Annotated in this window: 48 protein-coding genes and 6 pseudogenes (1 of these 54 cut by a window edge); 25 read left to right on the plus strand and 29 right to left on the minus strand. The window is 63.3% G+C overall.

The annotated features are described in order from the left end of the window. The 6 genes from ACSKB8_RS38490 to ACSKB8_RS38515 form a co-directional block, all read right to left on the minus strand. A protein-coding gene (locus tag ACSKB8_RS38490) for a hypothetical protein (RefSeq protein WP_091892324.1) crosses the window boundary here: on the minus strand, positions 1–138 show its 5' portion. The gene continues 81 nt to the left of window position 1, outside the view; the window shows 138 of its 219 coding nt (coding positions 1–138); its start codon is at positions 136–138; the stop codon falls past the left edge of the window. A 166-nt stretch (positions 139–304) separates the two neighbouring features. After that, a complete protein-coding gene (locus tag ACSKB8_RS38495; RefSeq protein WP_438109650.1) occupies positions 305–1,018 on the minus strand; it encodes an ABC transporter ATP-binding protein in 714 nt (237 codons plus the stop codon). Then, positions 1,015–1,770, minus strand: a complete 756-nt coding sequence (locus ACSKB8_RS38500) for an ABC transporter ATP-binding protein (protein ID WP_438109652.1) — start codon at positions 1,768–1,770, stop codon at positions 1,015–1,017. Before ACSKB8_RS38500 ends, ACSKB8_RS38495 begins: the two co-directional genes overlap by 4 nt. 2 nt (positions 1,771–1,772) lie before the next feature. Continuing rightward, complete coding sequence (locus ACSKB8_RS38505; protein WP_370990742.1) at positions 1,773–2,792, minus strand: branched-chain amino acid ABC transporter permease; 1,020 nt, start codon at positions 2,790–2,792, stop codon at positions 1,773–1,775. After that, positions 2,789–3,691 carry a branched-chain amino acid ABC transporter permease gene (locus ACSKB8_RS38510; protein ID WP_438109654.1) on the minus strand — a complete coding sequence of 301 codons (903 nt, stop codon included), beginning with the start codon at positions 3,689–3,691 and terminating at the stop codon, positions 2,789–2,791. Before ACSKB8_RS38510 ends, ACSKB8_RS38505 begins: the two co-directional genes overlap by 4 nt. A 90-nt stretch (positions 3,692–3,781) precedes the next feature. Beyond that, positions 3,782–5,041 (minus strand): ABC transporter substrate-binding protein, encoded by a 1,260-nt coding sequence (locus ACSKB8_RS38515; RefSeq protein ID WP_438109656.1) that lies wholly within the window; start codon positions 5,039–5,041, stop codon positions 3,782–3,784. A 172-nt stretch (positions 5,042–5,213) separates the two neighbouring features. Between ACSKB8_RS38515 and ACSKB8_RS38520 the strand changes: the two genes are divergently transcribed. Genes ACSKB8_RS38520 through ACSKB8_RS38530 form a run of 3 tightly spaced genes read left to right on the plus strand, consistent with a single transcriptional unit; the run spans position 5,214 to position 9,252 of the window. Next, positions 5,214–6,707: an AMP-binding protein gene (locus ACSKB8_RS38520; RefSeq protein ID WP_438109658.1), complete on the plus strand. Its 1,494-nt coding sequence runs from the start codon at positions 5,214–5,216 to the stop codon at positions 6,705–6,707. Then, a complete protein-coding gene (locus ACSKB8_RS38525; protein WP_091892312.1) occupies positions 6,704–7,345 on the plus strand; it encodes a TetR/AcrR family transcriptional regulator in 642 nt (213 codons plus the stop codon). Before ACSKB8_RS38520 ends, ACSKB8_RS38525 begins: the two co-directional genes overlap by 4 nt. After that, entirely contained in the window at positions 7,342–9,252 is a 1,911-nt protein-coding gene (locus ACSKB8_RS38530; RefSeq protein ID WP_438109660.1) for a flavin-containing monooxygenase, read from the plus strand. The genes ACSKB8_RS38525 and ACSKB8_RS38530 overlap by 4 nt, the downstream gene beginning before the upstream one ends. A gap of 228 nt (positions 9,253–9,480) precedes the next feature. Here ACSKB8_RS38530 and ald read toward each other — a convergent pair whose 3' ends face one another. Beyond that, positions 9,481–10,596, minus strand: a complete 1,116-nt coding sequence (gene ald, locus ACSKB8_RS38535) for an alanine dehydrogenase (RefSeq protein ID WP_370990738.1) — start codon at positions 10,594–10,596, stop codon at positions 9,481–9,483. 144 nt (positions 10,597–10,740) lie between these two features. Here ald and ACSKB8_RS38540 point away from each other — a divergent pair, with 144 nt between their 5' ends. The 6 genes and pseudogenes from ACSKB8_RS38540 to ACSKB8_RS38565 all read left to right on the plus strand — a co-directional run bounded on the left by ACSKB8_RS38540 (position 10,741) and on the right by ACSKB8_RS38565 (position 18,122). Then, positions 10,741–11,220 (plus strand): Lrp/AsnC family transcriptional regulator, encoded by a 480-nt coding sequence (locus tag ACSKB8_RS38540; protein WP_164934551.1) that lies wholly within the window; start codon positions 10,741–10,743, stop codon positions 11,218–11,220. Positions 11,221–11,362: 142 nt separating this feature from the next. Beyond that, entirely contained in the window at positions 11,363–11,854 is a 492-nt protein-coding gene (locus tag ACSKB8_RS38545) for a (2Fe-2S)-binding protein (RefSeq protein WP_438109662.1), read from the plus strand. After that, entirely contained in the window at positions 11,851–12,867 is a 1,017-nt protein-coding gene (locus tag ACSKB8_RS38550; RefSeq protein WP_438109663.1) for an FAD binding domain-containing protein, read from the plus strand. Before ACSKB8_RS38545 ends, ACSKB8_RS38550 begins: the two co-directional genes overlap by 4 nt. 7 nt (positions 12,868–12,874) lie before the next feature. Beyond that, a pseudogene (locus tag ACSKB8_RS38555) lies at positions 12,875–15,078 on the plus strand (xanthine dehydrogenase family protein molybdopterin-binding subunit). 101 nt (positions 15,079–15,179) lie between these two features. After that, positions 15,180–17,537 (plus strand): annotated as a pseudogene (locus tag ACSKB8_RS38560) (Orn/Lys/Arg decarboxylase N-terminal domain-containing protein). A gap of 6 nt (positions 17,538–17,543) precedes the next feature. Further along, complete coding sequence (locus ACSKB8_RS38565) at positions 17,544–18,122, plus strand: N-acetyltransferase family protein (RefSeq protein WP_438109665.1); 579 nt, start codon at positions 17,544–17,546, stop codon at positions 18,120–18,122. A gap of 95 nt (positions 18,123–18,217) precedes the next feature. On the opposite strand, the gene ACSKB8_RS38570 is transcribed toward ACSKB8_RS38565, so the two are convergent. After that, positions 18,218–18,430 (minus strand): hypothetical protein, encoded by a 213-nt coding sequence (locus tag ACSKB8_RS38570; RefSeq protein WP_164934549.1) that lies wholly within the window; start codon positions 18,428–18,430, stop codon positions 18,218–18,220. A 174-nt stretch (positions 18,431–18,604) separates the two neighbouring features. After that, positions 18,605–19,654, minus strand: coding sequence for a hydroxyacid dehydrogenase (locus ACSKB8_RS38575; RefSeq protein ID WP_438109667.1), 1,050 nt, complete (start codon positions 19,652–19,654; stop codon positions 18,605–18,607). Positions 19,655–19,896: 242 nt separating this feature from the next. On the opposite strand from ACSKB8_RS38575, the gene ACSKB8_RS38580 reads away from it, so the two are divergent. The 3 genes from ACSKB8_RS38580 to ACSKB8_RS38590 all read left to right on the plus strand — a co-directional run bounded on the left by ACSKB8_RS38580 (position 19,897) and on the right by ACSKB8_RS38590 (position 21,536). Continuing rightward, on the plus strand, positions 19,897–20,463 hold the full coding sequence (locus ACSKB8_RS38580) for a thiamine pyrophosphate-binding protein (RefSeq protein WP_438109669.1): 567 nt from the start codon (positions 19,897–19,899) through the stop codon (positions 20,461–20,463). Positions 20,464–20,473: 10 nt separating this feature from the next. Next, a complete protein-coding gene (locus tag ACSKB8_RS38585; RefSeq protein ID WP_438109671.1) occupies positions 20,474–21,082 on the plus strand; it encodes a thiamine pyrophosphate-dependent enzyme in 609 nt (202 codons plus the stop codon). Between the two features lie 76 nt (positions 21,083–21,158). Beyond that, positions 21,159–21,536, plus strand: coding sequence for a VanZ family protein (locus ACSKB8_RS38590; protein WP_091892286.1), 378 nt, complete (start codon positions 21,159–21,161; stop codon positions 21,534–21,536). Between the two features lie 42 nt (positions 21,537–21,578). Here the strand turns inward: ACSKB8_RS38590 and ACSKB8_RS38595 are convergent, their stop codons facing one another. The 5 genes from ACSKB8_RS38595 to ACSKB8_RS38615 all read right to left on the minus strand — a co-directional run bounded on the left by ACSKB8_RS38595 (position 21,579) and on the right by ACSKB8_RS38615 (position 27,716). Further along, entirely contained in the window at positions 21,579–21,962 is a 384-nt protein-coding gene (locus ACSKB8_RS38595; RefSeq protein ID WP_130219524.1) for a DUF1236 domain-containing protein, read from the minus strand. A 114-nt stretch (positions 21,963–22,076) separates the two neighbouring features. Beyond that, positions 22,077–22,979 (minus strand): 2-hydroxy-3-oxopropionate reductase, encoded by a 903-nt coding sequence (locus tag ACSKB8_RS38600; protein ID WP_438110843.1) that lies wholly within the window; start codon positions 22,977–22,979, stop codon positions 22,077–22,079. Positions 22,980–23,173: 194 nt separating this feature from the next. Further along, entirely contained in the window at positions 23,174–23,959 is a 786-nt protein-coding gene (gene hyi, locus ACSKB8_RS38605) for a hydroxypyruvate isomerase (protein ID WP_438109673.1), read from the minus strand. 12 nt (positions 23,960–23,971) lie between these two features. After that, a complete protein-coding gene (gene gcl, locus ACSKB8_RS38610; protein WP_438109675.1) occupies positions 23,972–25,762 on the minus strand; it encodes a glyoxylate carboligase in 1,791 nt (596 codons plus the stop codon). A 151-nt stretch (positions 25,763–25,913) separates the two neighbouring features. Beyond that, entirely contained in the window at positions 25,914–27,716 is a 1,803-nt protein-coding gene (locus ACSKB8_RS38615) for an adenine deaminase C-terminal domain-containing protein (RefSeq protein ID WP_438109677.1), read from the minus strand. A 485-nt stretch (positions 27,717–28,201) separates the two neighbouring features. On the opposite strand from ACSKB8_RS38615, the gene ACSKB8_RS38620 reads away from it, so the two are divergent. Next, positions 28,202–28,609: a hypothetical protein gene (locus tag ACSKB8_RS38620; RefSeq protein WP_438109679.1), complete on the plus strand. Its 408-nt coding sequence runs from the start codon at positions 28,202–28,204 to the stop codon at positions 28,607–28,609. A gap of 59 nt (positions 28,610–28,668) precedes the next feature. Here the strand turns inward: ACSKB8_RS38620 and ACSKB8_RS38625 are convergent, their stop codons facing one another. Further along, a complete protein-coding gene (locus ACSKB8_RS38625) occupies positions 28,669–29,073 on the minus strand; it encodes an EF-hand domain-containing protein (RefSeq protein ID WP_091892272.1) in 405 nt (134 codons plus the stop codon). A gap of 485 nt (positions 29,074–29,558) precedes the next feature. Here ACSKB8_RS38625 and ACSKB8_RS38630 point away from each other — a divergent pair, with 485 nt between their 5' ends. Together ACSKB8_RS38630 and ACSKB8_RS38635 are read left to right on the plus strand one after the other, a co-directional pair. Continuing rightward, positions 29,559–30,299, plus strand: a complete 741-nt coding sequence (locus ACSKB8_RS38630) for a Crp/Fnr family transcriptional regulator (RefSeq protein WP_438109681.1) — start codon at positions 29,559–29,561, stop codon at positions 30,297–30,299. 685 nt (positions 30,300–30,984) lie between these two features. Beyond that, positions 30,985–32,493 carry an amidohydrolase family protein gene (locus ACSKB8_RS38635; protein ID WP_438109683.1) on the plus strand — a complete coding sequence of 503 codons (1,509 nt, stop codon included), beginning with the start codon at positions 30,985–30,987 and terminating at the stop codon, positions 32,491–32,493. A gap of 149 nt (positions 32,494–32,642) precedes the next feature. Here ACSKB8_RS38635 and ACSKB8_RS38640 read toward each other — a convergent pair. The 5 genes and pseudogenes from ACSKB8_RS38640 to ACSKB8_RS38660 form a co-directional block, all read right to left on the minus strand. Then, positions 32,643–34,141 (minus strand): annotated as a pseudogene (locus ACSKB8_RS38640) (tripartite tricarboxylate transporter permease). Beyond that, a complete protein-coding gene (locus tag ACSKB8_RS38645) occupies positions 34,141–34,626 on the minus strand; it encodes a tripartite tricarboxylate transporter TctB family protein (protein WP_438109684.1) in 486 nt (161 codons plus the stop codon). Before ACSKB8_RS38645 ends, ACSKB8_RS38640 begins: the two are co-directional and overlap by 1 nt. Further along, positions 34,623–35,591: a Bug family tripartite tricarboxylate transporter substrate binding protein gene (locus tag ACSKB8_RS38650; RefSeq protein ID WP_438109686.1), complete on the minus strand. Its 969-nt coding sequence runs from the start codon at positions 35,589–35,591 to the stop codon at positions 34,623–34,625. The genes ACSKB8_RS38645 and ACSKB8_RS38650 overlap by 4 nt, the downstream gene beginning before the upstream one ends. Positions 35,592–35,695: 104 nt before the next feature. Then, positions 35,696–36,529: an IclR family transcriptional regulator gene (locus ACSKB8_RS38655; RefSeq protein WP_438109688.1), complete on the minus strand. Its 834-nt coding sequence runs from the start codon at positions 36,527–36,529 to the stop codon at positions 35,696–35,698. A 221-nt stretch (positions 36,530–36,750) separates the two neighbouring features. Next, positions 36,751–38,880 (minus strand): acetate--CoA ligase family protein, encoded by a 2,130-nt coding sequence (locus ACSKB8_RS38660; protein WP_438109690.1) that lies wholly within the window; start codon positions 38,878–38,880, stop codon positions 36,751–36,753. A 351-nt stretch (positions 38,881–39,231) separates the two neighbouring features. On the opposite strand from ACSKB8_RS38660, the gene ACSKB8_RS38665 reads away from it, so the two are divergent. The 4 genes and pseudogenes from ACSKB8_RS38665 (at position 39,232) to ACSKB8_RS38680 (ending at position 43,936) form a co-directional block, all read left to right on the plus strand. Continuing rightward, positions 39,232–39,927 (plus strand): GntR family transcriptional regulator, encoded by a 696-nt coding sequence (locus tag ACSKB8_RS38665; protein ID WP_162250091.1) that lies wholly within the window; start codon positions 39,232–39,234, stop codon positions 39,925–39,927. 62 nt (positions 39,928–39,989) lie between these two features. Next, positions 39,990–41,722, plus strand: a pseudogene (gene oxc / locus ACSKB8_RS38670) (oxalyl-CoA decarboxylase). Positions 41,723–41,871: 149 nt separating this feature from the next. After that, the gene (frc, locus tag ACSKB8_RS38675) at positions 41,872–43,149 is read left to right on the plus strand and encodes a formyl-CoA transferase (protein ID WP_370990854.1); all 1,278 of its coding nucleotides are present in this window, start codon (positions 41,872–41,874) and stop codon (positions 43,147–43,149) included. Positions 43,150–43,753: 604 nt separating this feature from the next. Then, on the plus strand, positions 43,754–43,936 hold the full coding sequence (locus ACSKB8_RS38680) for a hypothetical protein (protein WP_370990853.1): 183 nt from the start codon (positions 43,754–43,756) through the stop codon (positions 43,934–43,936). A 92-nt stretch (positions 43,937–44,028) separates the two neighbouring features. Here ACSKB8_RS38680 and ACSKB8_RS38685 read toward each other — a convergent pair whose 3' ends face one another. The 7 genes from ACSKB8_RS38685 to ACSKB8_RS38715 form a co-directional block, all read right to left on the minus strand. Beyond that, positions 44,029–44,253, minus strand: coding sequence for a hypothetical protein (locus tag ACSKB8_RS38685; protein WP_370990861.1), 225 nt, complete (start codon positions 44,251–44,253; stop codon positions 44,029–44,031). A gap of 51 nt (positions 44,254–44,304) precedes the next feature. Then, positions 44,305–44,547, minus strand: a complete 243-nt coding sequence (locus ACSKB8_RS38690; RefSeq protein WP_370990852.1) for a transcriptional regulator — start codon at positions 44,545–44,547, stop codon at positions 44,305–44,307. A 97-nt stretch (positions 44,548–44,644) separates the two neighbouring features. Beyond that, positions 44,645–44,854: a cold-shock protein gene (locus tag ACSKB8_RS38695; protein ID WP_091892417.1), complete on the minus strand. Its 210-nt coding sequence runs from the start codon at positions 44,852–44,854 to the stop codon at positions 44,645–44,647. A gap of 391 nt (positions 44,855–45,245) precedes the next feature. After that, complete coding sequence (locus tag ACSKB8_RS38700) at positions 45,246–45,479, minus strand: hypothetical protein (protein ID WP_438109693.1); 234 nt, start codon at positions 45,477–45,479, stop codon at positions 45,246–45,248. Between the two features lie 17 nt (positions 45,480–45,496). Beyond that, positions 45,497–45,853, minus strand: a complete 357-nt coding sequence (locus tag ACSKB8_RS38705; RefSeq protein ID WP_438109694.1) for a hypothetical protein — start codon at positions 45,851–45,853, stop codon at positions 45,497–45,499. Positions 45,854–45,888: 35 nt separating this feature from the next. Beyond that, on the minus strand, positions 45,889–47,019 hold the full coding sequence (locus ACSKB8_RS38710) for an alpha/beta hydrolase family protein (protein ID WP_438109696.1): 1,131 nt from the start codon (positions 47,017–47,019) through the stop codon (positions 45,889–45,891). Between the two features lie 23 nt (positions 47,020–47,042). Further along, positions 47,043–48,017 carry an alpha/beta hydrolase family protein gene (locus tag ACSKB8_RS38715; protein WP_438109697.1) on the minus strand — a complete coding sequence of 325 codons (975 nt, stop codon included), beginning with the start codon at positions 48,015–48,017 and terminating at the stop codon, positions 47,043–47,045. 501 nt (positions 48,018–48,518) lie between these two features. Between ACSKB8_RS38715 and ACSKB8_RS38720 the strand changes: the two genes are divergently transcribed. Further along, positions 48,519–48,962, plus strand: a complete 444-nt coding sequence (locus tag ACSKB8_RS38720) for an SRPBCC family protein (RefSeq protein WP_091892246.1) — start codon at positions 48,519–48,521, stop codon at positions 48,960–48,962. On the opposite strand, the gene ACSKB8_RS38725 is transcribed toward ACSKB8_RS38720, so the two are convergent. Both ACSKB8_RS38725 and ACSKB8_RS38730 read right to left on the minus strand, forming a co-directional pair. After that, positions 48,952–50,130, minus strand: coding sequence for an IS110 family transposase (locus tag ACSKB8_RS38725; RefSeq protein WP_438109699.1), 1,179 nt, complete (start codon positions 50,128–50,130; stop codon positions 48,952–48,954). The genes ACSKB8_RS38720 and ACSKB8_RS38725 overlap by 11 nt on opposite strands. Before the next feature lie 520 nt (positions 50,131–50,650). Next, the gene (locus ACSKB8_RS38730) at positions 50,651–51,982 is read right to left on the minus strand and encodes an Hsp70 family protein (protein ID WP_438109700.1); all 1,332 of its coding nucleotides are present in this window, start codon (positions 51,980–51,982) and stop codon (positions 50,651–50,653) included. Between the two features lie 168 nt (positions 51,983–52,150). Here ACSKB8_RS38730 and ACSKB8_RS38735 point away from each other — a divergent pair, with 168 nt between their 5' ends. The 5 genes and pseudogenes from ACSKB8_RS38735 to ACSKB8_RS38755 all read left to right on the plus strand — a co-directional run bounded on the left by ACSKB8_RS38735 (position 52,151) and on the right by ACSKB8_RS38755 (position 56,860). After that, on the plus strand, positions 52,151–52,576 hold the full coding sequence (locus ACSKB8_RS38735; RefSeq protein ID WP_438109702.1) for an ATP-binding protein: 426 nt from the start codon (positions 52,151–52,153) through the stop codon (positions 52,574–52,576). 470 nt (positions 52,577–53,046) lie between these two features. Beyond that, a complete protein-coding gene (locus tag ACSKB8_RS38740; protein ID WP_438110925.1) occupies positions 53,047–53,211 on the plus strand; it encodes a hypothetical protein in 165 nt (54 codons plus the stop codon). A gap of 463 nt (positions 53,212–53,674) precedes the next feature. Then, positions 53,675–54,681 (plus strand): annotated as a pseudogene (locus tag ACSKB8_RS38745) (Bug family tripartite tricarboxylate transporter substrate binding protein). Positions 54,682–54,765: 84 nt separating this feature from the next. Continuing rightward, positions 54,766–55,262, plus strand: a pseudogene (locus ACSKB8_RS38750) (tripartite tricarboxylate transporter TctB family protein). Between the two features lie 41 nt (positions 55,263–55,303). Further along, a complete protein-coding gene (locus ACSKB8_RS38755) occupies positions 55,304–56,860 on the plus strand; it encodes a tripartite tricarboxylate transporter permease (protein ID WP_438109704.1) in 1,557 nt (518 codons plus the stop codon). The last annotated feature ends 261 nt before the right edge of the window (positions 56,861–57,121 follow it).

Here is a 57,121-nt window from a genome sequence, read left to right on the forward strand (position 1 = left end):
AAGCACGATACCCGCAACCAGCGACCAGAACAGGCCGGTGCCGGCCCGCAGCAGGAGCTTTGACGTACGCGAGCGCGGCTGGGTGTCCGTCGCGGACACCAATTGCTCGCCGAAGGGTTCAAATCCGGTACGTTCCATGGCTCTGGCCAACCCATCAAATTCTGATGGGAATGTCGTCTTTTCGGCCTTAAACGGCAATGGAAGCGATTGGCGTTTTTGCCCTCCGGAGAGAAAACTCCTTCCGTCTGGCAACCTCAGGACAATAGTTTTCTTCTTCGGCCTATTTGGACACCAGCGGCCCGGCTTACAGGGCCAGATACCTGCGCCGGATCGCCTCATTGGCCTTCAGCTCGTCGATTCCGGCGGCATAGACGATCTGGCCCTTGTCGATGACGGTGGCGTGGCTCGCCAGCCCCAGGCAGAAATGCATGTTCTGCTCAGCGATCAGCACCGTCGATCCGAGCTGGCGGAGTTGCCGCAATAGCTCCCCGATCCGCTGCACGATGATCGGCGCGAGGCCCTCGCTCGGCTCGTCGAGCAGCAGGAGCGCCGGATTGCCCATCAGCGTGCGCGCGATCGCGAGCATCTGCTGCTCACCGCCCGAGAGGCGCCCGGCGATACGATGGCGCAGCGGCTCCAGAAGCGGGAAGACCTCGTAGATGCGCTTGATCGGCCACTCGTCCTGGCCGTCCGGTCCCTTCTTCTTCCCGATGACGAGATTGTCCTCGACCGTGTGCTCCGGAAAAATCTGACGATCCTCCGGCACGAAGCCGAGGCCGGCGCGCGCGATGGTGTGCGGCTTCAGGCCCGAGATCACCGCGCCGCGCAGGCTGACCCTGCCCCGCCGCGGCGGCGCCAGCCCCATGATCGCCTTCATGGTCGTCGACTTGCCGGCGCCATTGCGGCCCAAGAGCGCCATGGTCTCGCCCTGCCGCACCGACAGGCCGACGCCGAACAGGATCTGGCTGGTGCCATAGTAGACATCGAGATCGGCGACTTCGATGACGGCTGCGCTCATGCGACAGCTCCCGCATGTTCAGTGCCGAGATAGGCGTCAATCACGGCGCTGTTGTTGCGGATCTCGTCGGGCGTGCCAATTGCCAGGATGCGGCCGTAGCAAAGCACCACGATTTTTGGCGCGATCTTGAACACGATGTCCATGTCGTGCTCGATGAAGACAACCGTGATCTTCTGCGTCTCCCAGAGCTCGCGCACCTTGTCGATCATGCGCCAGCGTTCTTCCGGGCCCATGCCGGCGGTGGGTTCGTCCAGCAGCAGCACCTTGGGTTCGAGCACCAGCGCGAGCGCGATATCGAGCAGCTTCTGGTCGCCATGGGACAGGGTCGCGGCGGTTCGATGGCGTTTGCCGGCGAGCCCCAGCAGCTCCATCACGTGCTCGGCGCGGTCGCGCGTCTCGGGCAAAGGAAAGCGCTTGTGCAGCACCGCCGAGGTGCGCTGATCGGCGCTGACGGCGGCGAGCATGGTCTCCTGCACCGTGAGCGAGCGAAAGATGCTTGCGACCTGGAAGGCGCGGCCGATGCCGTGACGGACGATCTCCGGCGGCGAGCGTCCGGCAAGATCCACGCCGTCGAGCAGCACCTGCCCCGCGTCCGGCTTCAGTGCGCCGGTGATCAGATTGAAGAAAGTGCTCTTGCCGGCGCCGTTCGGGCCGATGACCGCGGTGAGCGAGCCATCGGGGAAGTCGAGCGAGACATCGTTGGTCGCCTTCACGCCGCCAAATGATTTTGCGAGGTTGCGGATCTCAAGCATCGCTAGCGCCCCTCGCCTGCATCGCGCCGCTGCGCAAACCATTCGGCGACGAAATCCAAGAGGCCCTTGCGCAGGCCCAGCGCGAAGAACAGGATGACCACACCGAGCACGATGCCGTGATACTCGGTGAAGCGCGTGACGGTGTCGTTGAGCAAGAGCAGCAGCACGGTACCGACCATCGGCCCCAGGAAGGTCGAGACGCCGCCGAGCATGTTGATAAAAATGCCCTCGCCCGAGATGGTCCAATAGGCGAATTCCGGATAGGCGCCGGAGACAAACAGTGCCATCACCATGCCTCCCATTGACGCGAACAGAGCCGCCAGCACGAAGACGGTCAGTTTGGCACGCCAGACGTCGATGCCGAGGAAGCTGGCACGCGCGGCGTTGTCGCGGATCATACGCAGCGTATAGCCGAACGGCGATTGTGCGATCTGGCGCATCGCGAGCAGACCAAGGATCAGCAGCGCGCAGCTCGCGATATAGAGATGGACTTGGTTGGCAAGGTCGATCCCGAGAAACACGGGGCGCGGAATGCCGCCGCGCAGACCCTGGTCGCCGCCGGTGAAGGAGGCCCAGGACAAAATGGTCGAGTGGATCAGCATCTGGAAGGCGAGCGTCACGAAGGCGAAGTAAATCTCCTTCAGTCGCACGCAGATCGCGCCGATGATCGCGGCAACCATTGCGGTGATCGCCAGCGTCGCGACGAAGGCGACGGGAATCGGCACGCCGAGCTTCTGCATGATCAAGCCGAAGCTATACGCGCCAAGGCCGAAGAACATGCCATGACCGAACGATGTCAGGCCGGTGTAGCCGACCAGCAAATTCAGCGACGTCGCAAACAGGCCGTAGGCCGAGCAGCGGATGACGAAGTCGAGCAGCGCCTTGCTGCCGGTGAAGAGCGGCAGGCTCGCCAGCACGATGAAGGCGATCAGCGCGATCAGAACGTCACGATAGCGTTGGACCGCCGCGCCGCTGCGCACTGGCGCAAGCGTTTCGGCGCGTCCGGCCTCCAGCTCGGTCATGCCGCCTCCTTGCCGAACAGGCCGGTAGGCTTGGAGACCAGCACGATCACCATGAAGAGGTACATCAAGCCTTCCGTGAACAAGGGAAAGCCGAGCGAGCCGAACGAACGGATCAGCCCGAGCAGCAGCGCACCGATCAGCGCGCCCAGGATCGAGCCCATGCCGCCGATCACGGTGACGATGAAGGATTCGATCAGCACCGAAAATCCCATCCCCGGCGTCAGCGACCGCACCGGCGCGGCCAGCGCGCCGGCAAGGCCCGCCAGCATGCCGCCGAGCGCGAACACGCCGCCATAGATCAGGCCGGTGTTGATGCCGAGCGCGGACACCATGCCAGGGTTATGTGCGGCGGCGCGGATCACCTTGCCGATGCGGCTGCGCGACAATCCGATGCCGAGCAAGATGGCCGCGACCAGCGCGACGCCGATCAGCAACAAATAATAAGGCGGCACCACGCCACCGGCGAGGAACAGCGGCATCACCTGGAACGCCGACGGCATGCCCATCGACTTGAACTCCGGTCCCCAGATGATGCGCACGACATCGTCGAAGATCAGCACGAACGCATAGCAGACGAGCAGCTGCATCAGCACGTCCGCGCCATAGACGCGGCTCATGAAGACGCGCTCGAAAATCAGGCCGAGGATCGCGGTGCCGGCCGCGCCCGCCAGCATGGCGAGCGCAAAACTGCCGGTGAGCTGATAGGCCGTCATCGCAAAGTAGGCGCCGAACATGTAGAACGCGCCGTGGCTGAAATTGACCACCTTGAGCACGCCGAAGATCAGGGTCAGCCCGACCGCGACGAGAAACAGGAGCATGCCAATGATGAGGCCGCTGGTGGTTTGCGTCACCAGGCAGGCGGAGCTGGAGAGGCAGCCGGCGAGCGCGTCGAGATCCACGGAAGCACTTTCATTGCGGCGCGCCTGATACGGCGCGGAAAACGAAACGAACGTGGCGGAGGTGGTCGCCCATCTCCGCCGCGTGTCATATCAGGTGTAGCCCTTGCTCTTCTTCCACTCGGCCTCTAACTCGAAGATGGTCTTCCAGTCGCCGGCCTTGACCTCGGGAACATAAGGCTCCTGCGGGATGGTGGTGCCCCAGCCGATGGCGTAGCCGACGAGGGTGTGGTCGCCGCCGCGCATCGTCACCGTGCCGTCGGCGCCGAACGGGCACTTGATGGTGAGGCCCTTCAGCACCTCCGCGATCTTCTTGCCGTCGGCCGAGTTCGCCTTCTTGGCGGCTTCCGCCATCAGCATGATGGCGGTGGCGTTTTCCCACGACCAGTTGGTCGGATATTCATTGTACTTGGCTTTGTAGGCATCGCCCCAGGCGGCATTCTCCGGCGTCGCCGGGAATGTCTTGATGTAGCGGTTGCCGGAGTGAATGCCCTTGGGCAGGTTCTTCACCACGGTGAGCGCGGTGTAGTCGGCCATGTTGACCGCGAACACCTCCATCTGGCTGAACATCGCGTAGATATTGGCCTGGTCGATATAGGAGGTGAGATCGCCGCCCCACAGGCAGGAGTACAGCGCCTGCGGTTTGGCCTGCAGGATCTTGGTGACCACCTCGGTGTAGTCGGGCTGGAACAGCTTTGGCCAGGACTCGCTGATGATTTCGACCTCGGGCGCAAAGCGTTTCAGGTAGAGCGTGAATTCCGCCGTGGTGTCGCGGCCATAGGCATAGTCGGGCGAGCAGGTCGCCCACTTCTTCAGGCCTTTTGCCTTGGCGATCGCCGCGGCATAGCTGCCGCCGACGATGGAGTCGTGCACGCCCTGCCGCGCGGTGCGGAAGGCATTGGGAATGTGCTGCTTCGGATCCGCGGTCAATGCCGAGGTCTCGGAATTGGTGTGGATGCAGAACACGCCGAGATCGCGCGCGACCTCGTGCACCGCGAAGGCGCCGGAGGAGGCCTCGGCATCGATCATCAGCTCGCAGCCGTCGGTGTTGACGAGCTCGCGCGCGACGCGGGCGGCTTCCTGCGGCTGGCCCTTGGAGTCGCGGATCACCATCTCGATCTGCCGGCCGGCAAGGCCGCCGCCGGCGTTGACCTTCTCGACCTCGAGCATCACCGCATTGCGCGAAGACGTGCCGAGCTGCGCGACGCGCCCCGACAGAATCGTCGGCATGCCGATCTTGATGGTCTTGGCCTGCGCACGCGCCACCCAGGGCGCGGCAAACGTCATCGCACCGGCGCCCATCAGCGCCAGCGTGGAACGGCGGCTGATCCCCGGCGTGCGGGTTCTCGTCATTTTCCCCTCCCTCTTTCGGGTCGGCGTGTCCTGATCCCTGCCGGAGATCGTCTCGTCTCCGTGTCTCCAAGGATTTCAGAGGGTGGGGGGTGACGTCAAGCCAAAGATGAATTACGAGTCAGAATTCATCAAGAGAGGACATGAGGCCGGCAATCGGCCCAAAATCCGGCAAATGATCAACCTTTCGAGCTTCATCGCCTTTCATGCCCGGCGGACGCCGGACCGGCCCGCGCTGAAATACCGCGGCGAGGAGATCTCCTACGCGGCGTTCGGCGCGCGCATCGGGACGGTCGCCGGCTGGCTCGCCGCGCAGGGCATCGGTGCCGGCGATGTCGTCGCCGTGCTGATGAAGAACAGCGCGGCGTTCCTGGAGCTCGTCTTTGCGACCAGCCATCTCGGCGCGGTGTTCTTGCCGATCAATTTTCGCCTGTCCCGCGACGAGGTCGGCTACATCACCGGCAATGCCGGCGCGCGCCTTCTGGTCGCCGAAGAGGAATTGGCTGCGAATGCAGCGGGCGCGAACATCGTCGTGCTCGACGAGGCCGCACAGCAGAGCATCACCCATCTGGCAGGCGACACGATGGCAGCACCGATGCATGTGCGCCGCCCCTCCGACCTGATGCGGCTGATGTACACCTCGGGCACGACCGACCGCCCCAAGGGCGTGATGCTCACCTACGATAATTTCTACTGGAAGTCCGCCGACCAGACGATCGCGCTGGGCCTCGGCGCCGACACGCGTCTTCTCGTCGTTGGCCCGCTCTATCACGTCGGCGCGCTCGACCTGCCCGGCATCGCCGTGCTCTGGCATGGCGGCTTCATTCGCATCGAGCGCAATTTCGAGCCCGAGGCGGCGCTGGCGGCTATCGCAGAAGACAAGCTCAACGCGGCCTGGTTCGCGCCTGTCATGACCACCGCGATACTCACCTGCCCCACCCGCGACCGCTACGATGTCTCCAGCCTGCAATGGGCGATCGGCGGTGGCGAGAAGACGCCGGAGGCGCGCATCCGCGCCTTCTCCGAATATTTCCGCAATGCGCGCTACATCGACGCCTACGGCCTCACCGAAACCGTCGGCGGCGACACCTTCATGGAGAAAGGCCGCGAGATCGAGAAGATCGGCTCCACCGGTCGCGCCATCGCCCATGTCGAGATCGAGATCCGTGACGAGAACGGCAACGCGCTGCCGCCGAACGTCAATGGCGAGATCTGCCTGCGCGGCCCGAAGATCACCCGCGGCTATTGGAAGGATCCGGAGAAGACGGCGTCCGCCTTCTTCGGCGACTGGTTCCGCAGCGGCGACGTCGGCTATCTCGACGCCGAGGGCTTTCTCTACCTGACCGACCGCAAGAAGGACATGATCATCTCCGGTGGCGAGAACATCGCCTCCTCCGAGGTCGAGCGCGTCATCTACGATTTGCCCGAAGTGCGTGAGGTCGCCGTGATTGGCCTGCGCGATGCGCGCTGGGGCGAGCGGCCGGTCGCGATCGTCGTGCTGACTGAGGGCGCGAGCCTCGACCTCCCTGCCCTTACCGAGCATTGCCGCGCGCGGCTGGCGAGCTTCAAGGTGCCGAAACAGCTCGTCCTCCGTGACAGCCTGCCGCGCAACCCGTCAGGCAAGATCCTCAAGCGCGTGCTGCGCGCCGAGCTGGAGACCTCCGAATGACGCAAGCGACCGCAAAAATAACCAAGCTGAACCGGGTCGAGCGCAACGCCTGGACCAAGCAGAAGATTTTTGAGGCTGCCACTAAGGTGGTCGGCAAGCATGGCTATGCTGAAGCCTCGGTCGCCCGCATTACCGAGGAAGCCGGTGTCGCGCAGGGCACGTTCTACAATCATTTCGAGAACCGCCAGGAGCTGCTGAACCAGCTGCTGCCCAAGATCGGCCTCGACATGGTCGAGTTCATCCGCGCCCGCACCGGCACGGCGCATGCAGCACGGCAGGAGATCGAGCGCTTCGCCGCCTTCTTCGACTTCATCCGCGAGGTGCCTGAGTTCCTGCGTATTCTCAACGAGGCCGAATTCTTCGCACCGACCGGCTACCAGAAGCATCTCGACAACATCTCGACGGCCTATGTCCGCATTTTGCGTCGCGCGCGGCTTGCCGGCGCGATCGAAGATTACAGCGACGAGGAATTCGAAGCGATCGTCCATATGCTGATGGGCGCGCGCGGCTATCTCAGCCGGCGCTACTCCTATTCGGAAGCCGGCGTCACCGCCGTGCCCGACCACGTCATCTCCGCCTATCGCAAGCTGATGACGCGCGGCCTCTTCACTGCCTCCGGAGATCAGGACACGCCATGAACATCTCGTCTCCGCACAAGCCGCTCGACCTCGCCTCGGCCATCGCCGAGGGCGACATCCGCTGCCTTCTGATGGTGCTGGTGCACATGACCGGCGACGAGAAGTGGCTCGAACCGCCCTATTTGCCCAAGCGCGACATCCGCCTCATTCCCGATCCGGAGGCCGGCGTGCCCCGGGACATCCAGGACGAGATCCGCGCCGCCGTCGTCAGGCTCTTCGCCAATGGCACGCCGAAACCCGTGATCACCGATCCTGGCGAGGCGCTGCTGCTGAAGATGATGCGCGCCTGCCTCGGCGAGAATGTCGCGCCGGAATATGCGCCTTTGATGCGGGAGGAGATGGGCTTTGTGCCGCGCGAGGCGCGCTGGACGAAGCGCCCCTCCGACGAAAAGCTTGCCGACCAGCATGTGCTGATCGTCGGCGCCGGCGTCTGCGCCATCGCGCTCGGCGTGGCGCTCGGCCATCTCGGCATCCCCTACACCATCGTCGAGAAGAACGCCGAGCTCGGCGGCACCTGGTGGATCAACCGCTATCCCGGCTGCGGCGTCGACACGCCGAACCATTCCTATTCCTACTCTTTCGGCTCGCGCAACGCATGGACGCGTTATTTCTGCCCGCGTGAGGAGCTGCTCGGCTATCTGCAGAATGTCGCGGACGAATACGGCATCCGCAAGCATCTGCGCGTCAACACCGAGCTGACCTCATCACGCTGGGATGAAGGAAGGCAACACTGGGTTTCGACACTCAAGACCGAGAACGGCGAGGAGACTTTCGAATCCACCGCGCTGGTCTCCGCCATCGGCCAGCTCAACGACCCCTCCCGCGCCTGCTTCAAGGGCGAGGAGAACTTCAAGGGCACGATCCTGCACTCGGCACTATGGTCCGACGATATCGATTTCGAGGGCAAGCATGTCGCCGTGATCGGCACCGGCGCGACGTCGATGCAGCTGGTGCCGTCGATCGCCGGCTGTGTTGCCTCCGTCACCGTCTACCAGCGCAGCGCGCAATGGGCGCGGCCGGTGAAGGGCTATGCCGATCCGATCAGCGAGAGCGCACGCTGGCTGTTGGCGCACCTGCCGTTCTATGTGCAGTGGTACCGTTTCAACATGTTCTGGCGCTATGGCGACGGCCTCTTGCCCTTCTTGCGCAAGGATCCGGCCTGGCCGCATCCGGAGCGCGCCGTCAACAAGGGCAATGACCGGCACCGGCAGGAACTCACTGACTTCATCCTATCCGAGCTACAGAGCCGGCCCGACCTGATCGAAAAATGCGTGCCGACCTATCCGCCCTACGGCAAGCGCATCCTGCTCGACAACAACTGGTTCAAGACTTTGACGCGATCCAACGTGGAGCTCGTCACGGACACCATCGACCATTTCGACCAGAACGGCATCGTCACAGCCGAAGGCAAGCACCGTCCCACCGATATCATCGTGGTTGCCACCGGCTTCAAGGTCACGGAGATGGCCGCGCGCCTCAACATCAGCGGCCGCGCCGGCAAGGATTTGCGCGAGGCCTGGGCCAACGACAATCCGACCGCGTTCCTCGGCCTTACCGTGCCGGGCTTTCCAAACTTCTTCTGCATGCTCGGGCCGAACTCCGGCCCCGCCCACGGCGGCAGCGTCATCTTCCAGTCGGAATGCCAGAGCCGCTACATCTCGGCGTGCCTGGTCGACATGATCGAGCACGACGTTGCCGCCATCGATGTCCGCCAGGAGGTGCTCGACGACTACGTCCGCAAGGTCGACGTCGAGCACGAGGCCATGATTTGGACCCATCCGGGCATGAGCACTTATTACCGCAATGCAAGCGGCCGCGTGTTTTCGGCGATGCCGTGGCGGTTCGTGGACTACTGGCGCATGACCCACGATCCGGATCTGGGCCAGTACAAGCTGACGAAGGTATGACTGAATTGGAGCGGCAACACCGGTGCACCCTCTCCCCTTGCGGGAGAGGGTGGCTTCGCGAAAGCGAAGCCGGGTGAGGGGTTGTCTCCGCGAGACCAACTCTCAATGAATTCGCCGAGACAACCCCTCATCCCGGCGCCATAGCCGAAGCTTCGCTTCGGCGTTCTTGAGAACGACGGCGGAAGGCCGCCTATGCCACCTTCTCCCGCAAGGGGAGAAGGGAAGAAACTACGCCGCCAGCCCGCTCTCCACCGGAGCGAATTCCAAACCTAAGCTTTCCGCCACCGCCTTGTTGGTAATTCGGCCGCGATGCACGTTGAGCCCGTTGCGCAAGTGCGGATTTTCCAGCACCGCGGCAAAGCCCTTGTTCGCGAGCATCAACCCGAACGGCAGCGTCGCGTTGTTCAGCGCCTGGCTCGACGTCACCGGCACCGCGCCCGGCATGTTGGCGACGCAGTAATGCACGACGCCGTCGACCTCATAGGTCGGCTCGGTGTGGGTGGTGGGATGCGAGGTCTCGAAACAGCCACCCTGGTCGATCGCGACGTCGACCAGCACCGCGCCCGGCCGCATCGATGCCAGCATCGCGCGCGTGACGAGCTTCGGCGCGCTGGCGCCCGGCACCAGCACGGCGCCGATCACGACGTCTGCAGCGAACACCTCCTCCTCGACCGACTCGATCGTCGAGAAGCGGGTGCGCACGCGGCCGATAAAGAGATCGTCCAGCTGGCGCAACCGCGGAATTGAGCGATCGATCACCGTGACTTCGGCGCCGAGCCCTGCGGCCATCCGCGCCGCCTGCGTTCCCACCACGCCGCCGCCGAGCACGACCACCCGCGCCGGCTGCACGCCGGGCACGCCGCCGAGCAGCAGCCCGCGGCCGCCGGCCGTCCGCCTGAGCGCGGCGCCGGCGGCCTCGATGGCGAGGCGGCCGGCGACTTCGCTCATCGGCGCGAGCAGCGGGAGGTGACCGCTCGCGTCCGTGACGGTCTCATAGGCGATCGCAGTGCAGCCGGACGCAAGCAACCCCTTGGCCTGCTCCGGGTCCGGCGCAAGATGGAGATAAGTAAACAGGATCTGGCCTTCGCGGAGCTGGGCCCATTCACTTTTCTGCGGCTCCTTCACCTTCACGATCATGTCGGATTTGGCGAAGATTTCGCGGGCACTTTCGGCGATCGCAGCCCCTGCCCGCCGATACACGTCGTCGGGGGCGCCGATGCCGCTGCCTGCGCCAGTCTCGACCGTCACCTGGTGGCCGGCCGCGACATATTCACGGACCGCGCCCGGAGTGAGCCCGACGCGATATTCCTGCACCTTGATCTCCTTGGGAACACCGACGCGCATCTTTCAACCCCTCCTCCAAAGCATTGATTCCGTTCATCATCGTAGCGATGGCGGCAGTTTGGTTTCGTGCAAATATCCGCTAGGTTCGCGCCTGGCGCGCCGGTTTCGGGCGCGGAAATGTCCTTTCACGCTGGAAACAAAACCTTGGCCCTCGACCGGAAAGACCTCGCCATCCTCGCGGAACTCACGACCAATGCGCGGGCCAGCCACACCGAGCTTGCCAACAAGATCGGCTTGTCGAGCACGGCGATGGCGCGGCGGCAGAAGGCGCTGGAGGACGATGGCTACATCCAGGCCTATCAGGCCACGCTCGATCTGGCGCAGTTTGGCCTGACTACGACGGTGCTGGTCCGGATCGCGCTGGAGAGCCAGAGCGACGACGCGCTGAAGGCGTTCGAGGCGGAGGTGGTGAAGTGCCCCTCCGTCGTGCGCTGCTTCCTGATGTCGGGCACAGACGACTACATCCTGATCGTGCTCGCCCGCGACATCCAGGATTTCGAACGCATCCACCGTACCGAGCTGTCGCGCCTGCCGCGCGTCGCGCGGGTGCAATCGAGCTTCGCGCTGCGCGAGATCGTCAACCGCGCCGTGCCGACCGTGGTGTTCGGCGAGGCGAAGCGCTGACCGCTGCGCCGCGGGCGCGCCCAATTCCCGGCAAGGAACCAAGCGGCCGCTTGTCCGTTGCACGCCATTGGCCAGCGGAAGCGATGTGTCCCCGCGTCAGCACGGCTGACGTCTCGGCTCGATCGCCTGCAGGGAGCAGGACATGGGCGATGCCACGCATGAAATTCCAGAACGCACTCCGATTCATCTCATCGTCAATGGTGTCAGTCGCACCCTTGATCTTCTGCCCTGGACCACGCTGCTGGACGCATTGCGTGATCATCTTGCGCTGACGGGTACGAAGAAAGGCTGCGATCACGGCCAATGCGGCGCCTGCACCGTGCTCGTCGACGGTCGGCGCGTCAATTCATGCCTGACGCTCGCCATCATGAAGGATGGCGCCGAGATCACCACGATCGAAGGCCTCGCCAAGGACGGCGCGCTGCATCCCCTGCAACAGGCCTTCATCGATCACGACGCATTCCAATGCGGCTATTGCACGCCAGGACAGATTTGCTCGGCGGCCGGCCTCCTGGCCGAAGGCCACTCCAGGGACGCTGACGAGATCCGGGAATTGATGAGCGGGAATCTCTGCCGCTGCGGCGCCTATCCCAACATCGTGGCTGCGATCGAGCAGGCAATGGGCCGGTCATGAACAACTTCCAGTATTCCCGCGCAAGCGATGTTGCTGACGCCATTCGCCTGCTGGCCGCCGATCCGAGCGCGAAGCTGATTGCCGGCGGCACCAACCTGATCGACCTGATGAAGCAGAATGTCGAGCGGCCCTCCCGGCTGATCGACATTTCCCGCCTGCCGCTCCGCGACATCGAGGAAACGCCCGACGGTGGGCTGCGCATCGGCGCATTGGTGCCGAATTCGGATCTCGCCTACCACCCGGTGATCGAGCAGCGCTATCCCCTGCTCGCCAGCGCCATCCTGGCCGGCGCCTCCGCGCAACTGCGCAACATGGCCTCGGTCGGCGGCAATCTGATGCAGCGAACGCGCTGCGCCTACTTCTACGACACGGCGACGCCTTGCAACAAGCGAAGCCCCGGCTCCGGCTGCTCGGCACTCGATGGCCTCAACCGCAACCACGCAATCCTCGGCACCAGCACGTCCTGCATCGCGACCAATCCATCCGACATGAGCGTGGCGCTGGCCGCGCTCGGCGCGCTCGTGCACATCGCTGGCCCGACCGGTCAGCGCACCATCGCGCTGACCGATTTCCATCGGCTTCCGGACGACAAGCCTCACGTCGATACCAATCTCGGCAGCGGCGAGATCATCACCGCAATCGAGCTGCCGCCGCGCGGCTTTGCGCAGAACTACAGCTATCTGAAGATCCGCGATCGGCTGTCCTACGCCTTTGCCTTGGTCTCGGTTGCGGCCGCGCTCGAACTGGAAGGAAACGCAATCAGCGAAGCGCGCCTGGCGCTCGGCGGCGTGGCCCACAAGCCGTGGCGAAGCCTCGAGGCCGAAGCGGCTTTGCGCGGCCAGGCGGCAACGCCGGACCATTTTGGGCACGCCGCCGATCTGTTGCTGCAGGGAGCAACCGCTCGCTCGCACAACGGCTTCAAGATCGAGCTCGCGCGCCGAGCCGTCGTGCGTACGCTGATGCAGGCCGCAAACGCCACACCGCAATCACAAGCTCACAAGAAGATCGCGTGAGGGCCCGATGAACGCCTATGTCGGAACACCAACCTCCCGCGTCGATGGCCGGGCCAAGGTCACCGGCGCCGCCAAATATGCCGGCGAATTCGCAGCAGACCGCCTCCTCCATGGCTTCGTCGTCGAGGCCACCATTCCGCGCGGGCGCATCGCTCGGCTTGACCCCAGCGAGGCGCTGAAGGTGAAGGGCGTGGTCGACGTGCTCACCCATGCGCATCGCCCGGCGCTCGCCGACAAGGACGAAGCCTGGAAGGACGAGGTGGCACCGGAGAAGGGCTCGCCGTTCCGCCCGCTCTATGACGACAGGATCAAGTTCAACGGCCAGCCGATCGCGTTGGTCGTGGCGGAGGACTGGGAAACCGCCAAATTCGCCGCAAGCCGCGTTCGCATTGAGTACGAGCAGGAGGCGTTTGCGACCGATCTCGAATCCGAACGCGGCAAGGCTGCCAAAGTGGATCAGCCGCACAAGCGGCGCGGTGACGCGGCAGCAGCGCTGACGCGGGCGGCCGTCCATCATGAGGCGGACTATGTCATTCCGAGCGAGCATCACAACCCAATGGAGCTGTATGCGACAACTGCCGTCTGGGACGGCAACGGCAGGCTTACGGTCTATGACAAGACCCAAGGCGTCCAGAACATCCAGAAGTTTCTCTGCAGCGTTTTCGGAAAGAAGCCGGACGACATCCGCGTGCTCTCGCCCTATGTCGGCGGCGCCTTCGGCTCCGGTCTGCGGCCGCAATACCAGGTGGTCTTGGCAACGCTTGGCGCGCTCGCGCTCAAGCGGCCCGTCCGTGTCGTCCTGACACGGCAGCAGATGTACGGCCTGGGCTACCGTCCGATGACCATCGAGCACGTTGCGCTCGGCGCAAAGCCCGACGGCACGCTCGATGCCGTGACCCACGAAGCGATTGCCGTCACCTCGCGGTTTGAGGATTTCTCGCGCAACGATACCGGCTGGGGGAGCAGCTCTACAAGAGTCCCAACAGCCGCCTCTCCCACAAGCTCGTCCACCTCGACGTCGCCACCCCCTGCGACATGCGCGCGCCGGGCGCGGCATCGGGCGTCTGCGCGCTCGAATGCGCCATGGACGAATTGGCCGTCGCGCTCAAGCTCGACCCGATCGAGCTGCGGCTGAAGTGCTACTCGGATCTCGACCAGAGCGAGAACCTGCCCTACACCAGCAAGCAGTTGCGCGCATGCTACGCCCGCGGCGCAGAAGCCTTCGGCTGGGCCCGGCGCAATCCCGCGCCGCGCTCCATGCGCGACGGCAACGACCTGGTCGGCTGGGGCATGGCGACAGGCGTGTGGGAGGCACTGCAGATGCCAGTCGCCGTCCGCATCGTTCTGACGTCGAACGGCCATGCCGAGGTCTCCTGCGCCGCATCCGACATCGGCACCGGCACCTACACCATCGTGTCGCAGGTAGCGGCCGACGCCCTCGGGCTGCCGATCGAGAACATCAGCGTCAGGCTCGCGGACTCGACCCTGCCGCAGGCGCCGGTGGAAGGCGGCTCGTGGATGGCCGCCTCGAGCGCGCACGCCGTTTTAGGAGCGGCCGAGGAGATTCGCCGGGAACTCGCGCGTCACGCTAAGGCGATGCCTGCCTCGCCACTCGGCAGCGTCGATGCGTCGGACATCATTCTCGTCGACGGAACCGTCGCCAAGGCCGGCGACAGGAACCGTGCCGTCTCGATCGCCGATGCAATGCGCCACAGCAAGCTCGAGCGGATCGAAAGGGAGAAGCTCAACGAGTTCGCCGAGGACAAGTCGCATGCCCGCAACACGCATTCGGCCGTTTTCGCCGAGGTGAAGGTCGATGAGCAGCTCGGCGTCATCCGCGTGACGCGGGTCGTGAGTGCGGTCGCCGCCGGACGCATCCTGAACACCAAGACGGGCCGCAGCCAGATCATGGGCGGCGTGGTCTGGGGAATCGGAATGGCGCTGCACGAGGAGACGGTGATGGATCACCGCTTCGGTCGCATCATGAACGCGAACATCGCCGAGTACCACATTCCCGTGAATGCCGACATTCACGACATCAACGTGATTTTCGTCGATGAGCCGGACGAGCGGATCAACAGGCTGGGTGTCAAGGGTCTCGGCGAGATCGGCATCGTCGGCGTGCCTGCGGCGATTGCGAACGCCGTCTACCATGCCACCGGCAAGCGCATCCGGCGCTTCCCGATCACACTGGACAAGCTAATGGATTGAGCCGCAGACCGCTCGAACCCTCCCGTAGCGCTCAGGCTCTTGTCATCCAACTGTCATCGAATGTGCCGAGAGCTGTATCTCTGCCACATTCGGGACCCGACATGGACTATTTCAAGCGCTTCAACTTCCTGTTCGCCGCACCTGTGTTCGACGCCGACGATCTCGAAGGCGTCCGTTTCAATCAGATCATCGAGGAGATCCAGCGCTCCGGCTTCGAGGTGGTCCGAGCCCGCAAGCTGGAGGATGCCGAGATGGCGGTGCAGACCGATGCCGCGATCGGCTGCATGGTGGTGGACTGGGGCAAGAAGGGCCTCGAGGGCAGGACCTCGGCGCTGATCAATCTGATGAGGCGCCGGGGCCTCGATTTCCCCATCATCCTCTTGATCCGTCGCAAGCGGTTCGAGGATTTGCCGGTCGAAGTGCTCGATTTCATCGACGGTTATGTCTTCCTGTCGGAGGAGACGCCGACCTTCATCGCCAAGAACCTGATCAGCCGGCTGAAGCAATATGCCGAGACGCTGAAGACGCCGTTCTTCGGCGCGCTGGTCGACTATGCCGAGGAAGGCAACCAGCTCTGGACCTGTCCGGGGCACAATGGCGGCGTGTTCTACAACCGCAGCCCGATCGGGCGCGTCTTCGTCGAGCATCTCGGCGAATCCGTATTCCGCGACGACCTCGACAATTCCGTGCTCGATCTCGGCGACCTCCTCACCCATGAAGGGCCCGCGCTGCGGGCGCAGAAGGAAGCTGCCCAGATCTTCGGCGCGGAGAAGACTTATTTCGTGCTCAACGGCACCTCGACATCGAACAAGGTCGCGCTCGGCGCACTCGTCACCGACGGCGACCTCGTGCTGTTCGATCGCAACAACCACAAGGCCGCCCATCACGGCGCACTGATGATCAATGGCGGTGTCCCGGTCTACGTGCGGACCATCCGCAACGCCTGGGGCCTGATCGGCCCGATGCGCTGGGACATGCTCGATGAGAAGGCCTTGCGCGAGACGATCCGCAATCACCCGCTGGTCACCGACAAGGACGCCTGGCGCAAGGAGCGGCCGTTCCGTGTCGCCGTGGTCGAGCAGTGCACCTATGACGGCACCATCCACAGCGCCGACATGATCCTGAAGCGCATCGGCCATCTCTGCGAGTACATCCTGTTCGACGAGGCCTGGGCCGGCTTCATGAAATTCCACCCGCTCTATGCCGGCCGCTTTGCCATGGGGCTTGCGAACCTTCCCCCGAGGCGCCCGGCATCATCGCGACGCAGTCGACCCACAAGCAGCTCGCGAGCTTCTCGCAGGCATCCCAAATCCACATCAAGGACCGCCATATCCGCGGCCAGAAGCGGCGCGTCGAGCACCGCCGCTTCAACGAGAGCTTCATGCAGCACGCGTCCACGTCACCGTTCTATCCGCTGTTCGCCTCGCTCGACGTCGGCGCACAGATGATGAAGGGCCGCTCCGGCGAAGTGCTGTGGGACGACACGATCCGCCTCGGCATCGAGCTGCGCAAGAAGATCCGCGCGATGCGCCGGGAGTTCGAGGAGAAGGAGCAAAATCCGGACCGGCGCTGGTTCTTCGAGCCGTTCGTGCCGGATCGCGTCGCCATTCCCGATGTCAGCCGCCCTGGCGCTGCGCACAACGTCGCGTGGGAAACGCTCTCGACCGACGAACTCGCCACCAATCCCGCGCTGTGGCAGCTCTCCCCCGACAGCACATGGCATGGTTTCCCCGGCCTCACCGAAGGCTTTGCCATGACCGACCCGAACAAGCTGACGCTGCTGACGCCCGGCTTCGACCGCACCACCGGCGCCTATGCCGAGCACGGCATCCCCGCACCGGTCGTCGCGCAATATTTGCGCGAGAACCGCATTGTCCCCGAGAAGAACGACCTCAACTCCCTGCTCTTCCTGCTCACGCCCGGCGTCGAGGCCAGCAAGGCTGGCACGCTGATCTCCGGACTCGTCGCGTTCAAGAAGCTCCACGACGACAATGCGCTTCTGGCCGACGTCATCCCCGAGTTCCATCAGCGGCGGCAGGCACGCTATGCCGGCGTGCGACTGCGCGACCTCTGTGGCGAGATGCACCGCTTCTTCCGCGCCGCCGATGTCAGCGCGCTCCAGGCGCGGCAGTTCATGCCCGAGCACATGCCTGAGATCGCGATGCCGCCCCGCGAAGCCGCGCGTTATCTGTTCCGCAATGACGTGGACTACCTGCCAATCGAAGCGATCGCGGGCCGCATCGCGACCACGCCCTTCGTGGTCTATCCGCCCGGCATCGCCACCATCGTTCCGGGCGAAAGGCTTACGGAACGAGCCAAGCCCATGATCGACTATCTCAAGATGTTCGAGACCTGCTTCAACACATTTCCAGGGTTCGACGTCGAAATCCAAGGCGTCTACAAGGAGATCGATGCGAACGGCCGCATCGGGCTCTATACTTTATGTCGTTGCCGAGTAGGTGCCGATGAACGAAACAGCGATCGCGCGCACAGGGGACGACCAGGTCCAGATCCGCGCCTCACGCGAAAGCGATGTCGAGGCGATGCTGGCGATCTACCGCCATCATGTCCGCGCTGGCGTGCCGCGCGATGTCGAGGGAACCGGCGCGCCCGAGCCGGACGACCTGCGCGACCGACGCAAGAACCTGAAGCAGACCCGCCTGCCGCATCTGGTCGCGACCTATCGCGGCGAGGTGGTCGGCTATGCCTATGCCGTGCTGTTCCGCAAGCGGCCGGCCTATCGCTACACTGCCAAGCATTCCATCTACGTCCACCACGGGCATCTCGGCCGCGGGATCGGACGGCTGCTGCTCCAGGACCTGATCGACGCCTGTGCGGCGGCCGGCTTCCGCCAGATGATCGGCTATATCGATGCCGACAATGCGCCCTCGCTGGCGCTGCACGAGAAGTTCGGCTTCGCGCGCGCCGGCCTGCTCTGCGGCGTCGCCTATCGCCACGGCCGCTGGTCCGATACCGTGATGGTGCAGCGGTCGCTCGGCGCGGGCACGACAGCACCTCCGCCCATCACGGCGCCCGGCCGGTAGAGCATGATCCGGAAAAGTGTGCAGCGGTTTTCCGAAAGGATCATGCTCAAACAATAACCTAAAGCGCGATGACAATCTCATCGCGATTTAGATCTTCATGACGGAAAATCGGCCGGTCTGACCTGAATGCGGTCGGCATGCAGGGACCAATGATGCAACGCCTGGTCCTTGCAGAACTTCGCCTTGGCCCGCTCCTTGGCCTCGTCCTCGTCGGCGGCGTCGATCTCGAGCGTCCCCTGGCAGACCTCGATCTGCCGGCCGTACTGACCGAGCACGTCCTTCATGAACCTGACGACATAAGTTGACATGGGACCTCCTGGTGCCCCCGGTCAGCCCCGGCGGCACTCTAATCCCATTTAGGCCGGACAGGGAAAGGAGATTTTGACGCGGATCAAGGTCGGGACGCTGTTTTCTTCGCTCCGTCATTCCGGGGCGGCTCGCAGGGCCGAGCCTGGAATGACGAGAAGAGAGGGTAGCCGTCCCTACCCCGGCATCACGCCGAACGCCTGCTTGAAGCGCTCCGCATACCGCGGCCAGACCTCGGGATTGATGATGCGCGGCGGGCGCTTGCCGTCCAGCACATCCAGCACCTGCTCGGCGGCGATGCGGCCCATGTTCTGGCGCGCCTCGATCGTCACGCCCGCGGTATGGGGGCTCGCCAGCACGTTGTCGAGCTGGAGCAGCGGATGCTCCGGCGGCGGCGGTTCCTTGGACCAGACGTCGAGGCCGGCGCCGGCGATGCGCTTGTCGCGCAACGCCTGGAGCAGCGCGTCCTCGTCGTGGATGAAGCCGCGCGCCGTGGTGATGAAATAGGCATGCGGCTGCATCAGCGCGAATTCGCGCACGCTGATCATGTTGCGGCTGCCCTTGTTGAGCGGACAGGAGATCGAGACGAAATCGGCGCGGCGCAGGAGCTCGTCGAGCTCGACCTTCTCCCCGCCCCGCTCGGCCATCACCTCGGCCGACAAATAGGGGTCATAGGCCAGCACTTTCATGCCGAGCAGGCCCTTGCACAGCGCGGCGATGCGGCGGCCCACATTGCCGAGGCCGATGATGCCGACGGTCTTGCGCTCGACCTCGTTGCCGACGAGCTCGTTGCGGTTGACGTCGCGCTCGCGGCGCAGCCTGCGGTCCGACTGGATGATGCGCTTGGACAGCGTTAACATCATCGCCAGCGCGTGCTCGGCGACCGAATGGGCGTTGCCGCCGGACTGGTTGACGACCACGACGCCGGCGGCCGTGCAGGCCTCGACGTCGACCGGGTCGAAGCCGGCGCCGTTGCTGGAGACGAGCAGCAAATTCGGCGCGCGCTTCAGGAAAGCGGCATCGACATGGAAATGCGGAGCGAGCTCGTCGCGGGCGGCGCCGACCTGGTAGACATGGGTAGCGCCGAGGAGCGGCGCATAGACGTCTTCGGGGCTGCCGTTCTCGATGCGATCGAGCCGGACGTCGGGCCGTGCCTTGAGGATGTCGATATAGATCGGATTGGCCAAATAATTGGAGTAGACGACACGCTTGCTGTTGACCGACATCAGGACCCTTCCGGCTCTCCAGGGATCAGCAAGGCCAGCGCGGCGCGCCCCCCTCCCTGCTTCCTCCCACTCTTTCGTTGCCGCACTTATGACATGGCGGTGCCGGCCACGGCAGGCCGTCTGGCGCAGATCACGGTGCCGGCCCGGACATGTTGACAATCCCGCCTGCTGCGTCAAGTTCAGGAGAGCGCCGCGACGGCCGAAGACCAACAAGCATACAACGCGGCTCAAGGGAGAACGCAATGGCGATTGCGGAGCAGCAGACCTCGCCGCAGGCGACGCAAGGGGCCGGCGACAAGAGCTGGCATGACATCGTCCTGCAAACCCTGAAGCGGAACGAGATCAGCCTCGTGCCTTACGTGCCCGATCGGGTGTTGACACCGCTGATCAGGAACCTGCAGGCCGATCCCTTCTTCACCACCTTTGCCACCGCCCGCGAGGAGGAAGCGGTCGGCATCGTCTCGGGCGCCTGGATGGGCGGCCGCCGCGGCGCGGTGCTGATGCAGACCTCGGGTTTTGCGACGCTCGCCAACGTTCTGGCCTCGCTCGCAGTGCCCTACCAGATCCCGCTGATCATGTTCGTATCCGAGCGCGGCACGCTCGGTGAGTTCAATTACGGTCAGTCGCTGGTCTGCCGCACCATGCGCCCGGTGCTGGACTCGCTGGCGCTGGAGCATCACACCATCACCCGGCTCGATGAGCTCGAATTCATCACGGACCGCTCGATCAAGCAGGCCGTCACCACGCAGGCGCCGGTGGCGCTGATCCTGAGCCCGCTGCTCACCGGCGGCAAGGTGTTCGACAAGTGAGGCCGGCGAAATGAGTTCAAATCTGAATGCGCGCAACACCAAGGTGATGAACCGTTTCGACGTCACCTCGCGCCTGATCGCGAAGCTCGGAAACGAGGAAGCGGTGATCGGCGGCATCGGCAACACCAATTTCGATCTCTGGGCCGCCGGCCACCGCCCGCAGAATTTCTACATGCTGGGCAGCATGGGCCTCGCCTTCCCGATCGGACTCGGAGTGGCGCTGGCGCAGCCCGACCGCCGCGTCTTCGCGCTGGAAGGCGACGGCTCGCTGCTGATGCAGCTCGGCGCGCTCTCGACGATTGCAGCCCTGAAGCCGAAGAACCTCACGATGATCGTGATGGACAATGGCATCTACCAAATTACCGGCGCGCAGCCGACACCGGCCGCTGATGTCGCCGACATCGTCGCCATCGCCGTCGGGTCCGGCCTCGCCAACAGCGCCTGGGCTGCAGACGAGGAGGATTTCGAGCGGCTGATCGAGGATGCGATGGCGGCTAACGAGCCGAGCCTGATCGCGGTCCGGATCGACGACAAGCCGGGCGTCGGCACCACCCGGCGCGACCCCGTGCAGATACGGGAACGCTTCATGCACGGCCTCGGCGTGCGCGAGCCACTTTAATATTTCGTCATTAACCACACGTCGATCTGATGGCGGGACTATACGGCCCGGTGCAAATCTGTGCTAAGCGAGCCGGATGTCCCTTTTGGTTCGTTCCTTTGCCTGGCTGCTCGCGGCCGCCGTCACATTCGCAACCCTTGGTCCCCCCGGCCTCCGGCCGCATTCCGACTTCGGCCAGGACGGCGAACATGCGCTCGCCTTTATCCTGGTGGGACTGGCCTTCGGCCTCGCCTATCGGCAGCGACGCCTGCTGACCGCAGCGGCCGCGGTCGTGCTGATCGGCGTGCTCGAACTGATGCAATTTTGGGCACCCGGTCGCCATGCGCGGCTGGAGGATTTTCTGGTCGACGCTCTCACGGCTTGCCTGGGCTTTGTGCTCGCGGCCGCCGCCGATTGGGCCACCGCCCGGCTTCGCGCAAATTCGGTCCTGACGAGCGAAGGCCCCGCGGAGTGACACTCCGCAGGGCCCATTTTATCAGCGCGTAGCTTGCGCAGATCAGTCGATGATCTTGACGACGCGGCGCGTGCGCGGCTCGACGATCACGCGGCGATCATTCACGACCGCGTAGCGATACTCCGTGTAGTTCGGTACCGGGCGCAGCACCACGGTCGGCGGCAACGGCTCGCCAACCACGACGCGCTCGCGGATCACCACGGAATCATCGCGCGGGAGTCCGCCCAGAATCGCATTCGGAATTTCCAAACCTGCGCCAACGGCCGCACCGACGGTGCCGCCGACCATCGCGCCGACCGGGCCGCCGATGTCGCCGCCCGCACGCGCGCCTTCCGCGGCGCCTTGGGCGGTGGTCGATTGAGCAAAGGCTGCGCTCGACGCCAGCAGCGACGCAGCAGCCAACGTAATCGCAAGACGGGTTTTCATGTCCTTACGCCTCCAGTGATTGTTGTGCACCTTCAACCCGCAGGGCCGGAGCATTGTTCCGGTTCCTGACGGCCAAAGACGCGTCAATTCTGGAGACTGTTACCCGGTAACAGTCTAGGCCGCGGCGATCTCATGCCCCGCCATTAGTTCCAGCGCCCGCACCATCGCCGAATGATCCCAGGCCTTGCCGCCATGAGCGGTGCAGGACGAGAACAATTGCTGCGCCACAGCCGTGCTCGGCAGCGAGAGGCCGAGCGCACGCGCGCCTTCGAGCGCGAGGTTGAGATCCTTCTGGTGCAGCTCGATGCGGAAGCCGGGATCGAAATTGCGCTTCACCATGCGTTCGCCATGGACTTCGAGAATCCGCGATGATGCAAAGCCGCCCATCAGCGCCTGCCGCACCAGCGCCGGATCCGCGCCGGCCTTCGACGCAAACAACAGCGCTTCGCTCACCGCCTCGATCGTCAGCGCGACGATGATCTGGTTGGCGACCTTCGTGGTCTGCCCGTCGCCATTGGCCCCGACCCTGGTGACGTTCTTGCCCATCTTGTCGAACACCGGCTTCATGATGTTGAAGGCACGCTCGGGCCCGCCGACCATGATGGTGAGGCTCGCCGCCTTGGCGCCGACCTCGCCACCCGACACCGGCGCGTCCAAATAATCCGCACCGAGCGCCTCGATCTTCTTGGCGAACTCCTTCGTCGCCAGCGGCGAGATCGAGCTCATGTCGACCACGATCTTGCCCTTTGAGATGCCGCTCGCCACACCGTCCTTGCCAAACAGAACGGCTTCCACATGCGGCGTATCCGGCACCATGATGATGACCGCGTCCGCCTCCTCGGCGACCTGCTTACCCGATTTGCAGGCGACGCCACCGGCCGCGATCAGATCGGGCGCGACCGGCGTGGCATCATGCAGGAAAACGCGATGGCCCGCCGCCAGGAGATGGCCGGCCATCGGCCGTCCCATGGTGCCAAGTCCGATGAAGCCGATGTTGGTCATGTCTGTTTCTCTCAGTTGAATTGGCGAAATTTGATCGGCGCGCTCGATGCACCTCTCCCGCTTGCGGGAGAGGTCGGCACGCAGTGCCGGGTGAGGGCTTTATCCGCTTGGGGACTTTCAACGGATATTGGCGAGCCCCATCGCGGAGACACCCTCTCCCCAGCCCTCTCCCGCAAGCGGGAGAGGGAGCCCACTGCCGCCGCGTCTGCTCACGTCTCGAACGTCTGCGCCGCGTGCCACGAGAGTCCTTCCAGCGTCGTGGTGCGCGGCTTGTATTCGCAGCCGATCCAGCCGCGATAGCCGATCGCGTCGAGGTGGCGGAACAGGAAGGGATAGTTGATCTCGCCGGTGCCGGGCTCGTGGCGGCCGGGATTGTCGGCAAGCTGGATGTGGGCGATCTGGGGCAGATATTCCTGCATGGTGCGGGCGAGATCGCCCTCCATGATCTGCATGTGATAGATATCGTACTGGATGAACAGGTTGTTCGACCGCACTTCGGAGATCAGCTGCACCGCCTGCTCGGTGCCGTTGAGGTAGAAGCCGGGAATATCGAGCGTGTTGATCGGCTCGACCAGCAGCTTGATGTTCTCGCGCGCCAGCGTCGAGGCCGCAAAGCGCAAGTTTCCAACCAGCGTCTCGTTGAGCTCGCGCCGGTCGGCATCGGCAGGCGCGATGCCGACCAGGCAATTGAGCTGCTCGCAATCGAGCGCCTTGGCGTAGTCGATGGCGCGGAACACGCCGTCGCGGAATTCGGCGGTGCGTTCGGGCAGGATCGCGATGCCGCGCTCGCCCGCCGCCCAGTTGCCGGCCGGCAAATTGTGCAGCACCTGCGTGAGGCCGTGCGCCTCGAGCTGCTCACGCAGCTGCGCCTTATCGAAATCATAGGGAAAGAGATACTCGACCCCGGAAAATCCCGCAGCCTTCGCAGCGGCGAAGCGGTCGAGAAACGGCATCTCGTTGAAGAGCATGGTGAGATTGGCGGCGAATTTCGGCATGATGCTCTCCCCTTATTCTGCCGGCTGCAACACGCCAGCTCGAGCACTTCCGACCTCGTCGAGCGGCAGATCCAGCACATCCTCGAACTCGACGATGTTGTCGATCTCCGTACCCATCGCGATGTTGGTCACGCGTTCGAGGATGAATTCGACCACCACCGGCACGCGGTGCTTGGCCATCAGTTCGCGCGCCGTCGCGAACGCCGCTTGCGTGTCGTTCGGGTCAGTGACACGGATCGCTTTGCAGCCGAGGCCTTGGGCGACGGCAACATGGTCGACACCGTAGACGCCGATCTCGGGCGCGTTGATGTTCTCGAAAGAGAGCTGGACGTGATAGTCCATGTCGAAGCCGCGCTGGGCCTGGCGGATCAGGCCGAGATAGGAATTGTTCACGACGACGTGGATGTAAGGCAGATTGAATTGCGCGCCGACCGCGAGCTCCTCGATCAAGAACTGGAAGTCGTAGTCGCCGGAGAGCGCGACGATCTCTCGCTCCGGACACGCCGCACGCACCCCGAGCGCTGCCGGCAGCGTCCAGCCGAGCGGCCCGGCCTGCCCCGCATTGATCCAGTTGCGCGGCTTGTAAACGCCGAGGAATTGCGCGCCGGCGATCTGCGACAAGCCGATCACGGTGACATAAGTGGTGTCGCGGCCGAAGGCCTTGTTCATCTCTTCGTAGACGCGCTGCGGCTTGATCGGCACGTTGTCGAAATGGCTCTTGCGCAGCATCGTCTTCTTGCGATCGCGGCAGGACGCGGGCCACGCCTGGCGCTCGCGGAGCCTGCCTGACCGGCGCCACTCCCTGGCGACGGTAACGAACAATTCGAGCGCAGCCTTCGCGTCAGAGACGATGCCGAGATCGGGATTGAACACGCGTCCGATCTGCGTTGGCTCGATATCCACGTGAACGAATTTGCGGCCCTTGGTGTAGGTCTCGACCGAGCCGGTGTGGCGATTGGCCCAGCGATTGCCGATGCCGAGCACGAAATCGGATTCCAGCAGCGTGGCGTTGCCGTAGCGGTGGCTGGTCTGAAGCCCGACCATGCCGGCCATCAGCACGTGATCGTCGGGAATCGCTCCCCACCCCATCAGCGTCGGCACCACAGGCACGTTCGCGATCTCGGCGAATTCCACCAGCAGATCCGAGGCATCGGCGTTGATGATGCCGCCGCCCACGACGATCAGCGGACGCTCGGCAGCATTGAGCATCTCCAGCGCCTTTTCGACCTGCTTGCGCGTCGCAGCCGGCTTGTAAACCGGCAGCGGCTCATAGGTCTCGTCGTCGAACTCGATCTCGGCGAGCTGCACATCGAGCGGCATGTCGATCAGCACCGGGCCCGGGCGGCCGGAGCGCATCACATGAAAGGCCTGGCTGAACACGCGCGGCACCAGTGCGGGCTCGCGCACCGTCACTGCCCATTTGGTCACCGGCTTTGCGATCGATTCGATGTCAACGGCCTGGAAATCCTCCTTGTAGAGCCGTGCCCGAGGCGCCTGTCCGGTGATGCAGAGGATCGGAATGGAATTGGCGATGGCCGAATAGAGCCCGGTGATCATGTCGGTGCCGGCCGGCCCCGAAGTGCCGATGCAGACGCCGATATTTCCGGCCTTGGCCCGCGTATACCCTTCCGCCATGTGCGAAGCGCCCTCGACATGGCGCGCCAGGATGTGGCGGATCGAGCCGCGCTTCTTCAGCGCCGAGTAGAGCGGATTGATCGCCGCGCCGGGAACCCCGAAGGCAGTGGAGATGCCTTCCTTCTCCAGAATACGCACGGCTGCATCGACGGCTCGCATCTTCGCCATATCGGACCTCGCTTGGTTGCGTCAGCGAGCGAGATGATCGGGCGCGCAAGATGCGATCTCAACGAGATCGATTTTATTTTCCACGATGCGGCAGCCGCGGAAAAATCGCGGCGGTCTCAATCGGTTAGATGGAGAAATGCGTGAAAGCGCCTCACTCGAACAGCGGCGCCAGCTCCATCTGCGGCACCAGCACGAGGCCCTTGTCGGTGATGCGAATTTCCGGAATGACCGATAGCGGAATCAAATTGAAGCCCATGTAGGGGATGGTGCAGCCGGCCTCTGCCCATTCCTTCTTGAGCGCCTTGACCTCTTCGGCCACTTCCGTGACGCGCTTGTCCGAGAGCAGGCCCGCAATCGGCAGCGGGACCAGTGCCCTCACCTTGCCGTCGGCCACCACACAGACGCCACCCTGGCGCTCCCTGATCGCCGATATCGCGACCTGCATATCGCCCTCGTCGGTTCCAGCGACGATGATGTTGTGGCTGTCGTGCCCAACGCTGGAGGCAACCGCGCCGCGCTTGAGGCCAAAATCCTTCAACAGGCCATACGCGACGTTGCCGGCGGACTTGCCATGACGCTCGACCACGGTAACGAAACACAGGCCGTAGCGCGCGAACAGCGACGGCCAGTTCTTGGCGGGCTCGATCGCGACCTTCTCGTGGATCAGCGTGATGCCGGGCGGCGCAGTCTTGATCGCATTGACGGTGCAAGGTTTTGCCGGCAGTTCCGGCGTCAGCTTGACCTTTTCGGGCAGTTTCACGGTGGCATAAGCAGCCTTCGGATATTGATAGCGCTGCGACAGCGCCTGATCGAGCCGGGAGGTGATCTTGCCGTGCTCGACCACGAGCTCGCCGCCATACCAGGTGCATTGCGGCTTTAGCTGAGCGTCCATCAGCACGAGATCGGCGCGGCGGCCGCCACCGAGCCCGCCGATATCGCCCTCCATGGCGAAGCGCGTGGCACCATGCAGCGAGCCCATCGACCAGGCCTGCTCCGGCGACATCCCCGCCTTCACGGCCTCGCGCACCACCCAATCGAGGCCGAACAGCAGCAGGTCGTCGGCATCGCGGTCGTCGGTGCACACGGCCGTGCGCTTGTGCGAGGCTCCGAGCTCGGTGATGGTCCGGATTGCCTGCGGCAGCGAATGCCAGGGCGTCGTCGGCGGACCGCCGCGCAGGAAAACCCAGACGCCGGCGTCGAGCAGGTCGTCGGCGATGTCGCGGTCGATCGCCTCGTGCGTGTCGGTGACGCCGCTCGCCGCATACGCCGCGACGAATTCGCGGCCATAGACGTGACCGGACACCGGCCGGCCCCGCTTCAATGCCGCCGCCAGGATGGCGTGGCTGCGTTCGTCGCCCATCGTCACCGGGACAAAATCCATCTTCTCGCCGAGCGCGACCGCCTCGGGCCAACGGTCGAACAGCCCGGCAATCTTGTCCGGCGTGAGGTCGCCGCCCGCTGTCTCCAATTCCGCCGACGTTGCCGGCACTGTGCTCGGCACTGTCAAAAAGATGGAGAGCGGCGCCTCGCGGGCATCCTCGAGCATCGCCTCGACACCGGCGACGTCCATGACGTTGCCGATCTCGTGGCTGTCGCAGAAGATCGTGGTGGTGCCGTTGAGCAGCGCGGCCTCCGCATAGGCGCAGGCCGTCACCATCGAGGATTCGATGTGGATGTGGGGATCGACGAGGCCGGGCGCGATGATGCCGCCGGCCGCGTCATAGAGCGGCACGTCACTCCACACCTTCTTCGCTGCACCGGCCGGCTTCACCGCCGCGATGCGGCCGCCGGTAATCCAGACTTCCCGGCCCGGATGGATACGTTCCGAATAGGTCGAGAGCACCCGCGCGCCGGTGACGATCAGATCCGGCGCGGCGCGTGCGGATGCGACATCGGTGAGGCGCCGCGTCATGCTGTGCAGCGGCGCGACGGAGAAGCGGGTGAGCTTGGTCATCGGGGCTCTCGCGTGGGAATGGGCAGCCCGGCGATGGTTGCCGCCGATGGCGGCGAGGGCAACTCGAATATACGGCACCCGTGCTTACGGATTGGGCAGACGCGCCCCGCCTTCTAATTTCCGCTATGGCATGTACTCATAAATCACGCGCTTAGTTTGGGCGCTCCAGATGTCCGCTCGTCCCTCAACAGTGGCACAAACAGCAGACATAGTTGAAGGTCGCCGATGGGCCAAATTCCGGACATTCGGCCGCAGTGTCTTCGTGCGTCGCCACCTGTCCCCGGATGCGTCAGGTGACGTAGAATATCACTGCCCTTGAGGCGGGACGTGCCGAAATCACCGTCCGGGTAAATGAGCAGCACTGGTGCTATCGGCAGGCACGCTCTCTTAGAGACCGTCCTTTTTTCGGTTTCGCTCCACCGTTCACCACGAACTTTGCGCGCTGCTTATGCAACGGCTCGTTCGGTAATGTCGGGAGAAAAGCGATGAGCAAGGTCGATCGAAGGTCTGCACTGGGATTCGGGTTGGCAGCGGCTTCGGCTGCCATGATCAAGCCAGCCGCCGCGCAAACCGCAGGCTACAAGGATACGACGCCTTGGCCAGGTGTCGTGGTGCGTGAATATGAAGGCGAGACACCATCCCTGATCCCAGGTTTTAAGACCGTCTCAATGCGCGATATCATCATGCAGCCGGGGTCGAAGACCATGGGGCCCCCGATGATGAATGCCATGGTCTGCCATATCACCGAAGGGGAGCTTCGGCTTGACCAGGAGGGAAAGACCTTTACGGGCAAGAAGAATTTTGTCTGGACCTGCAACAAGGACACGAAAGAACAGGCGTACAACGATGGGAGTGTGGTCGCGATTATGCGGATCACGGACCTGAAGGCTTAAGGCTCATTTCTTCGGGGGCGGATGGCGCACGCGACGCGCGCCATCCGCGCCGGAGCCGATCACCTGGTGCCGTGTATGAACACTTGCATCTCCTCCAGGGTCAGCTTGCCATCCTTATTGCTGTCCATTGCCTTGAAAATCCGCTCGTGAGCTGCCTGAAACTCCTGCAGTGAGATGGTCCCATCGCCGTCGGCGTCCATCAGAGCGAACATCATGCGCATCATAAAGGGTGATCCCATCGCGCTCCCACCCATCATGCCGCGCCCCATCATACGTCCTCCCATCATTCCGTGCCCCATCATGCCGCCTTGCCCCATCGTGCTCGCGCCTTCCTGGCCCGTGGGATGGGATTGCATTTGTTGCTGATCTGGCTGGGGTGTCATTCGGTCTTGTGCGATCGCACCGACCGGGCCGTACGTCAGCATGAGAGCAGATATCGTGAGTCCCAGAACGCGCGTGTACATTTCGAACCTCCTCCGAAACGTGTAGCCTGTCTCATTAATTCGGCACGAGTAATATTGATCCTCTGGTCCCAGCCTTCGCCTACGCACCCCGCACACACGACGACCGCGTGCAAGAGCAGCTTCGGGTCAGAATCGGCGGTCTGCACTGCCTGCAAGCTGCTTCCGGTCTACACTAAGCAGCCGACGCTCGGACGAGCTTCGAGCTAGGCAGCATCGGGCCAACGGCGGGAACCCCTTATGATGTTACCCATACCCATTTTGCAATTGTGTCGGCGTGGCGCTCGGATCTAATTGAATGATCCTGCAACAGCAGAATTCGCCTCCGCGTCGCATGTGCTTGGAGTTTCATTTTTGCGGTTAAGAGCTTTCGCATCTGAATTGGATTTCGAGGCGAAAAGCATATGCGAATTCAAACAAAGTTTGAGGTTGTCGCCATATGCCGCTCGAAATGCGATGGGGCGGATGGTTCGCATCGGGCTGCAGCGATGCTTGTAAGCGGAGTTGGTAACCGGCTTCTGGCAGCACTGCCGACCGCGGACCTCGATCTTCTGGTACCCGACCTACAGATGGTAACTCTCGATCGGGAAGAGGTCGTCTCGCGGATGGGGGATCATACCGAGCACGTCCTCTTCCCTCATAGTGGCGCCGTTTCGGTGATGGTCGATATGGCGAATGGGCAGACGGTCGCCAGCGCCGCAATAGGGCGCGAGGGGGCAGTGGGCACTCTTTCCGTGCTGGGGCCGTCCCCTGCGGCCGTTACGGCTATCGTTCGTGCCGAGGGGACGGCCTCGCGGATCCCGGCAGCGCGTTTCCATGCCGCTTTCAGCCGGAGTCCTGCGATCCGGCACGTAGTCCAGCTGCACTTCAAGGCGATGCTGATACAGTTTCAATTGGGCGGGGCTTGCAACGCACTGCATCCCGTCCAAGCCCGCATGGCACGCTGGCTGCTTCAACTTCACGACAGCATCAACCACGACGTCCTGCCTCTCACCCAGGACGCGCTTTCGCAGATGTTGGGTGTACGACGAACGACGGTGACGCTACTGATGCGCAATCTGCGCGCTTCCGGAGCGATCAGATCTGAGCGGCGAGGCGAAATCGAGATCGACTCATCGCGGCTCGCTGCGGTGGCGTGCGAATGTCGCGACACCATGCGGCTCGAACTCGAGAAGATCTTCTCTATGGGTGCAGCGGCATCTCGCGTTTTCGATCTGCCGATCCAGTAGATGAAACGGGCGATGCTAGCCGTTTCGGCGCGTCCGCGTAAAACCGGCGAGCACGATGCTCGAATAGCATCGCCGGATGCGCATCCTTCTGACCGGGCTGCGGCCCAATGCGGTGAGGATCTCCCACCCCAACGTCCGTAACGGGTCAAAAGCGCTGGTCAATGACCCGCCGGCCCAGCAACTCAAGCGCTGAAGCGGTCCATATCGGATGCGCTATTCGAACGCTGCGCGTTGAGGTCGGCTATGGGGTCATGAGCGGCGGTCACCGCAACCATCGTACAACGTCCGGTCCCCCGCAGACGGCCGACATGGCGGCGGCTCGTTCTTTGTTCAGCTTAGGGCCAATAATTGGCGACCACGGACGCGCGCCGACCTATCCGTTTGCACGCAACCAAAGCGGCGCTGGGACAGCGTGACTGTCGGATCACATCGCTTGCGCGAGTAGAAGTTTGAGCATTGAATCAGCGACGACACCCACACCTGCAAGTGGTTTCTCGGGTATGCCTGCCGCTCTCGCAGGATGAAGCGATGCAGAGATTCGCCTGGCTTTGGGCGCGTGATGGCTTCATGCGTAGCTGAACCGGAGAGGTACGCCTAGTCGGTCCTGCCAACTGATTGAGAGTAGCCACACGCGCCTCATGCGCGCACCTAGCGCGGTAGACGGCCAACAAACGGGAGGAGAACAATGAGCACCTGGCTTAGTGAGCGAGAACAGCGTCTCGTCGCGGGCGCGGAGGCGGCATCGGCGGCAACGCCTATCCCGACCCAGATTATCTCCAATGGCGAGTATCTCCCGCCCCCGCAGAGCGATACGCAAAAGAAGGTCGAGGCACGGATCAACGAGCTCGCTGATGTTAACGGCAGGCACCTCGGCTTGAGCCGCAGGCAGTTCTTGCACACGGGCTGCGGCATGGCGGCAGCGTTCCTCGCCATGAACGACATCTACGGCAATGTTTTCCAGGTCGCGCCCGCTGAAGCCCGCGAGCCCGAACTGATGCTGGCCCGCGCGCAGAGCCTTGCGGGCCAATTCATCTTCGACGTCCAGACTCATTTCGTGCGGGACGACTTCGACCATAAGGAGCTGTTGGGGCTGGCGGACTTTGCGAGCCAGCACTGGAATCCGAAGATGAAGGAGGAAGGCGTCTCTTCGCTCGCCCGCTACAAGTTCCAGAACTATGTGAAAGAGATCTACTACGACAGCGACACCAACATGGCGCTCCTGAGCGGCGCGCCCTTCGACGACCCGAGTTGGTGGCTGCTGTCCAATGAGCAGATCGTCAAGGCGCGAGAACTGATCAACGACTTCGCCGGTTCGCGCCGCCTGCTGGCGCATAGCGTCATCACCCCCAAGCAACCCGGCTGGATGGACGAGGTGGACAAGGCAATCGAGGTCTACAAACCGGATTCCTGGAAGTCCTACACGATTGGCGATCCGCTGGCGCCCTCGAAGTTCCCATGGCGGCTCGACGACGAGCAGGTGATGTATCCGTTCTACGAGAAAGCGGTGAAGGCCGGCATCAACACACTGTGCATCCACAAGGGGTTGCTGCCGCCCGATTACGAGAAGTCGTTCGCCGGCGTCTGGGAATATGCAACAGCGTGGGACATCGGAAAAGCCGCGAAGGATTGGCCGCAGATGAACTTCGTGATCTATCACTCGGCGCTGAGGCCGTTCCTCGAGCTACCCGATCACGCGTGGGCGGATTTCGAGCAGACCGGCCGTATCCAGTGGGCCACCGATCTCGCGGAAGTCCCGCAGAAGTTTGGCGTCGCCAACGTCTATGCCGAGCTCGGCACGTCCTTTGCCAACTCGGCGGTGGCGCATCCGAAGTTCTGCGCCGCGCTGATCGGCACGCTGATAAAGGGGATGGGTGTTGACCACGTCATGTGGGGCACCGACTCGGTCTGGTACGGCTCACCACAGTGGCAGATCGAGGCGCTGCGCCGGCTCGAAATCCCCGAGGATATGCAAAAGAAGTACGGCTTTGCGGCGCTTGGCGATGCCAACAGCGCTACCAAGCAGCTGATCTTCGCGGGCAACGCAACCAGATTCTACAAGATCAAGCTGAAATCGGCCGAGAATACCAGGATGCCGGCCTTTTCCGAGGACCGCCTCGCGGCGCTCAAGAACGAGTACACGCAAGCTTCGAAGCAACCGTCGAACCTGCGCTACGGCTACGTTCGCGCCGCCTAGGACCGATGCCAACAGCGTGGGCAAGCTCCGCCGGCAATGGATGCGCGGCCAAATCCGACTTCGGCTCAGGGTCACCAATGCTTTGGCCGATTAGAGATTCCCCGCTCGGCCCTCAGGAGCCGACATTACTTTATGAGGACACGCCCTAACTAATCCTCATTCGCCTTGAACCGCCCGAGCCCCTTCAACACGAAGGGCGCCAGCAGCGCGATCAGTGCGACGCCAAGCAGGGTCGCCGAGATCGGGCTCTGAACCAGCGCCATGGGATCGCCGAGGCTGATCGCGAGCGCCCTGCGCAATTGGCTCTCGGCGATCGGGCCGAGGATCAGGCCGACGACGACGGGCGCGATCGGAAAATCGAACCGGCGCATCAAAAAGCCAAACACACCAAAGCCGGCCAGCATCGACAATTCGACCACCGACGGCTTTGCCGCGATGGTGCCCATGGTCGCGAACACGAGGATGCCGGCATAGAGCCACGGCTGGGGGATCGCGAGCAATCGCACCCACAGGCCGACCAGCGGCAGATCGAGCACAAGCAGCATCGCGTTGGCGATGAACAGGCTGGCAATCAGGCCCCACACCAGATCCGGCCGTTCGGCGAACAGCAGCGGGCCCGGATTGAGGCCGTATTGCTGGAAACCCGCCAGCATCATCGCGGCCGTCGCCGACGTCGGCAGCCCGAGCGTGAGCAGCGGCACCAGCGTGCCGGCGGCGGAGGCATTGTTGGCGGCTTCCGGTCCCGCGACGCCTTCGATCGCGCCCTTGCCGAACTCTTCCGGATGTTTCGTGAGCCGCTTCTCAGTCGAATAGGACAGGAAGGTCGGAATTTCCGCGCCGCCTGCGGGCAATGCGCCGATCGGGAAGCCGAACATGGTGCCGCGCAGCCATGCTTTCCACGAGCGCTTCCAATCCTGCTTCGTCATCCACAGCGAGCCGCGCACCGGCTCGAGCTTCTCCTCGGTGTGGTGGCGGCGCGATGCGACGTAGAGCGCCTCGCCCACCGCGAACAGGCCGACCGCAAGCGTCGTCACCTCGACGCCATCGAGCAATTCAGGCACGCCGAACGTAAGCCGCGCCTGACCGGTCAGCTTGTCGATGCCGACGAGACCGAGCGTCAGGCCGATGAACAGGCTGGTCAGGCCTCGGACCGGGAATCGCCGAAGGTCGCCGACACCGTGACGAAGGCGACGCACATCAGCGCGAAGTAATCCTCGGGGCCGAAGCGCACAGCGAAATCGACCAGCCATGGCGCGAGGAACGCCAGCCCGATGGTCGCGATGGTACCGGCGACGAAGGAGCCGATCGCGGAGGTCGCAAGCGCCGGCCCGCCGCGGCCGGCCTTGGCCATCTTGTTGCCTTCGAGCGCCGTCGCCATCGAGGCGCTCTCGCCGGGCGTGTTAATGAGGATCGCGGTGGTCGAGCCGCCATACATGCCGCCATAGTAGATGCCGGCGAACATGATCAGCGAGCCGCCGGGATCGAGCTTGTAGGTCACCGGCAGCAGCAGCGCGACCGTCAGCGCCGGGCCGATGCCGGGCAGCACGCCCACGGCCGTGCCGAGGAAGACGCCGATCAGCGCATAAAGCAAATTCATCGGCTGGACGGCGACCGCCATGCCATGCGCCAGAGCGGCAAAAGTGTCCATCACAGCAGTCGCTCCAGGGGGCCGGCCGGAAGGCTCAGCGTCAGCAGCCGGTCGAACGCGAGATAAATGAGGGTCGACATCACGAGAGCGATGATGGAATCGACGAGGATGGCACGGCGTCCAAACGCCGCCGACGTCGTGACGAACAGCGCCGAGGTCGCCAGGATGAAGCCGCCGCCGAAGCCGATGATGGCGGTCAGAAGCGCAAGGCCAATGAGGATCAAGACCACCGGCACGGGATCGGAGCTCTCGCGCGCCGGCAAATTTCCGCGCAGCGCGTCGATGAAATTGCCGATCGCAAGCAGCCCAAGGCCGGAGGCGACCACAACCGGCATCGCCTCGGGCCCCATCCCGTACATCGCGGCGGATTGCAGGCCGCGCGCATCCCAGAGCAGGACCGCGGCGAGCACCGCAAGCAATGCAGCGATGACGAGGCCGGCGCGATCGACGCGCCGCGCCGGCTGGACGGGATCGCCTGAGGTCATGATTTGACCAGGCCGACCGATTTCAGCACGTCGGTGACGCGCACCGTTTCCTTTTTCAGGAAGTTGGCAAAGGCATCGCCGCCGAGATAGGCATCCTCCCAGCCCTTCTGCTTGAGAATCTCCTTCCAGGCGTCCGACTTCACCATCTTCTCGACCGCATCGCTAAGTGTCTTGCGCTGCTCCGGCGTGATGCCCGGAGGCGCGACCACCGAGCGCCAGTTTGCGATCACGAGGTCAATGCCTTGCTCCCTAAAGGTCGGGATGTCGCTGCCGGCGATGCGCTTCTCCGAAGTCACGCCGATCGCGCGCAGCTTGCCGGACTTGATCTGCCCTTCATATTCACTCAGCCCGGAAATGCCAGCGGTGACCTTGCCGCCGAGAATGGCGGCGAGCGACTCGCCGCCGCCGGAGAACGGGATGTAGTTGATCTTCTTCGCGTCGGCGCCGACGGCGCCGGCGAACAGCGCCGCCATCACATGGTCGACGCCGCCGGCCGAGCCGCCGGCAAAGGTCACCTTGGCGATATCGGCCTTCACCGCAGCGGCCAGATCCTGCCCGGTCTTGATCGGCGAATTCGCGGGCACCACGATCACCTGGATCTCCTCGGTGAGGCGCGCGATCGGCGTCACCTGGTCCAGCGTGACCGGCGACTTGTTCATGGCGAGCGCGCCCACCATGACGAAGCCGTTGACCATCATCTGGTTGCCGTCGCCCTTGGCCCCGTTGACGAACTGCGCGATGCCGACGCTGCCGCCCGCGCCGGGAACGTTGGTGACCTGCACGCTGCGGGCCACGCCCGAGGCCACCAGCGCCTGCTGCATCGACCGCGCGGTCTGGTCCCAGCCCCCGCCCGGTGCCGCCGGCGCCATCAGCTTGAGCTCGAGCTGTTGGGCAAAAGCCGGATTGGCTGCCGCGAGGGTCAGCGCGACGGCTGCGCCGACAAGGCGCGCGGGAAAGTGAAACATGGGGGTATCTCCAGGCTCGTGCGGACGTTTGCCGCATTGTGTCGTTTGGTCGCATATCAGCCAAAACGGCCGATGCTGTCCAGTGACATCCCCCGGTGGTCCCGTTAGCGGGGCGTCGGGACCGTCCCGCCCAGCGCGGCCGTCAGTTCGGCGGCGACGTCCCGCACGATTTGCCCGATTTCCGGCAACCTCTGGTCGGTCAACCGGCTGGTCATGCCGGAGACCGAAATCGCTGCGAGCGGCTCGGCGCAGTCATTGTAGACGACTGCGGCAACACAGCGCAGGCCCATGCAGGCCTCTTCATCGTCGAGCGCGTAGCCCTGCTTGCGGATCTTTTCGAGCTCCTTGAACAGGTCGCTCGGCCGCACGATCGACTTCTCGGTCAGGCGGGGCATGCCGTGGTGGCGGATGACGGCGCCGACGTCCTCGTCGGAATAGGTCGCGAGCACCGCCTTGCCGACGCCGGAGGTCACCATGGGGACGCGGCCGCCGACCTGGGTCAGCGAGCGCATGATCTCGCGGCTCTCCATGCGGGTCAGCACGATGATGAATTCGTCGTCGACGACGGCGAGATTGGCGGTCTCGCGGGTGAGATCGCGCAGCTTGCGCAAGTAAGGGATAGCCTGCGTGGAGAAATTGCGCCGCCGCGCGAAGCTCGCGCCGACCGTGAAACTGCGCACGCCGACATGCCATTTGGACTCGGCGCGGTCGAACTGCACGAAGCGTCGGCTTTCCAGCGTCGCCAGCAGGCGGTGCACGGTCGAGGCCGACAGACCGGTACGGATCGCGAGATCGCTGAGGCGATAGCCTTCGTCGTCCTCGGCCAGCGTTTCAAGGATCGACAGCGCGCGGTCGACGGACTGCACGCCACCGTCGCGGTCGGCCTCCGATGCCGATCGTGTTTCTTGCGATTTGCGCCGGATCACGTTCTTGCTCATCGCGACCTGCATTTGCCAATCAGACAAGACGCGAGCCGCCTCTTCTCCCTCGCCCCGTTCTTACGGGGCTGCGACGAGCTTCGCTCGCGCTGAGAGGGTCGGGGTGAGGGGCTATCTCCGCAAACACGGTGAGAGACGGACTCGCGGAGAGTCCCCCTCACCCGGAATTTGCTGCGCAAATTCCGGCCTCTCCCCGCAAGCGGGGAGAGGCGAAGACAGCGTTAGAGCAGCCCTGCCCCGCGCGCCCACTTGTACTTGGCGCCCAACACCTCGACCGGCAGCTCGGTCGAATAGGCATAGGCCGGGATGCCGTGCTGGTAGAGATATTCGGCGGCTTCCTCGACTTCGACGTCGCCGGCCAGCGAGGCGACCATGGGCTTCACAAAACCCTTGGCCTCCATCTCCTTCTTCACCTCGACCATGTTGCGGGCGAACACCATCGGCGGGGTGACGATGGTGTGCCAATAGCCGAGGATCAGCGCGTGGATGCGCTCATCCGACAGGCCGAGCTTGACCGTGTTGACATAGGTGATCGGCGGCTCGCCGCCGGTGATATCCACAGGATTTCCGGCCGCCCCGAACGGCGGGATGAACTTGCGGAACGCCGCATCCAGATCCGGCGGCATCGACATCAGCGACAGGCCGTTGTCGACGCAGGAATCCGACAGCAGCACGCCCGAGCCGCCGGCACCGGTGATGATGAGCACGTTCTCGCCCTTCGGCGTTGGCAGCACCGGCACGCCGCGGGCGAATTCGAGCAACTGGCGCAGGGACCGCGCGCGGATCACGCCGGACTGCTTGAACACGTCCTCGTAGATCCGGTCGTTACCGGCGAGCGCGCCGGTGTGCGAGGACGCCGCCTTCGCGCCGGCCGAGGTGCGGCCGGCCTTGAGCACGACGACTGGCTTCTTCTTGGAGACGCGTTTTGCCGCTTCCGCGAAGGCGCGGCCGTCCTTGAGGTCTTCGCAGTGCTGCGCGATCAAATTGGTGTTCGGGTCCTGCTCGAAGAAAGCGAGCAGATCGTCCTCGTCGATATCGGACTTGTTGCCGAGGCCGACGATCGCCGAGACGCCCATCTTGGCCGAGCGCGAGAAGCCGATGATGGCCATGCCAATGCCGCCCGACTGCGACGACAGCGCCGCGTGGCCCTTCACGTCATAGGCAGTGCAGAAGGTCGCGCAGAGATTGGCCGGCGTGTAGTAGAAGCCGTAGATGTTCGGCCCCATCAGGCGGATGTCGTACTTCTTGCCGACTTCGACGATCTCGGCCTGGAGCTCGGGCGCGCCGGCCTCCGCAAAGCCTGACGGGATCAGCACCGCACCCGGAATTTTCTTCTCGCCGCATTCGGTCAGCGCGGCGGCGACGAACTTTGCAGGGATCGCGAACACCGCGACGTCGATCACGCCCGGCACGTCCTTGACGCTCTTGTAGGCCTTGTAGCCGAGGATCTCGGCGGCCTTGGGATGGATCGGAATGATCTCGCCTTTGTAACCGCCGTTGATGAGGTTCTTCATCACGGAGTTGCCGATCTTGCCGTCCTCCGCCGAGGCGCCGATTACGGCGACCGCCTTCGGCTGCATGATGCGGTTCATCGCCGCGACAATCTCTTCGGTCGGGCGCGGCTTCGGCTTGGGCACATAAGCGAAGTCGACGACGATACGGACGTCGGCGGCGGTTGCGCCCTTCGGGGTCGCGAACACAGGGTCGAGGTCGAGCTCGACGATTTCAGGGAAATCGGTGACGAGCTGCGAGACCTTGACGATGACATCGGCCAGCGCCGTGCGGTTCACCGGCTCACTGCCGCGCACGCCCTTCAGGATCTCATGCGCCTGGATGCCGTCGAGCATCGAGAGCGCGTCTTCCTTGGTCGCGGGCGCGAGGCGGAAGGTGATGTCCTTCAAGACTTCGACCAGCACGCCGCCGAGGCCGAAGGCGACCAGCTTGCCGAACGAGCCGTCGGTGATCGAGCCGACGATGACTTCGGTGCCGCCAGCCAGCATCTGCTGCACCTGGACGCCCTCGATCTTGGCGTCCGACTTGTACTTCTTGGCGTTCCCGAGGATGGTCTCGTAGGCCTTCTCGGCCTCCTCGGCCGTCTTGAGGCCGACGATGACGCCGCCGGCTTCGGTCTTGTGGAGGATGTCCGGCGAGACGATCTTCATCACGACCGGGAAGCCCATCGCGGCGGCCATCTTGCCGGCTTCGCCCGCCGACTTGGCCACGCCCTCCTTCGGCACCGGAATGCCGTAGGCGTCGCAGACCAGCTTGCCTTCCGGCGCCGTCAGGCTGGTGCGGTTGTCCGCCTTGACCTGGTCAAGCACCTTGCGGACGGCATCTTTGGAATTGGACATGTGGCTTCTCCCTTGACCTCAGTTCGTTCTTTGCAAAGCGCGCGCGTGGTTAGCGGCTGCCCGTGATGCTTGCCATTCGCCGCGCTCTGTTCCATGCGGCGGAACGGAGTGGCATAAGCCCTGAGACTACTCCGCCGGCTTGGATCAAAAATGGCTGGCGATGGCATTTGGTATGCCAGAAGCCAACTTGTCAAGCCAGTGCACAGCTTAGAACGCCGCAAAAAATAGCCGGCTTGACATTCTGGCATGTGGTATGCCAAAAACTTTCCCGTAAATATTCCTGTAAAAGACGACTCCCACTGGAGGAGATTCGTCGTGTCACAACGGAAACCAACCAAGGCGTTGCCGAACATGGCCGAGGCAGACATCGCAATCGTTCGTATTGCCCCGGAGAGCAGCTTCAAGAACAAGGCGTATGACGCCTTGAAGGAAGCCATCCTCAAGATGGACATCTACTCGACGCCCGAGCCTGTGATGCTCGACGAGCGCGCGCTGTCCGAACGGCTGGGCGTCAGCCGCACACCGATCCGCGAAGCGATCGCGATGCTCGAGCAGGACGGATTCGTGAAGACGGTGCCGCGCCGCGGCATCATGGTGGTGCGCAGGACCAAGAGCGAGATCGTCGACATGATCCGCGCCTGGGCGGCGCTGGAGAGCATGGCCGCGCGCCTCATCACCACCACCGCACGCAAGAAGGACATCACGGCGCTGCGCGACTTCTTCAAGGACTTCGGCAAGGACCGTCTGCCCGAGGATCACGTCGAGGAATATTCGCGCGCCAACATCGCCTTCCACCAGGCGCTGATCTCGCTGTCGGAATCCCCCGTGCTGGTCGATCTCACCAACGACCTGTTGCTGCACGTGCGCGGCTACCGGCAGCTGACCATCGGCCGCAAGGACCGCACCGCGACCTCCCTGCCCGAGCATCTCGGCATCATCGAAGCGCTGGAAGCGCGCGACACCGAGCTCGCCGAGAAGCGCGCCCGCGATCACACCCTTGGCCTTGCCGCTTACGTCGAGGCGCATGGCCAGGAACTGTTCACTTAGCAACGTTCACCAGAAGGGCGAACAACTCGCCCCACTACCTTGAGACCAGGGAGACAAGGCCCATGCTGAATACCGCGACCAAGTCCGAAGCACCGGGCACCGAGCAGGAACTGACGGATGGCTTCCATCTCGTCATCGACGCGCTCAAGCTGAACGGCATCAACACCATCTATAATGTGCCGGGCATCCCGATCACGGATTTGGGCCGCATGGCGCAGGCCGCCGGTATTCGCGTGATCTCCTTCCGCCACGAGCAGAACGCCGGTTACGCCGCAGGCATCGCCGGCTACCTCACCAAGAAGCCCGGCGTCTGCCTTACCGTCTCCGCGCCGGGCTTCCTCAACGGTCTCACCGCGCTCGCCCACGCCACCACCAACTGCTACCCGATGATTCTGGTCTCGGGCTCCTCCGAGCGCGAGATCGTCGACCTCCAGCAGGGCGACTACGAGGAAATGGACCAGCTCGCGATCGCGAAGCCGCTGTGCAAGGCGGCCTATCGCGTGCTGCACGTTCAGGATATCGGCATCGGCTTTGCCCGCGCCATCCGCGCCGCAGTCTCGGGCCGTCCGGGCGGCGTCTATCTCGACCTGCCGGCAAAACTGTTCGGCCAGGTGATGAACGCCGATGCCGGCCAGAAGTCGCTGGTCAAGGTGATCGACGCGGCGCCCGCGCAGATCCCCTCGCCCGCTTCGGTCAAGCGTGCGCTCGACGTGCTGAAGAGCGCAAAGCGTCCGCTCATCATCCTCGGCAAGGGCGCGGCCTACGCGCAGGCCGATGAAGAAATCAAAAACTTCGTCGAGAAGAGCGGCGTGCCCTTCCTGCCCATGAGCATGGCCAAGGGCCTGCTCCCCGACACGCATCCGCAATGTGCCGGCGCGGCCCGCTCGACGGTGCTGAAGAGTCCGACGTCGTCATGCTGATCGGCGCGCGGCTGAACTGGCTGCTCTCGCACGGCAAGGGCAAGAGCTGGGGCGAAGCGCCGAAGAAGTTCATCCAGGTCGACATCGAGCCGAAGGAAATGGACTCCAACGTCGAGATCGTCGCGCCCGTCGTCGGCGACATCGGCTCGGTCGTCTCCGCCTTCAACCAGGCGATGGGCGCAGGCTGGACCGCCCCGCCCGCCGAATGGACCAAGGCGATTACATCCAAGCGCGAAGAGAACATCGCCAAGATGGCGCCGAAGCTCATGAACAACAAGTCGCCGATGGACTATCACGGCGCGCTCGGCGTGCTGAAGAATGTCATCAAAGATCACCCCGAGGCGATCCTCGTCAACGAAGGGGCCAACACGCTCGACCTCGCCCGCGGCGTCATCGACATGTACCGCCCGCGCAAGCGTCTCGACGTCGGCACCTGGGGTGTGATGGGCATCGGCATGGGCCAGGCGATCGCGGCAGCCCTCGAGACCGGCCATCCCGTGCTCGCAGTGGAAGGCGACAGCGCGTTCGGCTTCTCCGGCATGGAGGTCGAGACCATCTGCCGCTACAACCTTCCGATCTGCGTCGTCATCTTCAACAATGACGGCATCTATCGCGGCACCGACGTCAACGGCGCCAACTCGGATCCGGCGACGACGGTGTTCGTCAAGGGCGCGCGCTACGACAAGATGATGGAAGCTTTTGGCGGCGTCGGCGTAAACGCGACCTCGCCGGATGAACTGAAGCGCGCGGTCAACGACGCCATGACCTCCGGCAAGCCGACGCTCATCAACGCGGTGATCGATCCGGCCGCGGGCTCGGAGAGCGGCCGCATCGGCAACCTCAATCCGCAGAGCGTTCTGCAGAAGAAGAAGTAACTCCGGGTCATTCCCCGCCCAGGCGGGGAATCCAGTATTCGCCGGACCATCCATTGTGGCGAGCACTGAGCCCAACCGAAACGACAGCGAATACTGGATGCCCGCCTTCGCGGGCATGACGGAAACAGAGTGGTAACAGGAGCAATACGATGACTAAAGCGCTCAAGGGCGTTCGCATTCTCGATTTCACCCACGTCCAGTCCGGACCGACCTGCACGCAGTTGCTGGCCTGGTTCGGCGCCGACGTGATCAAGGTGGAACGTCCGGGCGTGGGTGACATCACCCGCGGTCAGCTGCAGGACATCCCGAACGTGGACAGCCTGTATTTCACCATGCTCAACCACAACAAGCGCTCGATCACGCTCGACACCAAGAACCCCAAGGGCAAGGAAGTCCTCACCGAGTTGATCAAGAAGTGCGACGTGCTGGTGGAAAACTTCGGCCCCGGCGTGCTCGACCGCATGGGCTTCCCCTGGGAGAAGATCCAGGCGATCAACCCCAAGATGATCGTCGCCTCGATCAAGGGCTTCGGTCCCGGCCCCTACGAAGACTGCAAGGTCTATGAGAACGTCGCGCAGTGCACCGGCGGCGCCGCCTCCACTACCGGCTTCCGCGATGGCCTGCCGCTCGTCACCGGCGCGCAGATCGGAGATTCCGGCACCGGCCTGCATCTGGCGCTCGGCATCGTCACGGCGCTCTATCAGCGCACGCATTCGGGCAAGGGCCAGAAGGTCACCGCCGCGATGCAGGACGGCGTGCTCAACCTCGCCCGCGTCAAGCTGCGCGACCAGCAGCGCCTCGCCCACGGCCCGCTCAAGGAATACAGCCAGTTCGGCGAAGGCATTCCGTTCGGGGATGCCGTGCCGCGCGCCGGCAACGATTCCGGCGGTGGCCAGCCCGGCCGCATCCTGAAGTGCAAGGGCTGGGAGACCGATCCCAACGCCTACATCTACTTCATCACCCAGGCCCCGGTCTGGGAGAAGATCTGCGACGTGATCGGCGAACCCACCTGGAAGACCGATCCGAACTACGCCAAGCCCCCGGCCCGCCTGCCGCGCCTGAACGAGATCTTCGCGCGCATCGAACAGTGGACGATGACCAAGACCAAGTTCGAGGCGATGGAGATCCTCAACAAGGACGACATCCCCTGCGGCCCGATCCTGTCGATGAAGGAGATCGCCGAGGATCAGTCGCTGCGCGCGACCGGCACCGTCGTCGAGGTCGATCACCCGACCCGCGGCAAGTACATCTCGGTCGGCAACCCGATCAAGCTGTCGGATAGCCCGAGCGACGTGCAGCGCTCCCCGCTGCTCGGCGAGCACACCGACGAGATCCTGCGCTCGGTGCTCGGCTTCAGCGACCACCAGGTCGCCGATATCCACAAGTCCGGCGCGCTCGACCCGCCGCAGAAGCAGGCCGCTGAGTAAGTGGGAGCACTCTGACGCGAGACAAAAGGGCCGCCTGTCGAGGCGGCCCTTTTTGCATGAGAACACCTGCCATCACCGGCCCCCAACTAAAAAGTCGAAAAACAACCCCATGCACAGTAGCTAACTCCTTGGGCTAAAAGGGATTGCTGATTTTGCGAAATTCCCTTTGACGCGTCGGGCAAAACAGGGGTATTATGCCATCGTCCACAGATACGGATGTCAGGCTCGGCAAAGAGCTTGCGCCCTTCACCCGCCGTTTGCCATCGTCTGAAACGACACTGCGAATGTCCAGAACGCTTCGCCGAGCAGCTGGACCGTCTGGCGTTGAACCCCGGGGAATGTTCGACCAGCCGACGTTGAATTAAGATTGGTTTGGAGGAACCGATACGATGACCCACGGTTATTCTCCTGACCGGTGCGCTCTCGGAAGTGCGGGCGCGCCTCCTTCCAGCGAGTGACTGCGCGCCTCGCACGAGATCTGTCCAACGCTGAAGACTTGGCCGCCGTCTCGCCCGGAGGGTGTCTATCCCCGTCAGCGTAGGCGCCGGAGACGTGGCATTCAGCTGCCGTCCGGACCACGCTTGTTGATCAAATCGAGGTCGAAATGTTGAGAGATCAATCCTCTGATCGCGCAAAGCGCGAAGCCAACAAGGCGTTCAAGCCCGTCAAAACCCAAAAACCGATGAGTGACTATGCGAAGGACCAGCAATCCTTCCACGAGAATCGCGAACGACTGAAAGCGGAGCGATTGGCCCGCGAGGCCAAGCGCAAGAGCCACTCCGAATAGCAGCGTTGTGGACCAGCGTGAAGCGGTTCTCCAAAGAGATGATGCTTGAACAATAACCTGAAGCGCGACGACGATTCCCGTCTCATCATGCTTTAGAGCATCGAGAGCACGACGACCCCGTCTTCGAGCTCTCCCGAAGCGAGCCGCGTCCGCGCGATGCGCTCGAACTCCGTCCGATATTTCTGAAGATAGCTGAAGGCCTGCTTCTGCGTCTGAAACGTGGTGGCCAGTCGGCACATCTGCCGGCCCGCACCAAGCGCGAGAAAGAAGGTGATGGTGCCACCGCTGTCCGATTTAACTTGAGGCATGACCCGCATCCTTTGCATGTGACCGGTCCTCTCCAGATGTCGTCGGCACAATGGAGTCGACTATCGCGGCAGCTTCTTGTTGCGCTTGGCCTTTGCAGGCGCCGGCAACGATGCTTGTAGGGCCGCCTCAGCCGCCTCCTTGGCTTCGCGCAGTTCTCGAAGCCGCGCCATATTCTTGCGAACGTCGACGGCCTGCTTTTCGGCATCCGCCATGGCTCGCGCGCCTTCTTCAGCGGCCAAACGTTGACGATTGGACCGCGCAATAGCTTCGGGCGACGGTTCAGCCGACCTCTTGGCCCTCATTGTTCACCTACCCGACAACGGACAAAACCCGCTCAATCCGGGGATCGAGCGGGTAGCGTGGCCGTTTCAGTACATCCGTGAAACGGCGCCAGGGCCCCTAGGCCAGCGAGAGATTCTCTGCGCTGACCTTGCCCCGCATCTTGTCGGTCTTGAGCTCGAAGTTGACCTTTTGGCCCTCGGCGAGACCCGCAAGACCAGCCCGCTCGACCGCGCTGACGTGAACGAACACATCATTGCCGCCGTCGTCGGGTTGAATGAATCCGAAGCCCTTTTGGCCGTTGAACCACTTCACAGTACCTGTCGTCATGTTCTTCTCCAAAGCGCACACGCGCACGCTCCGCGTGATCGTCACGCAGAAAAATTCAATTCGTCGATGTCTCTGGAAAAAGGAGCCCGCGGGCGCATTCAACAAGGCACAGCGGCTGAACGAACAGACACAACGTATACCCCGTCATGGTCACTTACAAGGCTTTGGCCAGATATAGTTGCAAGCTCCGACTCTGGCAAAAGTTTCACGCGTTCGAGGACTCGCGCTGGTGCAGCACCAATAGGGAACCGCGGGTACAAGCTTTCGGCCGCCGCACCGTGAGCGCAACGACCAAGAGCCAAAAGCGTGCTGCGCAACGGAAGCCGCAATCCGGACCCTGAATGATCGGAGAACGACAGCAATTGTCGCTGCAATGATCAGGATTTCTTACTCAAGTCGTTCTTGCCGCACGGCATTGTTCTTGAAACACTATCGCCTCGGCCGCCCGGGCTCGGCGCCCGCCAGCCAAAAAGAACGCTAGCCACCTGGGAAATTTGTCTAACGGTTCCAGCGTCGAATACGACGAGCGCTCGATCGGCTCCTTTCGAGGCATGGAGTCTTCAAGCAATTTCATGATGAGCGGCCCGATTGGCTTGTCAGGCGCTGCTTGCTCGACGATGCCCATCCTCCCGATCATAACGCTCAACGCTCTCCGAACTGCTCGCGAAAGAACTTCACTAAGGTCGCGTTGAACTCGCGATGAAATGTTGCGCGGTCAAATCCCGCGGGCACGTCGGTGCAGATGCGTGGGACTGCCGCTGCAAGCTGGGGCGAGCAAAGCGCGAGAAATGCAAAGTGCCCGGCCGGCACGACGTGAATGTCAGGCTTGCCGGGCAGCCCCTCCGCGACGCGCGACGTGCCCGAACCGTCCCCGACAGCCGGGAGGCGCCGAACTGCGATCGCCAGAACTGGAAAGGCGCGTTGACGACGGCGAGGTGTTCCCGTCAGGACGGCCTGCCGCAGAAGCAGGCCGCGGAGTAGGCGGTTCACATCGATCAAGGGCCGCCGTTTCGGCGGCACTTTCTTTTCGAATGCTAACCGGGCGCCAGCGTCTGTCCGACCGCATAGAGCGAGCATTCTTTCCATGCGGCCATGCATTGGCGCATCGCCTCGGTCTTCGCGTCGTCAACCGTTCGCTGGTTGGAGGTAATTGACGAACAATGACCTTCCCGATTCCAGGCATATGCCTTGATGTCGGTCCACGCCTTCACATAAGCATCGAAATAGATCGTGCACGCAGCGTTGAGGGGCGTCGGCGCCGGAATGGCGGCGGGTGGAGGCAATTCGACAACCAGCGAGGTCGGCAGCCGCAACCGGTTCAGGAAGTTCTCCACCGCAGGCCACCAGATGTCGGCGGGACCCATCGGCACCATGGCATGCCCATCGACACCGAAGGGCGGCAAGATCTGAAACTGCGCCGGTGCGCCGGAGGAGACGTAAGCATCGAACATGCGACGGCCCAACGCCGGCGGAGCATTCTGATCGTTCTCCGAATAGACCCACAGCGCCGGAATTCGCGCCGCGCGGCCAAAGATGCCGGCGTCCGCCACGAGATGGTCCGGGCTGCACGTACGACCCGGGACCGAGCCGTGAGCCCCCTCGAAATTGAGGACGCCGATGACGCCGGCAGGATTGCTTGCCGCCGCGGCCGTCACCGCAAAGCCCCCCGTCGAATGTCCCATTAGCAGGACCCGATCGGGCTCGACCCAGGGCTCACTACGAAGCGTGGCAACAACGCCGATGACGTCTTCAGCCGCGATCCGCCCAACGGCTAGATAGTCCCGATCATCGCATGGTCCGGAAAGTGCCTCGGCAAACGGTCCCTCTGAACGACCGAAACCCCGACGCATGATCGATGCGACGGCATAACCGCGCTGTGCAAACGCGACGGCAGGATTGAGAAGATCGACCGGCGATTGTCGCGCTGCGGCCGCGCGAAACGCTTGCCCGGTGGCAGGATTTGTACCGTGAATCAGCAGAACCAGCGGAAAGCGCCCGGGCCGGTCCGGGCGAATGATCATGGTTTCAAGCTTGACCTGACTTCCATCGGCGAGCGTGATCGGGATCAGCCGATCTTCGCGAACGAGGCCCGACAGCGCGGGATCGGCCGCAGCCGGAGACAGCAGAAGCCCAAGCACACCCATCACACAGCCAAGTCGTCTCACCCTCGCCTCCCCGAACTCAATGCTCAGTGATCGCCGCCAGCGAGCTGCTCACGGAAGAACTTCACTACGGCCGCGTCGAACTCGCGGTGAAAGGCCACCCGATCAAAGCCTTCAGGATCCGAGCACACCTGCGGCCTCAATGCTGCGAGCTCCGTCGTGCAGGGCGGCAGAAATGCGTAGTGACCGGCCCCAACGACGTGAATATCAGGCTTGCCCGGCAGACTACGGGTTACGTATGCGACGCCGGTCGCATTGACGCCCCCTCCCCCTAGTTCGGATCGCCAGACCTGCAGCGGGATTCCGATGCCCGCCAGATTTTCGGGTGTGAATGAAAAACTCACAGCAGGATCGACGATCACTGCGGCCTTGATCCGGGCATCGTGTGGCGGGTCGGGAGGAATCTCGCCAGCGCGCAGTTGCTCGCAGACTGTCGATTTGTTCTCTTGCTTACAATTGGGGGCAAACCTGCGAAAATCGGGCTGACCGCCGACCAGAACCAGTCCGGTAAAGCCGCCCAGAGAGAAGCCGAACAAACCAACCTTGACGGGATCGATAGCGGCCCTGTCCTTCCATTCGTGCAGCATGAAATCCAGCAGGCGGACCATATGTACTGGACGCGATGACCAGACCGACATCCCGCGCTCCGACATGTCGTTGGTGTTGTTGCCTGGATGGTTGATCGCCGCGACGACAAAGCCGGCGTTTGCCAGCGCTTCTATGATGTCGAGGTGAAGGGCGAAGTAGCCGCTATTTCCATGGGAGACGATAACCAGTGGCAGTTTGGTCCCCGTGATGGGACAGTCCTTCGCTCCCTCCAGCCAATCGACTGTGGGCACTGAAAGCCTGCCAAGCGCCACATGCGTCGGCTCCGCCGCGCAGGGATACCAGATCGCGCCCGACAGCGCCGGATCGGACTCCAGGAGCTGAATGCCTGCGGCGTCCGCCGGCGAGCCAAGACAACAGAGAGTGACGACGAAAGCCCAAAGCGTGCTGCGCAACGGAAGCCCCCTGATTTCGCGCAGGAGTTGAACGAGGAACGATAGCGGAATTGTGGCTCAGCTTGTCACGCGGGCACACCTTCGCCGCTATTGGCGTTGAGGCAAACTGCCCGCAAAAAGGGAGGGCTATCGCATATGGTGCGAACGATGCTTCGGCGTCGGGAACTCGGCTCCCTCTCCCGCTTGCCGGGGGAGGGCTGGGGTGGGGATATCTCCGCGGCGGGATTGTCGAGAAATGCGGAGGCTGTCCCTGGGTGGCAAGAGCCCTCACCCGCCGCGCTTTGCGAGCGCGTCGGCCTCTCCCGCAAGCGGGAGAGGCGAAGCACCTCCGTCGCGGCGGCGATCAAGCCTCATCCCATCATGCTTAGCAACCCGGCCGAACAAGACTCGACCAAAAAAATCCGAGACGCTTGTCGGATCGGCAGCTTCCCCGTCGTCCTCGTGACATGAATGGGCCATAGACGCCAAACTCGGGCCCATCAATCACTGAGGATAACAATCATGCCCAGCACGATCCGCTTGCACCGCGTCCTGGCCACTAGCCCGGAGAAAGTCTATCGCGCCTTCCTGGAGGCCGATGCGATGGCGAAATGGCTTCCGCCGAACGGCTTCACCTGCACCGTGCATCATTTCGAGCCCAAGGTCGGCGGCACGTTCAAGATGTCGTTCCGGAATTTCACCACAGGCAACGGCCATTCGTTCGGCGGTGAATATGTCGAGCTCGTGCCCGGCGAACGCATCCGCTACACCGACAAGTTCGACGATCCCAATTTGCCGGGCCTGATCGAGGTGACCGTGGTCTTGAAGAAGGTCTCGGTCGGCACCGAACTCGACATCACGCAGGCCGGCATCCCCGACGTCATCCCGCCGGAGGCCTGTTATCTCGGCTGGCAGGAATCGCTGCGCAACCTGGCCCGGCTCGTCGAGCCTGAGATCAACCAATAGCGACGACATGAGTATTGTAGCAACCATTAGAATGGCTCGTCTGCGCCTGCCATGATGACGCCGTGCTCGCGTCCGTCAAGGCGTGGCCTGGCAACAGACCATGTGAGGTTCGAGCGAGCGACGGCCATCCTTGACGGACGCTGCGCGCGACGTCATGAGGGGCCGTAGGTCGGGACGAAGAAGCGCGTCCCGGTCGAACTAAGAAGCAGAAAGTGATCCTACCGGCGGTTCGCCGCACCACGGCGGTACCGCGGGCCACCACCGTGTTGGCGAAGATCAGCATCTTCCTGGCGCAGGCAACGAGCGCGCGCTTGTGTTCCTTTCCGGCTGCGGTCAGCCTCTGGTAGAGCTGGATCAGCTGCGGGTTCCATCGAAACGATGCAGCCAGTGAAGCCGTATAAAGGGCGCGACGCAGCCGCTTGCGTCCGCCCTCGATATGCCGCACCCCGACCTGGTCGCCGCTGTCGTCGTCATAGGGCGCCAGCCCGGCGAGAGCGACAGCTTGCTCCCGCGTGATCCGGCCGATCTCTGGCAGACGCACCAGGATGGCAACGGCGGTCGGCAGCCCGATGCCGTCGACGCTGTTGATCAGCGCAAGCCTCTTGGCAAGGTCGGGATGCTCGCGGAGCGAGGCGACCAGAGCCTTGAGTGCGGCCCTCTCACGTTGCTCCAGACGAGTGATATCTTTGCGCCAGAGCTGGTTAATCGCCACATTACGGCAGCTCTCGATCCTGTTCTTGAGGCGCGCAATATCCTCGCCGATCTGATCGATCATGGTCAGTTGCTCGGCGAATGGCAGCAACCGAGGATCGGGAGCGGCATGGATCTTCCGCACCGCTGCGGTGCAAGCTGCGATAAGGGCGGCATCGATCTTATCGTTCTTGGCTCGCTGCAAGTGGAATTTGGCATAGCCCCGGACCTGAGCCGGCTGAAACACCACAACCACAAACCCCTTGCGTCGCAGTTCGGCGACGACAGGCTGTTCGTAACCGCCACTCGCCTCGATGCCGATGCGTTTGACGCGCTGCTGTCGCAGCCACGTCAGCAAAGCCTCATGGCCTTCCGCCGTGTTCTTCACCTGCAACTGCTCGCCGCGGCCCTCGATCGCCACATCGAGCTTCCGTTTGCCGGTATCGATCCCGGCACAGATCGTGCTATGCTTGGCCATCTTCGTCGATCCCTCCCTTGTTATGCGAACCTTAAGTTCGTTCGACCATTCGGGTCCCGATGAAGTGCCGATCGCGATCTCGCTACGTCAGACAGCCCTCAAGGCTTCGGTGGGTACCGATCCGATCGAACGGCGACCCAGCTCGGGCGGCTACCCGGGCTGGGCCATTCCTCACGGAACGGTTCAATATAACCGATCAGGCTAATACAAGGGTGGGCAAAGCGCAGCGTACCCACCAATGCTCTCTCAACCCGGAAAGATGGTGGGCACGGCGCTCCGCGACTTTGCCCACCCTACGGCACTGTTCGATGGGACGCGCGGATCTACCCACGTCGTCATTGCGAGCGCAGCGAAGCAATCCAGAATCGTTCTGCGGAGGGACTCTGGATTGCTTCGCTGCGCTCGCAATGACGGAGAATGAGGAAGTTTCCGAGAGAACAACTCACATCGAGTCTGCAGATATCTACACAGCCCAACTGCGGTTGCCAGTGAAGCAGATCCGACTGATTGCGAACGATTGTTACGCGCCTGTCCTCGGCTCGATCCCGCCACTCGCCGTCCATCGGCCCGGATCAGGACTATGTCCGATCAGCGCCAGCCCGTAGGCGATCAACTCGAACTGGTCGCCCGACATCAGCCGTTCGTTGCCGAACCGCTCGGCGAACAGCTTTCGGACGGCGGGCACGAAGGACGTGCCGCCGGTCAAGAACACTTTCTCCACCTCGCGCGCGGTGATGCCGGCCTCGCCCAGCACCTTGTCGACGGTGGCTCCCAACCGGGCAATGTCGTCGGCGATCCAGAATTCGAAATTCTTCCGTGTGATGGTCGCGCCGATGTCGACCCCGCCGCCCCTGAAGCGGAAGTCCACCTCGTCCTGCGCGGACAGCGCCACCTTGGCGTCGGACACCGCGCGGTACAGCGAAAAGCCGAGGTCGAGATCGACGATGGTGATGAAGTCCTCGAGCAGAGCCGGCTTCAGCGCGGTGCGCGCAAGCTCGCGGAGCTCGCGCAAATCGCCGTTGCTCTTCATCATCGCGAGCTGATGCCAGCGCGCGAGGTTGGTGTAGTGGCCGCTGGGGACCGGCAACACCTTGTCGAACGAGCGGAAGCTGGAGCCCTTGCCGAGGCGCGGCGAGACGACATGGTCGACAATACGGTAATCGAACGTGTCGCCGGCGATGCCGATGCCGGCGTGTCCGAGCGGCTCGGCGCGAAGGCTTCCGCCCGCACGCGAGAAACGCATCACGGAGAAATCGCTGGTGCCGCCACCGAAATCCGCAACCAGCACGGTGGCATCGCGCTCCAGCCGGCGGGCGAAGGAGAACGCCGCGCCCACGGGCTCGTAGACGTAGCGGGCGTGGCCGGCGCCGAGACGATCGAACGCGGCCCGGTAGCGCTGCATCGCCAGCGCCTCGTCGGGATTGCCGCCGGCAAAGCGGACGGGGCGGCCGACCGTGATGTTTGCGGCCTCGAAGCCAAACCGGTCCCCGCCACGGCGCGCCAGCGTCCGCAGGAATGCCGCCAAGATGTCCTCGAACTTGTAGCGCTGCCGGAACACCTGGGTGGTGTTGAAGCTGGAACTCGCCGCAAATGTCTTGAACGACTGCAGGAAGCGGTAGACGTGGCGTCCTTCGAGAAATTGCTCGATCGCCCACGGCCCGCCCTCGGCCTGGGCGCCGGCTCCCGGCCGGTCCTCCCAGAAGCACAACGCCGAGACGTAGACGCTGTGGCGCTGACCGCCGTGGTCGAAGCGGATGGCCTCGACCCGGCGATCGTCCGCCGCGAGCGCGACGACCGTATTGCTGGTCCCAAAATCGATGCCGATCGAGACGGCGGGCGAGGCGCTCGACATGAACCACTCTGACAGTTGATTGGATAAGGGGGCGGACCAATAGCGGCTTTGACCTGCCCTGCCAACCCGGTTCATTGAGTCCGTCAGAACAGCCCTTCTTACGGCCACCTATGCTCTGAGTGCGTCACCCATCTCGACGAACGTACTGCTCGAAAAAATCCAATCGTCGTGGACACCCCAGGTCCCCCGATCAATGAGGTCGCGCAGTTCGCGGGGCGGAAGGCCACCATCCAGCGATTACAGGATATTGCAATCGAGAAAGCTCGCCACGCCATTATTTTCGGCGAGAGAGGGGTCGGGAAGACCTCTCTGGCAAACATATTCCACAAGGATCTGAACTCCGAGACGAGGCGGGTTCGAGAGATTGCGGTTGACGCAGATAGTGCTGACAGTTTCGACAGCCTATGGAGGAAAGTGTTTAGGCGTATCAAATGGGAGGGTGATGATGCGACACTCGATCTTCAATTTCCTGCTCCAATCGAGCCCGACCACGTCTTTCTTCAGTTGGGGCGATTTGGTCAGAATGAAATTCCGATTATCATTATTGATGAGTATGATCGGATAAGTCCGACGAAATCGCTCGAGTGTTTGTAGAGTCCTTTTTGAGGCAGAAGCCTGCATTGTATACCACGCTAGCTATACAATTCACCTTCGAGTGTTTTGAGAACGTGTGCATGGCCCCGACCTGGTGGAACAGTCTCAAGAAAGTCGAACAAGAACTCCTAACTCGGCGCATGATGTCATTTGGACAAAGTGGGAACAACTATTTGGAGTTTGCGGGAGTTGAACGTCTCAAGAACCTCGAACCGTAGTGCCTTCCAATCGATCGCGCCTGCTGCCATTGATCTCGCTCCATTGCCGCGTAACCTTATAGCACTTACTCAATAAGTGCGAAAGTTACTCAATAGGTGCGCCATCGGCGCGCCTCGAAGATTTTGAGGCCGAAATACCCGTTAATCCGGCATTATGCTGCAATGCGAGAGATCGCGTGCTGCTATGCAAACAAGAACATGGACACTGGCATCTGGTATACATAGATTGCCCTTCGAAATGAGACAGCAAGATTGACTGTTCTCAAGAAAGGGATTTCCAATGTCCAAGACCGCTTCCGTTGCTCTCGCCCCTCCTCCTCGCTGTTCGCCCGCCTGATGGCCGCGATCGACAGCCTCCTGATGGCGAGCGCCGAGATTTCGAATCACAACGGCGACCTGCCGCGTTTCGGCCTGTAAAAAAGGCCTTGCCCGCCCCGCCGAGCGGCGGGTTGGCAAGCCCCGCAGACGCTGCGTTTGATCAAATGGCCCCGCATGTCGGGGCCATTTTGTTTTTCGTCCTCGCCACGCTCGCGACCGCATCTGCGACGATTGGTCCGCCGACGTGACCCGCCGATCCGATTGTTTGGCTGCTGGCATCTCGCATACCATTCGGGAACCAAGAACGGTTTCACAATCAAAGGTGTAAGGCGGGGAAACGTAACGCGGGACGGGAACGGCCGAGGGGAGACGCGTGCCGCGAACCCCGGCAGAGCCTTAGCCGAAAGGAGCGGATGCCGCGCGTTGTCCCTGCTCATAGAGTTTCTATCGGGACTGCCGTGGGAGATCGACCGCAAGGGTGACCCCAGGGCAGGTGAATCGAGATGGGCTGACGCAAGCCGACAAAGAGCGGCTGCGTTCGAGGTTCGACAGGGAGAGAAACATGAAGCCATTCGTTCTGAATGTCGCTTTGGCGGCAGTCGCGATGTCGTGCGCCAACAGCACCCCAAGCCGTGCTGCCTGGGAGCCGGTCCGTCCGGTCGAGTTCATCGTGCCCGCGGGCACCGGCGGCGGCGCCGATCAGATGGCGCGCACCATCCAGGGCATCGTTACCAAGCACAATCTGATGAAGCAGCCGCTGGTCGTCATCAACAAGGCCGGCGGCGCAGGCGGCGAAGGCTTTCTCGATGTGAAGATGTCGTCGGGCAATCCTCACAAGATCATCATCACGCTGTCGAACCTGTTTACGACACCGCTGGCAACGGGATTCCGTTCAACTGGAAGGATTTGAGCCCGGTGGCGATGCTGGCGCTCGATGAATTCGTGCTCTGGGTGAATGCAGAGAAGCCGTACAACACCGTCAAGGACTATGTCGACGCCGTGAAGAAAGCGCCGCCCGGCTCATTCAAGATGGGCGGCACCGGCTCCAAGCAGGAAGACCAGATCATCACGGTCGGCATCGAGAAGGCGATCGACTCGAAGTTCACCTACATCCCGTACAAGGGCGGCGGCGAAGTTGCCGTTCAGCTCGTCGGCAATCACGTCGATTCGACCGTCAACAATCCGATCGAGGCGGTCGCGCAATGGCGCGGCGGCAAGCTCCGTCCGCTCTGCGTCTTCGACGCCCAGCCGATGGCCTATGACGAGCCGATCGCCGACGGCAAGGCCTGGAAGGATATTCCGACCTGCAAGTCGCAGGGCCTCGCGATGGAATATCTGATGCTGCGTGGCATCTTCATGTCGCCCAAGGCCACGAAGGATCAGATCGAATACTACGTCGAGCTGTTCAAGAAGGTCCGCGCCACGCCGGAATGGCAGGATTTCATGAAGAACGGCGCCTTCAACACGACATTCCTGACCGGAGCAGAATACGCGAAGTGGGTCGAGGCCGAGGAGAAGCGCCACCAAGGCTTGATGAAGGAAGCCGGCTTCCTCGGGTCGGGAAACTGACCCGCGACATCGACGACGGCTGAGGACGCTACGCGTCCTCCCGTCTGCCGCGACCGCGAAAGACTGCGTCCGCCTGGAGGTCACATGACTGAACAATCCGGATCCGAATCCGGCCCCGCACACAAGACGCTGGAAATCGGCATCGCGCTATTGATCGGCGCCTTCGGCCTGGTCGTGATCTTCGGCAGCCTGAAGGCCGGCATCAACTGGGGCGCGGAAGGCCCGCGTGCCGGCTTCTTCCCCTTCTATGTCGGCGCCACCATCGTCGGCGCCAGCGCCATCAACCTCTGGAGCGCGCGACGCGACGGCGACGGCCGGCTGTTCGCAACATGGGACAGCTTCGCCAGGTCATGAGCGTCGTCGTGCCCACCGCGATCTATGTCGGCTCGATGCCGTTCATCGGCCTCTACGTCGCCTCGATGGTCTTCATCGCCTGGTTCATGCGCTGGCTCGGCGGCTATCGCTGGCTGACGACCATCGCAGTGGCGATCGGCATGCCGGTGCTGACCTATCTTGTTTTCGAGCGCTGGTTCCTGGTCCCGCTGCCCAAGGGTCCGTTCGAGGAATGGCTCGGTCTGTAAGAGCCGCGCCGCCATCCGTTACTGCTGCAGGACGTATCGATATGGAAGAGTTGGCCAATCTGTTTCACGGCTTCGCGGTCGCCCTGCAGCCCTACAACATCATGCTGATGATCATCGGCATCACGCTCGGTGTCATCATCGGCGTGCTTCCGGGACTCGGCGGCGCCAACGGCGTCGCGATCCTCCTTCCCCTGACCTTCAGCATGCCGCCGACATCGGCGATCATCATGCTGTCCTGCATCTATTGGGGCGCATTGTTCGGCGGCGCCATCACCTCGATCCTGTTCAACATACCCGGCGAGCCCTGGTCCGTGGCGACCACCTTCGACGGCTATCCGATGGCGCAACAGGGCAAACCCGGCGAAGCCCTGACCGCCGCCTTCACCTCCTCCTTCGTGGGCGCATTGTTTGCCGTCATCATGATCACGCTCGTCGCGCCCCTCGTCGCGGGCTTTGCGCTGCGATTTGGTCCGGCGGAGAAGTTCGCGGTGTACTTCCTCGCCTTCTGCAGCTTCGTTGGCCTCAGCAAGGAGCCGCCGTTCAAGACGATCGCGGCGATGATGATGGGCTTTGCACTCGCGGCGGTCGGCCTCGATTCGATCACGGGACAGTTGCGGCTGACCTTCGGCGTCACCGAGTTGCTCAACGGATTCGACTTCCTGATCGCCGTGATCGGCCTGTTCGGCATCGGCGAGATCCTGCTGACCATGGAGGAAGGGCTGGCTTTCCGCGGCGGCAACGCCACCATCAACCTTCGGGTCGTGCTTCAGACCTGGCGGGAATTACCCTCCTACTGGATGACGTCGCTGCGCTCCTGCCTGATCGGGTGCTGGATGGGCATCACGCCCGCTGGTGCCACGCCGGCATCCTTCATGAGCTACGGCATCGCCAAGCGTCTGGCACGACGCGGCAACAATTTCGGCAGGGGCGAGATCGAAGGCGTGATCGCGCCGGAGACGGCCGCACATGCCGCCGGCACCTCGGCGCTGCTGCCGATGCTGTCGCTCGGAGTGCCGGGCTCCCCGACTGCCGCCGTCCTGCTTGGCGGCTTGTTGATCTGGGGCCTGCAGCCCGGCCCCATGCTGTTCGTCGAGCAGAAGGAGTTCGTCTGGGGCCTGATCGCGTCGATGTATCTCGGCAATCTCGCCGGCCTCGTCGTCGTGCTCACCTGCGTGCCGATCTTCGCCGCGATCCTCCGCGTGCCCTTCGGCATCATCGCGCCGCTCATCCTGGTGCTCTGTGCGATTGGCGCCTATTCCGTGCACAACAGCACCTTCGACGTGATGCTGATGCTGGTGTTCGGCGTGCTCGGCTATCTCCTGAAGAAGTGCAACTACCCGCTCGCGCCGCTGGTGCTCGCCATCGTGCTCGGCGACAAGGCGGAGGAAGCCTTCCGCCAATCGCTGCTGGGATCCCAGGGCTCGCTCGGGGTGTTTTTCTCCAACGGCCTCGTCAGCACGATCATGGCGCTCGGTCTGGTCGCCCTGTTCTGGTCCGCGATCCAGGAAGGCTACAGCCGCCTGCGCACGTCGATGGCGCGAGGCGCGCCGCCGGCGCAATCCGCGCCGAAAAGCGAAGGCCGAATCTCTCCGCACTAGGCTTCTGGAATAAAGAATTCCAGGAAATGGGCGGTCCCCGAACGTCCGCGCCTCGGGCCGCGCGGGCGGCGCACGCCCCCTCGGCAACTGAAAGTCCGAACGGAGCGGGTCTGCCGGCAGTTCTTTGCGCCCTTTGCAAAAACGAAAATCTCCTCACAAAATCAATCTGTTGACGTGACCCGGTCGCCGCCGTCGCGGTTACGCCGCAGCGTTTTGGGCTTTACAATTCCTCGGCAATCGCGCATGTGAACGACTTCCGCG

This window comes from Bradyrhizobium sp. BR 1432, from assembly GCF_051547705.1.
Lineage (GTDB): Bacteria > Pseudomonadota > Alphaproteobacteria > Rhizobiales > Xanthobacteraceae > Bradyrhizobium > Bradyrhizobium zhanjiangense.

What these genes read in the sequence shown, in the direction of transcription:
- ACSKB8_RS38635 (WP_438109683.1), top strand. Translation starts at nt 30,985, where the DNA reads ATGAGCACCTGGCTTAGTGAGCGAGAACAGCGTCTCGTCGCGGGCGCG.
- frc (WP_370990854.1), top strand. Translation starts at nt 41,872, where the DNA reads ATGACTAAAGCGCTCAAGGGCGTTCGCATTCTCGATTTCACCCACGTC.
- ACSKB8_RS38755 (WP_438109704.1), top strand. Translation starts at nt 55,304, where the DNA reads ATGGAAGAGTTGGCCAATCTGTTTCACGGCTTCGCGGTCGCCCTGCAG.
- ACSKB8_RS38565 (WP_438109665.1), top strand. Translation starts at nt 17,544, where the DNA reads ATGAACGAAACAGCGATCGCGCGCACAGGGGACGACCAGGTCCAGATC.
- ACSKB8_RS38680 (WP_370990853.1), top strand. Translation starts at nt 43,754, where the DNA reads ATGTTGAGAGATCAATCCTCTGATCGCGCAAAGCGCGAAGCCAACAAG.
- ACSKB8_RS38580 (WP_438109669.1), top strand. Translation starts at nt 19,897, where the DNA reads ATGGCGATTGCGGAGCAGCAGACCTCGCCGCAGGCGACGCAAGGGGCC.
- ACSKB8_RS38550 (WP_438109663.1), top strand. Translation starts at nt 11,851, where the DNA reads ATGAACAACTTCCAGTATTCCCGCGCAAGCGATGTTGCTGACGCCATT.
- ACSKB8_RS38695 (WP_091892417.1), bottom strand. Translation starts at nt 44,854, where the DNA reads ATGACGACAGGTACTGTGAAGTGGTTCAACGGCCAAAAGGGCTTCGGA.
- ACSKB8_RS38660 (WP_438109690.1), bottom strand. Translation starts at nt 38,880, where the DNA reads ATGTCCAATTCCAAAGATGCCGTCCGCAAGGTGCTTGACCAGGTCAAG.
- ACSKB8_RS38515 (WP_438109656.1), bottom strand. Translation starts at nt 5,041, where the DNA reads ATGACGAGAACCCGCACGCCGGGGATCAGCCGCCGTTCCACGCTGGCG.
- ACSKB8_RS38525 (WP_091892312.1), top strand. Translation starts at nt 6,704, where the DNA reads ATGACGCAAGCGACCGCAAAAATAACCAAGCTGAACCGGGTCGAGCGC.
- ACSKB8_RS38655 (WP_438109688.1), bottom strand. Translation starts at nt 36,529, where the DNA reads ATGAGCAAGAACGTGATCCGGCGCAAATCGCAAGAAACACGATCGGCA.
- ACSKB8_RS38690 (WP_370990852.1), bottom strand. Translation starts at nt 44,547, where the DNA reads ATGAGGGCCAAGAGGTCGGCTGAACCGTCGCCCGAAGCTATTGCGCGG.
- ACSKB8_RS38545 (WP_438109662.1), top strand. Translation starts at nt 11,363, where the DNA reads ATGGGCGATGCCACGCATGAAATTCCAGAACGCACTCCGATTCATCTC.
- hyi (WP_438109673.1), bottom strand. Translation starts at nt 23,959, where the DNA reads ATGCCGAAATTCGCCGCCAATCTCACCATGCTCTTCAACGAGATGCCG.
- ACSKB8_RS38645 (WP_438109684.1), bottom strand. Translation starts at nt 34,626, where the DNA reads ATGACCTCAGGCGATCCCGTCCAGCCGGCGCGGCGCGTCGATCGCGCC.
- ACSKB8_RS38630 (WP_438109681.1), top strand. Translation starts at nt 29,559, where the DNA reads ATGCTTGTAAGCGGAGTTGGTAACCGGCTTCTGGCAGCACTGCCGACC.
- ACSKB8_RS38575 (WP_438109667.1), bottom strand. Translation starts at nt 19,654, where the DNA reads ATGTCGGTCAACAGCAAGCGTGTCGTCTACTCCAATTATTTGGCCAAT.
- gcl (WP_438109675.1), bottom strand. Translation starts at nt 25,762, where the DNA reads ATGGCGAAGATGCGAGCCGTCGATGCAGCCGTGCGTATTCTGGAGAAG.
- ACSKB8_RS38650 (WP_438109686.1), bottom strand. Translation starts at nt 35,591, where the DNA reads ATGTTTCACTTTCCCGCGCGCCTTGTCGGCGCAGCCGTCGCGCTGACC.
- ACSKB8_RS38725 (WP_438109699.1), bottom strand. Translation starts at nt 50,130, where the DNA reads ATGGCCAAGCATAGCACGATCTGTGCCGGGATCGATACCGGCAAACGG.
- ACSKB8_RS38730 (WP_438109700.1), bottom strand. Translation starts at nt 51,982, where the DNA reads ATGTCGAGCGCCTCGCCCGCCGTCTCGATCGGCATCGATTTTGGGACC.
- ACSKB8_RS38570 (WP_164934549.1), bottom strand. Translation starts at nt 18,430, where the DNA reads ATGTCAACTTATGTCGTCAGGTTCATGAAGGACGTGCTCGGTCAGTAC.
- ACSKB8_RS38700 (WP_438109693.1), bottom strand. Translation starts at nt 45,479, where the DNA reads ATGGGCATCGTCGAGCAAGCAGCGCCTGACAAGCCAATCGGGCCGCTC.
- ACSKB8_RS38665 (WP_162250091.1), top strand. Translation starts at nt 39,232, where the DNA reads ATGGCCGAGGCAGACATCGCAATCGTTCGTATTGCCCCGGAGAGCAGC.
- ACSKB8_RS38620 (WP_438109679.1), top strand. Translation starts at nt 28,202, where the DNA reads ATGAGCAAGGTCGATCGAAGGTCTGCACTGGGATTCGGGTTGGCAGCG.
- ACSKB8_RS38505 (WP_370990742.1), bottom strand. Translation starts at nt 2,792, where the DNA reads ATGACCGAGCTGGAGGCCGGACGCGCCGAAACGCTTGCGCCAGTGCGC.
- ACSKB8_RS38530 (WP_438109660.1), top strand. Translation starts at nt 7,342, where the DNA reads ATGAACATCTCGTCTCCGCACAAGCCGCTCGACCTCGCCTCGGCCATC.
- ACSKB8_RS38685 (WP_370990861.1), bottom strand. Translation starts at nt 44,253, where the DNA reads ATGCGGGTCATGCCTCAAGTTAAATCGGACAGCGGTGGCACCATCACC.
- ACSKB8_RS38595 (WP_130219524.1), bottom strand. Translation starts at nt 21,962, where the DNA reads ATGAAAACCCGTCTTGCGATTACGTTGGCTGCTGCGTCGCTGCTGGCG.
- ACSKB8_RS38500 (WP_438109652.1), bottom strand. Translation starts at nt 1,770, where the DNA reads ATGCTTGAGATCCGCAACCTCGCAAAATCATTTGGCGGCGTGAAGGCG.
- ACSKB8_RS38495 (WP_438109650.1), bottom strand. Translation starts at nt 1,018, where the DNA reads ATGAGCGCAGCCGTCATCGAAGTCGCCGATCTCGATGTCTACTATGGC.
- ACSKB8_RS38590 (WP_091892286.1), top strand. Translation starts at nt 21,159, where the DNA reads ATGTCCCTTTTGGTTCGTTCCTTTGCCTGGCTGCTCGCGGCCGCCGTC.
- ACSKB8_RS38585 (WP_438109671.1), top strand. Translation starts at nt 20,474, where the DNA reads ATGAGTTCAAATCTGAATGCGCGCAACACCAAGGTGATGAACCGTTTC.
- ACSKB8_RS38520 (WP_438109658.1), top strand. Translation starts at nt 5,214, where the DNA reads ATGATCAACCTTTCGAGCTTCATCGCCTTTCATGCCCGGCGGACGCCG.
- ACSKB8_RS38720 (WP_091892246.1), top strand. Translation starts at nt 48,519, where the DNA reads ATGCCCAGCACGATCCGCTTGCACCGCGTCCTGGCCACTAGCCCGGAG.
- ald (WP_370990738.1), bottom strand. Translation starts at nt 10,596, where the DNA reads ATGCGCGTCGGTGTTCCCAAGGAGATCAAGGTGCAGGAATATCGCGTC.
- ACSKB8_RS38615 (WP_438109677.1), bottom strand. Translation starts at nt 27,716, where the DNA reads ATGACCAAGCTCACCCGCTTCTCCGTCGCGCCGCTGCACAGCATGACG.
- ACSKB8_RS38625 (WP_091892272.1), bottom strand. Translation starts at nt 29,073, where the DNA reads ATGTACACGCGCGTTCTGGGACTCACGATATCTGCTCTCATGCTGACG.